The organism is Agrobacterium sp. S7/73 (assembly GCF_019355535.1).
Classification (GTDB): Bacteria; Pseudomonadota; Alphaproteobacteria; order Rhizobiales; family Rhizobiaceae; genus Agrobacterium; species Agrobacterium tumefaciens.
Map to the genome: position 1 here is coordinate 1,726,397 of NZ_CP072137.1, position 57,671 is coordinate 1,784,067.

Sequence of the window (57,671 nt, forward strand, 5' to 3'; positions counted from 1 at the left end):
GGAATTGCCGCGTGCCCAGAAGGCATGCGCAAAATTGTGGCGTCCGATGAAGGTCCAGCCGTGATACCACAGCCCGGTCACGGGGTCTGACAGGTAACGCGCATGGATCATGAACTGGTAGACTGCCTCATCGATCCAGTCCTGACGTTTGCAGACCACACCGGCGCGGGCAAGGAACAGACAAGCCATGAACAGCGTGTCGTCCCAGAGTTCACCCTCGTTAAGCCGCTCCTTGACCACGTGCTGGAAGCCGCCATCTTCGGTTTTCGGCAATTTGTGCACAAGCCAGTCGGCCCAGTCTTCCACCAGCGCCCGGAAATCCGGCCGGTCGACATGTTCGGTGAGGATGACGAGCGGCAGCATTGGCGCGGAACTGTTGATCTGGCGTGGCGGCAGGCCACGATCGATCTGCCAGCCGTACCAGGTCACGAGATCGTCCAGAGCTTTCTGGTCGTTTGCGGCAAGCGCCCGGCGCAGGAAGCCGTAAAGCCCAACGCCCACTTCCCAATCCCATTCATCGAACTGGATCTTGCCGTCGGAACTGCCGCTTGCCAGGCCTTCCTGTATGCCCTTGAGGCGGCTGAAGGCGGCGGCGACGCTGTCGATCGTCGTTCTGAGAGTGTCTTTCTCGATGCTTTGCTGGTTCATCTGGTCATTCCGCTTAGGAGTAAAATGGCTGTGCCACGCCGTTGCCTGCGGCGGTTTTGGCACTGTCGAAGGTGATCTGTGGCTGTGGCTGCTCGTGGTCGAAGGCCATGGCTTGCCCGCCGATGGTGAAGTTGCCCTCCCAGTTGAGGGAGAGTTCGGGGCCACCGGGTGGCGTGACAGACAGCAGGCGCCTGTCGGCGTCGAACATGACCTGCGTGGCGAGAATTCTTTCGCGGAAGTGCGCGAATGCGTTCGTATCTCCGCAGCCGATAATGCCGATCCAGCCAGCGCGGCGGCCAGGTGATCTGATCTCGCGGTCGGCGGTGGCGCCTGCTGTTACAGGTTCAAGCCCATTGGTCGCATAAAGTGCTGCAAAGCCGCGGCCCGCGCGGGTGATGAGCCAGTTACCCTTCGTCTCCACCTCGTCCAGCCCGTCGCGACCGAGATAGGCATGGGTCCAATCATTGCGGTGATCATCCGTATCGAAGATCATCATGGCGATATCCCGGTGCTGCGCCACGCGCGGCAGGATGCCGCTGCCGGCCCAATAAGAGGGGCGCTGTGTGCCCCACGGATCATCTTCGCCGGGATGGTTGACCCACAGCCGCGCCATCGGATGGCCGGCAAGCTTGATGTCCATGACGTGCTGCTGGTGGCCCTTGCGACCTGTCTTGTGGTCCACCACAGTGGAAAGCTGGGCTGCTTCGTTCTTGAAGAGCACGAGTTTGCCCGGCTCCAGTCCCTGCGCATAACGCGCCTCGACCATGCGGCCGCCTGTCAGTTGCGACAGGGCGGCAAGATGCGGTGGCGGCAGGTAATCTCCACAGCAGAACATCGGCAGCGAGGCGACGCCATTGTTGAGCCAGCCCTGACCGAAGGCGACTTGCGCAAAAGGTGCAAGTTCGGTCAGCGGCCCGGCGCGCAGCTCCTTGTCATAGGCTCTGCCCTGGGAACCGGAGGGAACGCCACCAAGCGTGTGCAGAGCGATCATTTCGAAAATGAGATCGAGCTGGTGGCGGGCGCGGGCGGCAAGTTCCGGTTCGGCCCAATGTTCGATGGCGAGAAGGCCGATGAAATCCACCGGGTAATAGGCGGCCGAATTCCATTCGGCGAGACCATGCGCCTCGACGCTGTCGAACCAGCGCTGCAGCCGCTCAGTGGCGAGTGCCGTCTGTTCTCTGCCCGTGCGCCCGGAGGCGCTGAAGATGGCGTCCGGCAGATAGTCTCCCGCGAGCAGCTGGCTGGTATGGAAGCACAGAACGTGGTTTTCGCTCCAGAACCACATGACGTCGTTGCCGGGTTCGTCCACCCAGTAGCGATAGGAGAGAATAGAAGAGTTGATCCGCTCAAGGATCTGAGGGGGAAGCCGGTCACCATAGGCGCGCACCAGCCAGAGAAGCGGCACCAGCACGAAATCTGAACAATCCTCACGCCGGTCGATGGACCGCAGCGTTGCATCGACGATGCCGGAAATCGTCTTCATGTCACCGCTGCCGGTAGCGACCATTGCCAGCGCGCGGCCGATGCGCCATGCACCAAAGCGGGCGCTGAAGGACAATGCCGCTTTCTTTCGCTCGGCAATATCGGTGGCGGCCGGTTGTGGCGCCATATCGCCCATGAAGGCTGCGTCGATGACGCGCGTTACCGTTCCGGCACCTGAACCGATGGTGATCCTGACGCCATGATATCCGTCCGAAATGCCTACCGTCTCGGGGATCGTCAGGGTCGATTGCCCGGCTTTCAGCACGGTATCGACCTCGGCAAGGGCGGCGCGCTCGTGGCCGTGGCTTTTCACCGCGATGTGGACGGGAAGGTCGCTGGCAGGTGCTGCCCCGAAAACCAGCTCGAGGGCCGCGCCGGAAAAAACGTCGCGTGCGGGGCGAACATCGCGCACCAGTGCGGCAAGACGTTTCGTTTCTTCCCGGTCGAGCGGCACCGGCAGCACGACGGTGAGCGGCGTGGCGTCCGTAACCTCAAGCTCGAAGAACCAGATGATGTCACGTTCCGCCAGATCTTCGCAAAGCAGCAGCACTTCGTTATCGCCGGCCGCAAGTTCGAGCGTGATATCGCGGCTGCTTTCGACATTGCGGATAAAGGGCTCAAAGCGGACCTGCTCCACGCCGCCCACCCAGATGCGCACGCCGCCGCAGGTGCGCAGCCGGAAATGCGCCTGTCTTGTGGTGTCGCTGCGGAACGTGCCCTTCAGCCAGCGCTGCACATGGGTCGGAACATGCCAGAAACCGGTGAATTCAACTCGTCGATTGGAACCCGGCAGGTTGAGGTGCGAAACCGTAAAGCTGGAGTCGGGCGCGATGTCGCGGCCGATCATCTTCTGTTGAAAGGCCTTGCGGCAGGGCAGGTCGCCAACATCCACAAAGCCGTTGATGAAGCGATAATCGACCCGGTCTTCCGCCGGTGCCGCAATTCCCGGAAATGAGGTTTCCACCAGATCCGAGACGATCCAGGCGGTAACCGTTTCGCCTGGCGGCACGATATATGTGGGCTGCGACGTGCCCGTCGCCAATGGTCCATCCGTCATAATGGATCGCCTCCCGTCGACCTTTATGAAATTATTTTCACAAATCTATTTTCGCTTTGTTGCGTCGATTTGTGCGATTTAGCCGAAACAAACAGCTTGACGTTTATTCTGTCAAGTCGCAAAACAAGCGAAATCGAATTAAGACGAGGAGCTTCAATTCGATTTGTGAAAAGTTTTTCATTGGGAGGATGAGCATGCTGAAACTGTTTTCGGGCGTTAGCGCCCTCGTATTGGCCTCTATCGCCGGCCTTTCGGTCGCAGAGGCCGAGACAAGAACGATCACGTTCCTTTTTACGGATGACGACCAGGGTTATGTGCAGCGCATGTCTGAACTCAGCAAGGAGTTCGAGGCGGCCAATCCGGGCGTGAAGATCAACTTCGTGTCTTCCGGTTATGATGCCGTTTCCAAGCAGCTGCCGGTACAGCTAGCGGTGGGCGAGGGGCCGGATGTTGCCAAGATCACCGACTGGCAGCTCGCTTCCTACTATCTCGACATGCGCCCCTACATGAAGGATGCGGATGGCTTTGCCAAACTGCACGGTTCGAGCCTTGCCCAGCTTCGTCTGCCTGGTGTCAACGATCCGCAGTCGATCAACGGTTACATGGCCTCGCAGACGCTGAACCTGCCCTTCGTCAACAAGACGCTGTTCGAGCAGGCGGGTGAACCCTTGCCCGGCCCGACCGCGAAATTGAGCGAGATTGTCGAGGCGTCCGCCCGTGTTGCCAAGTCGACCGGCGTGCAGATTCCCTTCACCATGGACCGCTCCGGCCACCGCTTCTCCGGCGGCGCCTTCGCTTATGGTGCGACCTATGTGAAGGACGGCAAGTTCAGCTTCCCCGACGACGCGGCGAAAAAATACATCTCTGACATCTATTCATGGACGCAGAACGGCAGCTTCCCGAAGGAAATGTGGGGTGCTGCGGGTGGCTCGCAATACAAGAACATGGGTGATGAATTCGTCAACGGCAATGTCGTGACCTATCTGGCCGGCAACTGGATGGTCAATCCATTCCAGAACAAGATCGGTGACAGCTTCGAATGGACCGCGATCAACGCCCCCTGCGGCGATGCCGGTTGCTATGCCATGCCCGGCGGCACGGCGATTGTCGGCTTCAAGCGCACCAAATATCCCGAAGATGTCGCCCATTTCGTCGAATTTCTCGGCTCTGAAAAGGTGCAGCGGGAAATCGCCGAAAATTACGTGATCCTGACGGGTGCCGAAATCGTCGATCCGCAATACAAGCTGAAGAGCGAAAACGCCAAGGCGGCGATGAAGGTCTTCCTGGACAACAAGAAGAATGTGCCGCAGGCCGCCCGCGAATTCGAGCATGCCAAGGGTGGCACTGCCATGTATCAGCAGATCGTCCAGCGCATGAGCCAGCTCATCGTTGGCGAACTGACGCTCGACCAGACCTACAAGGTTCTGGAAGACGATGTCGCCAAGATCAATGAGGCCGTTGCGGTCAAGAAATGATGAGCGCCCGTTCTTTCATCACGAAATAACGATGCTCTCGATCTGCCCGGAGTTATGCTCCGGGCATACGTCGCCGCTTGTTCGCCGGCTGTTGTGGCATATGCGATCTGACTTAATCAGCAAGTCGAAAAAAAACTGCAATACGCCCGGCATAAAAGCTGACGGCGAGGCGCGCCGGAAGCTGCGTGCGCGCTTCGTCACGCGTCATCCGCTGAAATCATAGGATTCGTCATGGCTAAACTGAAGATGTCGTCTTTTCCGTTCGTGCGGTCGGCCTTGCTTGCCTCCGTCGCATTGCTGGTTCTTGTCCCGAACGCACAGGCATTCGAGCGCACTCAACCCGCAGGTCAGGGTTATGCCATTACGGTACCCGAACCCGCAGCAAGATATCCGCTGCCGCTTTCCGACACCTATCGCAACCAGACTGGCAAGAATGCCAAGGGCGAAGACGTCCGTGCCTATGACGACCGCGACAATCCCGTCATCGAAATCCTCTCGGGTTTTAATCGCATCTGGACGCTGGGCGATGAAAAATGGGCGGATGGCGGCGCCAATGGCGACGGTCCTGCCGATTTCAGCCATGTGAAGGCCGTCAATCCCGCTGTGTGGCAGGAAAACATGCGTTACGTGCTTTCCGTAACCGGTGAGAACCGCACCCCCGCCGCGGCCTTGAACGCCTATGTGAAAGACCGCCGCTCGCAGGGTTACAGCATGATCGACGGCATGGGGCCGCTTGCTCCGTGGTATCGCGAAGGCGCGGGCGCGACGACGACCATCAACCACACCCTGGCGGATTTCGATCCGAACGAGGTCATCACGCGCAAGGAAGAGGACAAGGGCACCGAGGCTGGAGCGGCCGATTCCGAGCTGAAGGATGTCGTGGCCCTCATGAAGGTAATGCGTGGCCCGGAAGGCACGACGTCGCCAGCGAAATATTTCTATTCCACGCCGCGCCCGTGGCGCATGAACGCCAAGGGCGAGGTGATAGAGACAGGCACCGAGACCATAGGCGACCGCAAGTTTGAAACTTACGAAACCGATCCCGGCGTCATTGTGCCCGCGCTCAAATATGCGCGCGAGAACCGTGGACGCGGCAAGGATGGCGGCTTTCCGAGCGGTCACACCAATGCCGCCTATCTCGCCGCCATCACTTATGCTTACGTTGTGCCGGAGCGGTTTTCCGAATTGCTGACGGCCGCTTCCGAGCTCGGCGAAAGCCGTATCGTTGCGGGGATGCATTCGCCAGTCGACGTGATCGGCGGCCGCATTACGGCCACCGCGATAGCCGCGGCTATTCTGCAGGATCCGAAAAACGCCGATCTCAAGAAGGTCGCGCATGATGAATTGCAGGCCTATTTTGCCAAACGCTTACCAGCGGGACAGTCCCTGATCGACTTTGCCCATAGCGCGAAACCGGATGTAGACCCTTTTGCGGATGCCGCGACCAACGAGGCTGATTATCGCCGGCGTATGACCATGTCCTTCAGCCGCGACAAAACCGTTGGCGATGCGCCCATGGTGGTGCCGAAGGGTGCCGAGGTTCTGCTGGAGACACGCCTGCCTTATCTCGATGCCGCGCAACGCCGCGCCGTCTTGTTCTCCACTGGTATCGAGGCCGGTTATCCGCTGCTTGACGACAGCAATGGCTGGGGCCGGATCAATCTGGTGGCCGCCGCTGCCGGTTATGGTGCCTTTAACGGCGATGTCGACGTGACGATGGATGCTGCAGCCGGCGGGTTCAATGCGGCTGACCGCTGGACGAACGATATTGTCGGGGCAGGGCGTCTCGTCAAATCCGGCAGTGGCGCGCTCACGCTCACCGGCGCCAACAGCTATAGCGGCGGCACCGTCTTGCAGGACGGAACGCTTGTGGCATCCTCCGCCAATGCGCTTGGTACAGGCGGCGTGCTTGTCTCCGGCGGAACGCTTTTGCTGAACGGCGACAGTGACATCGTCATTGGCGGCGATTATGCCCAGACGGGCGGCACGCTGGCGCTTGATCCGCAAAAGGCTCCGCTGCTGGTCAAGGGCAACGCGACGCTTGATGGCGCAACCCTGCGGCTCGCCTTCGATGGCGCCGCACCCGCTGCCGGCACGCGCTTCAACGTCATCGCCGCAGACGGCCTGACTGGCACCTTCGCTGCGATCGACGCGGGCAATGTGAAGGTGCGGCCGGTTTATACCGGCTCGTCGCTGTCCGTGGTGGTCGAATAGGCTGCGAGGCCAAGGTTTCGCGGGCGCGGTCTAATCGCCGCGCCCGGCCGGCCCGGTTACAGGAAATAACGGACCCTGAGCGGCAGCAGGGTGGCGCCGAGTGCCGAGGAATCGCCTTCTGTCTCGCTGAGCACCAGTTTTGCTTCCTGCGGGCCGATGCCGTAACGGTGTTCGCGTTGCGAGGGCATGTGTACACGTTCGATCATCATCCGGCCGAGTGCGCGCGGCAATTGTCCACCAAAGACGATCGCCTGTGGATCGAGAACCGCAATCAGGCTCGCCACCAGCCGGTCCACCTGCGGCATGGTCCGCTCAAGCCATTCCTCGACGCCCGGCCAGGCAGGGTCAAAATGCTGATAGAGCGCTTCGATCGAATCTATCTCGCTCCGGTGTTTCTGCAGCGTCGCGATCAGATATTGCAGCGCCGGCCGCCTGTCGGCTTCATCCGGGTTGAAGATGCCGCTGAATTCACCGGCATTGCCGTGAAAACCGTAGAAAGGCTGACCTCCCAGAATGAGGCCGCCGCCGAAGCCATAGTTGAAGGATAGATAGGCGAAGGTCTGGCACCACAGTCCCACGCCGCGAAGGCTTTCGCCGATCGCGCCGGTGGTTGCGTTGTTTTCCAGCCAGACTGGCAGACGGAATTTCTCTTCAAGGATCGGTTTCAGGTCCATCAGCGACCAGTCGCGCAATGGTTCCGGCGCGTTGAACGCCCGATCTTCCGACACGAAAAATCCCGACATGGAAAAGCCGAGGCCGAGCAGGCGGTCGCGCGGGATGCCGTGGTCCGCCAGCAACCGTTCCAGAGCGCGCGATAATGCGGCAAGCGTCATTTCGCGATCGCTGGGAAGCATCCGCAATTTTTCTTCGACAACCACCATGCAGCGGAAATCGGCAATGCAGATCACCACGGAGTCAGTGTTGATGGAAATTCCGAGCGAATAGGCCGCCTCAGGCACCAGTTCAATGGTCGGGCTCGGCTGGCCACGCGTTCCTTTAAGCGGTGCGCCGGTACGCAAAAGGCCGCGTTCCAGCAGGCCTTCGATCAACCGATGCACGGATTGCTGCGTCAGGTTCGTGTGACCGGTGATTGTTGCACGGGCAATGGGGCCGTGGCGGCGCACTATATCGAGAATGAGGCGCTCATTCTCGCTGGCAAGCGGCTGGCGGTCGAAGGTCTGGCGCGGTGTCTTATCTGTTGTCATGGCCTTGGATAGCGGCTGCACAAGGCCTTCGCAACTCGGGCCGCGCACCGGGGACGGCATTTTTCACTGGACTGTCACAAATAATACACTTAGAGTGTAGTAATAAGAGGCCGGTTAATAACGGATCCCCAGGAGGAACCATTCAATGAGCATGAAATTTATTGCGATCGCCGCGCTTGCGCTGGCGACGACGGTAGCGCCTTGCTTTGCGGCGGACACCAACATGAAGAACCTCGACTTCGATCTGTCGAAGGTCACGCGCGAAAATTTCTATGACATCGTCGTTCCCGCTGCCAAAGCGGAAGGCACGGTGACGATGTACAATTTCGCCGGCAGTTTCGCGGATACGTGGAAAGAACTGATCACCCGGTTCGAGGCCAAATATGGCATCAAGGTTACCTATAGCGACGTGAAGGGTGATCAGGCGAACCAGCAGCTCATCGCCGTGCAGGCGGCTGCGCAAGATTCGCCTGTCGACGCCTATTTCGCTGGCGGCGGCGGCTATCCGCTTTTGTCTTCCAAGGGCGTCGTCGGCAATATTCCGCTGACGAAGATCTTGCCCAACATGGCCAATTACAATCCGGAACTGGCCGAGACCGTTTTCGGCAAAGCGCATGGCGGCAGCTTCCCTCTTGTGCATCTCAACCAGACCGCACTCGGCTACGATTCCGCCTTCGTGAAAGCCGAAGACGTGCCGAAGAGCTTTGACGATCTTCTCGTCTGGGCTGAAAAGAACCCGAAGCGCCTTGGCGTCACCCTGCCAGCCAAGGGCGGCTCCGGCGGCGGCTTCATCTATTCGGTGGCGCTCAATTATCTCACCGGCGACTGCCGCAAGCAGCTTACCGACTATAATCAGACGCTGCAGCAGGCCGAAGACTGGGCAATGACGTCCGAGTGCCTTACGCCGGTCTGGGATTATTACCGCCGTCTTCTTGCCGTGGCTGAACTGACCAACGGCAACGCCGACACGCTCAACCTGATCAACAACCAGCAGCTCTACATGGGCACCGTCTGGGAAGACCAGGTCATGAGCTTCCTCGGGACCAAGCAGTTGCCGGAGAGCTTCCGCGTCACGCTGCTGGAAAAAGGCCAGGTCGGCTCGGGCGATGCCATTTTCGTGCCGGCAAATGCCAAGAACGTCGCGTCCGCCCTGCTTCTGATCGATATGGCGATGAGCAAGGAGTTCCAGCTCTGGAAGCTGGAGAACAAGGCTTCGCGGTCTCCACGGGCGGATGTCACCAACGACCTGATGCCCAAAGCCGTACAGGAGCATGTTCTGCCGCAAAGCGTTTATCCGCGCCTGTCGGTTCCGGCGTTCTGGGACATGTCGACGGCCCTTGCCGAAGCGCTCGATGAAAAAGTGCTCAACCAGTAACACCTGCCCGGATCGACCGGACCGTGGGGCTGGAAACCGCCAAACGGTCCGGGAGCCTTGGTCGAAACCATGAGGGAGCCTCGCCATGAGTGAACTCGAGATCAGCAATATCAGCAAGGATTACGGTTTGAGCCGGGCGCTTCATCCCGTGTCGATCACTGTCGAGCGGGGCGAATTCGTCACCATTCTCGGCCCCTCGGGCTGCGGCAAGTCCACGCTTTTGCGCATCCTCACCGGCATCAGCCAGCCTTCGGGAGGCGAAATCCGGCTGGGCGGCAAGCGTATCGATCAGGCGCCGCCGGAAGCGCGCGACATCGCCTTGGTTTTTCAGTCCTATGCGCTTTTCCCGCATATGTCGGTAGCCAAAAACCTTGGCTTCGGCCTGAAGATGAAGAAGGTCCCGAAGGACGAGCGCGCGCGCCGCATCGCCCATGCGCTTGAAATCTGTAATCTTGCCGGTCTGGTGGATCGCATGCCGCGGCAACTGTCCGGCGGGCAGCAGCAGCGCGTGGCGCTGGCGCGCGCCATTGTCATGCAGCCAAGCCTCTTGCTGTTCGACGAGCCGCTCTCGAACCTCGACGCCAAGCTCCGCGACACGCTGCGCCATGAACTGACTGAACTTCACCGCCGGATCGGCGCGACCAGCCTTTATGTGACGCATGATCAGGCCGAGGCCATGGCGATGTCGGACCGGATCGTGGTGATGAATGCCGGCCGCGTCGTTGAAGTGGGAACACCGCTCGAACTTTACCGTGCGCCCAAACACGCCTTTACCGCCGGTTTTCTGGGGCAGACCAACCTTTTGCCGGTTTTGGCTGAGGGTAGGCAGGCGCAATTGCCCTGGGAGCAGTCCGTAACGCTGGATGCGACTGCTGCCGGCTCCGCACAGATTTCGGTTCGTCCGGAAAACATCCACATCAGCGCCGACGAGGCGGGTGCCGGCACGGTCTCTGCCGTTTCCTTCATGGGCGCCAATGCGCTCTATACGGTCGAAATCGGCGGCCACCAGATCAAGATCAGCCAGTCCGGTGCGGAAAATCTTATCGATGCGGGACGCAGGGTCGCCTTGCGTTTTCCCGGATCGGTGCATTTGCTCGATGACGGGCAGGCAGGGGAGGCGGCGTGATGCGCGGGGTGCTTCGCGACAGGCGCGCCCAGCTGCTGGTCCTGCTTGCGCCGGGAGTGGGGTATTTGCTGATCTTCTTCGGCGGTCCGCTGCTTTCGGCACTGATCGGCAGCTTCAGGCAGGACGATGGCAGCTTCACGCTGATGTTCTACGAGCGGATCTTCACACGTCCGTCGATGATCCGCGGCCTGACGACTTCCATCTATTACGGTGTCATGCCGGTGATGGTGTCGCTTGCGGCTTCGGTGCCGCTGGCGCTTCTGATCCGCAAGAGCTTTCTCGGCCGCAAGCTGTTCAGCGGCCTTTACAAGCTGCCGATGGCGGTGCCCGGCATTATCGTTGGCCTGATGGTGATCGTCGTTTTCGAAAGGGGCGGTTTTCTCGACCGGCTGGTCGCGCCGCTCGGGCTTGAGTTGCCCAAACTCGTGCGTGACGACTGGGGCATTGGCGTCATTCTCGCCAGTGTCTGGAAGCAGATACCCTTCATGACGCTGATCATCACCAGTGCCTTTGCCGCCATTCCGGAGGACATCCGTTACGCGTCGCGCACGCTTGGGGCTTCGCGGCTGAAGACCTTTCTGTTCGTCGAAGTTCCGCTCGCGATGCCAGGCATCACCGCCGCCATCCTTCTTACCTTCATCGGCTCCATGGGTTCCTACGCCATTCCCGATATTGTCGGTCCGCCCACTGCCCGGCCGCTTTCGGTTCTCATGGTCACGGAGTTCAATCAGGGGCGGTTCAATCAGGTCTATGCCATGGGCATGGTGCTGAGCCTCTTCGCGGTCTCCGTCCTGCTTCTGTATTACTCCCTGACATCCCGCATCGGCCCCGGCCAAACCCGAGGAGACGCATAATGAGCGCCATTGCCCTCGAACCTGTCACCATGACCCGCCGCCGCACCTTCACGCCGGACGACCGGATTTTTGTCTCCATCGGGCTCTTTACCGCGCTGGCGCTCGCTATCGCCGTGCCTCTGGTGCTGATGTTCCTGTGGAGCATTGCCGATGGATGGACGCCGCCTCTGGTGGTGCCGAAGGATTACACCACCACGCGCTGGGCGAGCATTCTTGGCGATGCAAGCCTCATCCAGGCCGCCGTCAACAGCATCCTCATCGCCATCGTCGTGACTTTCTCGACGGCCGCGATCGCACTGCCGACCGCGTGGGCCATGGCCCGTTTTCCCTTCCGGCTGAAACGGCTGGTGGAGATCTTCATTCTGGCCCCCATCATCATTCCGGGGCTGGTCGTCGCTGTCGGCATCGGCCAGGTGTTTCTTCTTTTCGGTCTCGCTTATTCGGTGACCGGGGTCATCCTTGTGCAGATCGTCGGCACGCTGCCGCTGATGATACGGCTGATGACGGCGACGCTCGAAACCATTCCCGACGACCTGATCCATGCCGCCCGTTCGCTCGGCGCGGGAACGGTCGGCATCGTCATCCACATCATCCTGCCGCTTGCGGTGCCCGGCCTTCTGGCCGGTGGCCTGATGTCTTTCATCGGCAGCTTCGAGGAATTCGACAAGTCCTTCATCGTCGGTGCGCCTGTCGTGCAGACGCTGCCGATCAAGCTCTACATGTATCTCGACCCCTATTCGATGCAGATCCCGCTCGCCTCCATCGTCTCCTTCATCCTGCTTCTTCCCGCACTCGTCGTTTTCATCATCGCCGGCCGCATTCTGCGTGACGACCTGATGGCGGCGGGCATGGGGAAAATCTGATCCGGGCAACCCAACTCCGGTAAACGCAACATCCGAAAGTGAAAAAGATGCCTCAAGCCCTTGCAGCCCAACGAAAAGTCTCCAATCCGTGCAACGTTCTCGCCCTCTGCTCGCGCGACAATCCCGCGATCCTCACCATCGCCCATCGTGGGTTCTGGACCGCGACCGCTGAAAATTCGCTGGCTTCGGTTCGCGCAGCGGTCGCTGCCGGTGTGGAGATGATCGAGATCGACACGCAGGCGACGGCCGATGGTCGGCTGGTCGTCATTCACGACGAGACGCTCGACCGCACGACGACGGCGCGGGGGACAGTGAGCGAACTGGCCTTTGATGTCGTCCGTTCCGCTCGGCTCAAGGCAGGTGCTGGCGGCGATGCAGCCGATGTGACGGAGGAATGCGTACCGACGCTGGAAGAATTGCTGGAAGAGGCGCGTGGCAAAATCACCGTCAATATCGATACCAAGTTCACCCGTGACCTGCCGCAGGTCATGGAAACCGTACTGCGCCTCGGCGTCGCAGATCAGGTTCTGGTGAAAACCGATATCGATCCTGAAGCCGCGCATTTTGATGTGCTGGATACCGACTGGTTCGGCAAAATCCCGCATATGCCGATGTTTCCGGTGAGAAAGGGCAAGTTTGCCGAGGATCTGCGCCGCATCGAAGCGTTGCGCGCGCCGATGATAGAGGTAAAATTTACCGATATCGCTGATCTGGTCGAAGGCCGCGCCGAAATGGAGCGTCAGAATATCCGCCTCTGGATCAACACGCTCGACGTTTCCCATTGCCTTGATCTCAACGACACGCGCGCACTTTCCGATGCAGAAGGTGTGTGGGGCGCACTGGCGCAGGTCGGCGTCGGTGCAATCCAGACGGATGAAGTCGAGGCCTTCACGGGCTGGCTGAAGGCTGATGCAGGCGAGACGGGCAGGTCATGGACACGATGAACCAGCGCCTCGAGCGTGCAGCCGGCATCATAGAGGAGGCGATGGGTCTTGCCCTTCGCTTTTTCGAAGCGCGCGGCAGCATCGCCACCCGCACCAAGGGTTTTCAGGACTTCGTCTCGGAAGCGGATACCGCGGTTGAAAGGCTGGTGCGCGACCGGCTGGCGGCGGCATTTCCGGGTGAAACCGTTCTCGGCGAGGAGATGGGCGGGATCGCAGATGACGCCTATTGGATCATCGATCCCATCGACGGCACCGCAAACTTCCTGCGCGGCTCACCACTCTGGGGCATCTCGCTGGGCTTCGTGCGCAACGGCGTCCCGGAAATCGGGGTCGTCGCCATGCCAGTCTTCCAGGAGATCTATTCGGCTGCCGAAGGAACAGGGTTGCTGCTGAACGGCAAGCCGCTTGCGCGCGATGTTCCATTTAAGGAAGTGCAGGTGATGTCGCTCGGTGACAGCGCGTCTGCCGATGCCGCGGAGGTGGCGGCGCTCAATGTCGGTTTGAGGCATGCCGGCTGGGTGGTGGAATCCATCCGTGCGACCTCGATTTCACTGGTTTTTGCAGCGCGCGGCATCTTCGATGGCCATCTGCAAAAACTGACGACCATGTGGGACATCGCCGGTGGCGTTGTTCTGGCAAGGGAGGCGGGTCTTGACGTGCGGATTGGAACGCGCGGCGAAACCGGCATTCCCTGGGTTGCCGCCGCAACGCCTGAATTGATGGCCGCGACGGAGACGCTCTGGCCGGAGATCGCGGAATTGGTCCCGGCCGAACTTGCCTGAAATTCCCATAAAAACCGGTGCCGGGTGAGAGATCCAGACACCCGGCGCCTTCCACCGGCACTGGACCGAAAAGCCTCTGATGACTGGTGGTTATGCCCAACCCTTCAGCGCCCGGCCGGAATAATAGCTGGGCGTTGTGGCGCGGTAGATCGGTATGCTGGCGGCACCGAGATGGGGCAGGTCGCTCATCATCGATTTGCGTATTTCAGGCGGCTCGACGAAAAAGTCTTCGCCGAGCATTTCAAGCGAGCCGATGCGCTGGACGATGTGTTCAAGAACCCAGTCGGGTAGCGATCCGCCAAAAATGATGGCACCGGGATCCATCGTCCGGGCAACCGTCAGCGCCAGCAGACGAAGCTGGTCGGTCGCCCTTTCCAGCCAGGCAACCACGGCGGGGTGGTCGCAATAGCTTTCATCAATATCTTTCAAACGCCGGATGCCCACTCCGTGGGCGGCCAGCGTGTCGCAAAGGTCCTGTCCAGAGGGACGTGGATGGGATTTGGGAAACAGGCCGCCAAACTCGCCGGCATTGCCGTTCGTGCCGCGATAGAGATGGCGCTGAACCACAACGGCGCCGCCTATGCCGTATGTCAGCCAGATCATCGCAAAATTGCGGATGCTTCGACCCGCTCCGTAATACAGCTCCGAGAGGATGACGGTATTGCCGTCATTTTCGTGAAAGACCGGGAAATCGAAATAGGGCTGGAAGTCCTTGTCCACGTCGATGTCGCGCCAGCTCTCGAACTGCTTGATGCGAAAGACATGGCCTCGATCACGCTTGAAGTGGCCTGGAAAGCTGATGCCGCAGCCTAGCACATCCTTCTTTTTGATCTTTGCCTTTTCAACCACCTGTCGGGCGGCCGTCTCGGCCATCTCCATGATATGCTCGAAACTGTGCCCCTCAAGCTCGGACCTCATTTCCTGCCTGATCGTGCCGTTGAGATCGGCCAGGCAGACACGCAGATCGTCCGGGTTGAAATAGACCCCGAGCGTGAAAAGTCCGTTCGGATTGATCTCGATGGCAGTGGATGGCTTCCCCCGTTTGCCGTCGCTGCGCGCTTCCTCGGCTTCCAGGATCAGGCCGGATTCCAGAAGATTGGCCGTCAGGCGGGTGAGGGTCGGTGCGGAAACATCCATCTCGCGCGCCAGTTCGATGCGCGACATGCCTCCTTTGCCGCGCAGGATTTCGAGTAGACGCCGTTCATTGTAGCCGAGGTCGATCAACCAGGTCTCCCACGAGAAGTTAAGTCGGATGATTAGCGCAATTTCAGCGGCTGTGCACCTTGTTTTCCGGAACGTCCTGACTTTTCAGGTTCGAAGATTAACCGCGGCTGTCTTCAAATGTTGAGTTTTTTCAGACGGATATTGGATTTTTGTATTCAAGATAAATTGCAGCTTGACTAATTAATTTACGTAAAGAAAATAAATAGCAGACGGCGGGTAGCGACACGCAAAATCAATAAGAAATTATGTCGTACTGCCTTGCCAGTCAGGGAACAAAAAAACGGAGCACCCTTTATGCGTCAATCATGCACTATTTTCGCGCGCCTTGTTGCTGGCGCAACTTTCCTTGCCAGTGCGGCTTTCGCCCATGCCGAAGGTACCGTCGTGGTCTATTCGGCAGCGCCGCAGCAGCTCATGGATGAGTTGCTGCCCATGTTTGAAAAGAAGACCGGCACCAAGGTCGAGCTTGTCAAAGCCGGTTCCGGCGAGCTGATGAACCGCATCAAGGCGGAAAGCGGCAAGGCGGCTGGCGACGTGATCTGGAGTGTTGATGGCACCGTCATCGACTTTTCCGCCGACCTCTTCGAACCTTACAAGCCTGTCGAGGCAGCATCGATCAACCCTGCCTTTTCGCCGAGCACCAACTGGGTTCCTTTTACCGCAGTCGTTACGGCCTTCATCGTCAACAAGGAAGCGCTGAAAGGCGCGCCGGTTCCGACATCCTGGGCCGATCTTGCCAAGCCTGAATATAAGGGTCTGATTTCCTCGGCCCGTGCCGATCAGTCCGGCTCCGCCTATATCCAGATGGCGACGGTTTTGCAGGATTTCGACAGTGAGGAGAAGGGCTGGGAGGTCTATACCGGCATTCTCGGCAACTCCGTTCTTTCCACCTCGTCAGGCGCTGTTCCGCGTTTCGTCAATGATGGCGAGCAGGCGGTTGGTATCACGCTCGAAGACGCCGCCCTGCGCTACAAGCTTGGCAGCGCCCCGGTAGAGATCGTTTATCCGAAAGAAGGCACGGCAATCGCGCCTGACGGCATGGCGCTCGTCAAGGGTGCGCCGAACGCCGAAAACGGCAAGGCCTTCATCGATTTCATCGTCTCCAAGGAAGCGCAGGAAGTCGTGGTGAAAGCCGGTCGTCGCTCGGTCAGAACCGATGTTCCTGCCAATTCGGCGCTCGTTCCGCTGTCCGATGTTCCGGATGCGAAATACGACTTCAAGTGGGCTGCGGACAACCGCTCGCGTCTGATGGAAAAGTGGAACGAGATCTTGCTCGACGTCCAGTAAGAACATTGCCGGGGGCGGCGCGTCAGGCAGCCGTCCCCTGCTTACCTCTTTCACAACAGCATTTTCGTCCGTCCACCGTGGTCGCGTGCCGCGCAGGATATGTCATGGAGCAGCACATGGCCGCCGTAGAAATTACCAGCATCAAGAAAAGTTACCGGGATGTCGTTGCCCTCTCCGACATCAACATCTCCATTCCCTCCGGATCGTTTTTTACGCTTCTTGGACCCAGCGGTTGTGGCAAAACGACCCTTTTGCGCACGATTGCCGGTTTTCACCAGCAGGATAGCGGCAGCATCAGCATCGAAAGACAGGCGATCGAACATGTGCCGGCCCACAAGCGCGATGTCGGCATGGTCTTTCAGGATTATGCGGTGTTTCCGCATATTTCGGTATTTGACAACATTGCCTTCGGTCTGAAACAGCGCAAGGCGTCTTCAGCCGAGATCCGCGAACGGGTCGGCAAGATTCTCGATGTCGTGCAGCTCGCTCCCTATGCCAAGCGTATGCCTCACGAACTCTCCGGCGGCCAGCAGCAGCGTGTGGGTCTTGCGCGCGCACTCGTCATCAACCCGAAAGTGTTGTTGATGGACGAGCCGCTGTCCAACCTCGACGCCAAACTTCGCGTGGACCTGCGCCGGGAACTGCGTGAAATCCAGCAGGCCATGAACATCACCACGGTCTATGTCACGCATGATCAGGAAGAGGCGCTTGCCATGTCCGATCTGGTTTGCGTCATGTATGGCGGCGTCATTCAGCAGGCTGCACCACCCTGGGAAGTCTACAACAATCCCGCCAACCGCTTCGTTGCGTCGTTCGTGGGCGCAAACAACTTCCTGACGCTTGACCGTGCAGGCGGGCAGACATCCATTTCCGGCCACAAGGTCGCATTGCCGCAGGCGGATGCGATTTCCCCGCAGCGGAAGATCGTCGCCGCCATCCGCCCGGAGGCGATTTCTGTCGGTCCTGCCGCGATCGATGGTGACGAGCGCATCGAACTGCCCGTGACCATAAGACTGGTCAGCTTCACGGGGCGTGAGATGAACGTTGCAGCCGTTCTCTCGTCGGGCGAGGAAATCGAGGCGATCACCAAGCCATCGCCTGAGATCATTGCACTGCAGCCCAACCAGAAGACCACTTTCTCCTGGCGCGCGGCCGATGCGAAGCTGTTCGGCGAGGGCGTAACCGGGGAGCGCCTGTCATGACGGATATGACTGCGACTGCAACTCCCGGCGGTTTCCGCCTGCGACTGCCAGGTTTTTGGACAAGCGTGACGGTATTTGCCGTCATCCTGCTGGCGATATTCCTGATCCTGCCAATTTTCAGCGTCTTCTTCATCAGTTTCTTTGATGCCAAAACCGGTGCGTTCGGTCTCAGCAACTATGCGGAAGTGTTCACGCGACGTTTTTACACCGTCGCACTCTGGAATACGCTTCTCATCGGTGTGCTGGGCATGCTGGGCGCCTGCCTTCTCGGTATTCCGCTTGCCTTTTGCACATCCCGTTACCGCATCAAGGGGCGCACTTTTATTGCCACTTTCGCGGTTCTGGTTCTGTGCGCACCGCCGTTCATTGGTGCTTACGCCTGGATTATGCTGTTCGGTGCCAACGGTGCTGTCACCAATCTCTTGTCCTTCGCCGGCATTTCATTGCCGACGATCTACGGAATCCCGGGCATCGTGATGGTCTTCAGCCTGAAGTTCTTTCCCTACATCTTCCTGATGACGGAGAACGCGCTGAACACCATCAACAAGTCCTATGAGGACGCGGCGGAAAATCTCGGCTGCACGGCGTTCGAGCGTTTCCGCAAGATCACCTTGCCGCTGGTCTTTCCTGCAGTCAGCACCGGCGCGATCATCTGCTTCGTGCTGTCCATCGCCGATTTCGGAACGCCGGCAATCCTCGGCAAGGGCATCAGAACGCTTTCGACAATCGCCTATGCGCAATACACCTCCGAAATGGCCGGTACGCCAACCATGGCGGTGACGATTTCCATGGTGATGATTGCAATTTCGATGGCGGCACTTCTGTTGCAGCGGCACATTCTTGCCAAGCGTCGTTACGCCAGTTCACTGACCAACAGGCCGGTAAAGCAGTCCATGCGCCCGTTGAAGTCGTTCATCGTGCACGGCTTCTGCTATCTGGTCGTCTTCATCGCCATGCTGCCGTCGCTCACGGTCATCTACACCTCGTTCCTCGCAACCAGCGGTCCCGTCTTTACCGGCGGCTTCGGGTTGGACAGCTATGCCCGTATTCTTCGTGATTCACCGCAGGCGATTGCCAACAGTTTCACGTTTGCACTGGCTGCCGTGGTACTGATTGCGATCGTTTCCGGCCTGCTGTCCTTCATCGTGGTGCGACGCGACAATGCGGTCTCCGGCTCGCTCGATCTCCTGCTGATGGTGCCTTACCTCATTCCCGGCGTTGTCATGGCGATCGGCTACGTTACGACGTTCCGCTATCCACCCTTTGATATCACTGGGACGGCGCTCATCATCATCGTCCTAGTGTTTATCCGCCGGCTGCCCTACGGCGTCCGCTCCACGACATCGATCCTCAGGCAGATCAAACCGTCCATCGAGGAGGCTGCGGTCAATCTCGGGGCTTCGCCGGCAAAGACCTTCGTGTCGGTGACGGTGCCGCTGATGCTGCCCGGTCTCATCATCGGTTCGCTGATGAGCTTCATAACGGCTATCAACGAGCTGTCCTCGACGCTGATCCTCTACACGGCACGAACGATCACCATGCCGGTTCTCATATATGTTCAGGTGATTGACGGCGAGTTTGGCACGGCTGCGGCGCTTTCAACCGTCCTTCTGGTCAGCACCGGACTTTGCGTCTTCATTGTGTTCCGCCTCTCGGAAGACAAAGAAGCCTCTTTCGTCTGAAACCATACCAGCCCTCACCAAAAGCCCGCAGGAGCGGCGACATACGTGTCGCCGCCAGCCTCCCTCTGCCCAGCCTACCTCTGCAAGGAACACACGACGATGAATATCGCGAGCTTTTCGCAATCGAAATACAAGAACGCCGCAACGCCCGGGGACGATGTGGCGCTGATCATACCGGGACGGGTTCTGGCCGTTTTTGACGGTGCGACCGACCCGACCGGTGCAAGTTACGGCGGCTTGAGCTCGGGCCGTATCGCAGCACTTGCTGCCGCAAATGCCGTGGCGAAAATGGGCCTCGATGGCACACTGGAAACAATTGCCGCGCGGAAGCTCTTTCAGAACATCAGCGATATCTTGAAGCAGGAGGCCGAGCGCATCAATGCCAGCCATCCGCCGTCGACAACCCTGGCAATTGTTGCCGACCTGGGAGACAGTTTCCGCCTGCTTCTGGCTGGCGATTCCGGTGTGCGTATCAACGGCTCCCGGTTGCTGCAGCATGCCAAGCTTATAGACAAGGTAAGTACATCGGCGCGCATCCTTGTCTTCAAACAGCTTTTTGCCGCTTTGAGGGATGGTGATGCAGCTGAGGCACGCACGCGTGCGACCATCTTTTCCGGCCTGCGTTCCGCTGTCGAAAACGGCATCATGACTGCGCAGGAGGCGGAGAATGTTGTCATTGCCGCAGCCCGCATGAGCGGTCTTGAGAGCGATATCGAAGCAGTCGAGGAATTCCTGATGGGAGGAATTCGCGTCCAGCCGCAATTCGCAAACAGGCAGGGACACGTACTGGGATACGCCTCGGTCAATGGCGGAACGGTCATAGAAGAGGGGACGGTCGATCTTAGCATCGCCAAGGACACGCTTGTAAGCCTTGAAATCTTTTCCGACGGTTATCTGTCTCTGCCGGCTGGAACCGATATCGCTGACTGGGAAGCGGAATTTGACCGCGTCGAGGCGGCGGATTTTCACAAACTCGCCGACTATCCTTCGGTAAAAGGCTCAACGACGACCGAATTCAGCGATGACAGGACGGTCGTCTGCCTGAATGGCTGGTAAGGGCAGGGTGCGGCGCCGTCGCCGCGGCACTCTCAAAGTCCGAGGAATTTGAAAGGCTTGCTGTCCTTCAGCCTGTCGTTCGCCATGCCGGAGTAAATGTGGATCTGATTTGGCCCCAGGTCGAGTTTCTTCACGGAGCCTGTTTCTTTCGAGACGTCGAGCTTTGTCATGTCTATCCAGAAGATGTTCGGCGTCAAAGCGGATTCGAAGAAATAGAGCTTTCGCTTGTGGTCGATCACCGTGCGCCAGCGCGTTGAAGAAATGTTCGGCTGGTCGGGGGTGGTTATGCCATAGGGCACCGAGACGTTGCGGATGACGCTGAACACGCTGGCGATTGCCTCGACAGGGTCTTCGCTTTTGGGGATTGCATTGGCGTAAAACGCTGCGCGGGCAAATCGGTCCGATGCCCGGTTCGTGCCGGGAAGCATTACCGTGCCCCCGATCTGCGTCCAGTATTCGTTGAGGGCCAGCTGTTTGTCGAAAGTCGGGGAATTGGTCATCACCTGGTATTTGCGGCTGTGGTGAATGACCTGTTTGCCATCGATATATTCAACGATTGCGCTGTCGCCGCTGGCATCCGACAGCGATAGATGCAGCGTTGCGAGACGTTCTTCCCCCGGCACACTGTCCGTCACCACCGTGAAGGGGTTCTTTTCGAGTGCGTTGACGGCCTCGCCGACCGTGGCGAAATTGTCGAGTACATATTGCGCCCATGCCGCAATGGACAGTCCCGGAGACTTGCCATCATAGGCTGGGTAACTCGACTCGACCAGCCAGAGCACGTTGGCGGCAAGGCCAGCTTCGTTCATGCCATCCGTGGTGGAAATATCGTAGCCCGAGGCAATGACGCTTCCGTATTTCGAGGTCCATTTGACCGAGTTCGGCCCGGCCTCGCCAGATCGCTCCATTCCGCGCGGAAAGACCCAGATGTTCGTGCCAACATCTGTTTTCCAGTCCATGGAGCGGGCAGTCATGACCTGGTCGTTTTCACCCAGATAGACGAACCGTGTGCAGGCTTCGGCCACCGATGTCGCCAGCGTGGCAATGGAAAAAACGGTGGCGGTGCAGGCAGACAAAAAAGGGATGGTCTTCGGTCGCATGGTGCATCCTCCGGTGCTCGCGGCGCGATTGCAGCGTATGATAGAAAATCGGACTTGTTGCCGGATGTCAAATCGGTTTACCTTCGCTGCCGGACGGGGGGTAGGCCTTTGCTAAAATTATCTATTTTTTCGACCGTTATGGTTTTTTCCGCAAGCTTGGCCTTAGGTGCGGATGCGCAGAGTTTCACTCCCGCGGGAGTTGATCAACCCGATTGGGCGCTTCAGGTTACGGGCTATTTGTGGGCAACCGGGTTGAACGGCAACATTTCGCCGTTCCGGCGTGCGCCGACCCTTCACGTCGAGAAATCATTTTCCGACGTCATGGATGATCTCAACTTCGGGGGATTTGTTAATATCTGGGGGCGGTACGACCGCTTCGTTCTGTCCGGAGACTTGATGTATGTCGACACGACCGACAGCAAGGCCACCGGCCCGTTGCCGGCCCTGCAAATTCCCGGCTTGCCGACGCTGCCCCCGGGGGCGGCCATCAACGCTGATGTCGATACCCAGGAATTCATGGCAACGCTGCAGGCCGGGTATCGGATCGTGGATACCGAAGGGTTCACGCTCGATGCGCTGGCGGGTGCACGCTTCTGGCATATTTCCAACGAGGTTGCGGTTACGGCCAGTCACCCATTGATCGGCAGCGTGTCGGCAACCCATAAGGAAAACTTCGGCTGGGTGGATCCAGTCATCGGCGCAAGGGTATTTTTTGGCGTGACGGACCGGCTTTCACTTCAGGGTCAGGTAGACATCGGCGGATTTGGCGCAGGATCGGATCTGACATGGTCGGCCCTGGCGACGGTGAACTACATCTTTACCGATACACTCTCCGTCTCGGCCGGCTACAAGGTGCTTGATGTCGATTATTCGCATGACGGCTACGTCTTCGATTCGCGGCTGAGTGGCCCTGTTGTCGGGCTGACCTACAGGTTTTGACGGTTTACGCCCGACGCACACCCTGTGCGGTCTACCCGCCTGTGGTTGTGAAGATGCACTTCGCCCGCTGCGTCCGCGCTTTGCACTGATGTTTGTTGGGGCTCGTCCTGATCTCATCCGCGCATGGACCACTGACCGTCCCGCGTGACCTTGACACAGCGACCATGCCGACTAGACGGGGTCTCATGTTCATTGTGGGAGTATAGACATGAAATCGCTGGCAGCCGTTTCGGCTTTCGTGGGAAGAACCTTTGCGGTCTGGGTCATCTTGTTTGCCGTGCTCGGCTTTTATTTTCCAGAAACCTTCAAGCAGATTGCGCCGTGGATCGTTACGCTTCTGTCGATCATCATGTTCGGCATGGGGCTCACACTTTCGGTCGACGATTTTCGTGAAGTCGTGAGGCGCCCTGTTGATGTCACCATCGGGGTGCTCGGGCAGTTCCTCATCATGCCGTTACTTGCGGTGCTGCTGACCCTGCTAATCCCGATGCCACCGGAAGTGGCAGCAGGTGTCATCCTGGTTGGCTGCTGCCCGGGCGGCACATCGTCCAATGTCATGACATATCTTTCGAAGGGCGATGTCGCCCTTTCCGTCGCCTGCACGTCAGTGACGACGCTTGCTGCTCCCTTGGTGACGCCATTCCTCGTGTGGTTGTTCGCCAGCCAGTTCCTGCCGGTTGATGGCTGGGCAATGTTCCTGAGCATCGTCAAGGTCGTTCTGGTGCCGCTGGCACTTGGAGCCGCCTTGCAGAAGCTGTTGCCGAACGTCGTCAAAGCGGCTGTGCCTGCGCTGCCGCTTGTCAGCGTGATCGGTATCGTTCTGATTGTTTCGGCGGTTGTCGGCGCATCGAAAGGTGCGATAGCCCAGTCTGGACTGATGATCTTTGCCGTCGTGGTTCTCCATAACGGTCTTGGATATCTGCTTGGCTATTTTGCGGCGAAGGCGACCGGTCTCTCCCTCGCCAAGCGCAAGGCAATCGCCATCGAGGTGGGAATGCAGAACTCCGGTCTCGGTGCCGCTCTCGCGACAGCCTATTTCTCGCCTCTCGCAGCTGTGCCCAGCGCCATCTTCAGCGTCTGGCACAATATCTCCGGCGCGTTGCTGGCCAACTGGTTTTCGGGCCGCGTGGACACGACGGCGACGACGAAAGCCGGATAGGATTGCCGGACGAAGATTGGCCGACGGGATATGAAGCAGCCCGAAAGGCGTTCTTCGAAACATGACGCCTTAGAGCCGTAACGTCTCGACCAAAATCGCCATTGACGCGGAAGCACTATCCGCGTTGATGGCGGCAGGCGACGATCAAGAGCATGAAAGTGTGAAAGCCCCGACCGGTTTCATATCGATATAGGTGTCGGCGGCAAGGTCGCTTGTTATCGCCCCACAAAGGCTGCCGGTGGTGACGATCTGTCCGCGCTTCAGCGTTCCATTCCTATTGAGCTTGGAATTGGCGAAAGCGACGAGCGGGGCGAGTGGATCGGTATTAGGGTGTTTCACCACCGCATCGAAACGGATATCTGTGCCTTCGGTCACCGTCAGATGCGGCAGATCGCCGGTATTGTCGGCAAAGGTATCAACGATTGCCGCGTTGATTTCCGGCCCGAGAACAAATCCGCGATTGGCAAGACGATCCGCCAGAAAAAGCGGGAAGGGAACCTGGTTCTTTTCCACCAGCCGGTAGCCGAGAAGCTCGACGCCGAGGTGAACGGCGTCGATATGCGTCAATATATCGGCCCTGCTTAGCGGGGTTGCGGTTGCCGCGGGTATGTCGGAGGCGAGGGTGAAACAGATTTCCACCTCGATGCCTTCAACGTCTCTTCCAGTAAAAGACGCGACGTTATCCTCATCGACGCCATAACAATCGACCATCGGCGCAGCAACCGCGTTCCCGTCTGGCCGGATCGCCAGCTTCCAGCCTCCCACTTTTTTACCGGAAGCTTCAACGAAAGCGCGCTGAACGGCCATGGCATCTTCAAGGCTGTCTGGAACTAGGCCATCCACCTCGATTGACGCCAGCGGAATTTTGCCGCTGTTCAGGCCTGCTTTCACAAGGTCCTGGGCCAGTTTTTCGATCGCCGTCATTCCCGTCATCATCCTCGCTTCAGTCTATTGGGCGAATGCTGTCACGATTTGGCGCTGCTTGCCAAGGCCATCTATGCCAAGTTCGACGACTCTCCGGCTTTCAGGAAGACCGGCGGCTTACTTCCATGGCCGACGCGTGGCGGCATGCCGGTTGTGACGACGTCACCGGGCATGAGCCGCATCGAGCCAGAGCACTAGGTTTTGTAGATCGTCGATTTGGTCCGGGTTCACAAGCCATGGGGCGAGCGGACTGAAGCTTTGGCCGCCGAGGATGGGGCAATCGTGGTTGCCATCCGTCAGGGGAAGGAAGTCGTCGGCACCATGAGCGTTGCCGCGCCGCTAATAGGGTTGAGCGATGAACGCGTGGTAGATTCTGCCGCTCCTGGTGAGGGCAAGCGAGCGATATGGATATCGCCTTGTAATCGGCATAACCGGCCGAAGGTATCTGACGTAACAGGCAAGCTTAATAAGGATCGGGCGGCAATGCCGCCCGATAATTGTTTGACTTAGGCTACGTCCGCATCGAACTGGATGCTGTGCAAGCGCTTGTAGAGACCATCCGTTGCGAGTAGCTCGCGACGGCTTCCCTGCTCGACAACCTGACCATTATCCATGACGACAATCTTGTCGGCCCGGTTGATCGTGGAGAGCCGGTGGGCGATGACAATCGACGTCTTGTTAAACGTCAACCGCTCAAGCGCGTCCCGAACAAGCGCTTCGGATTCGGAATCGAGCGCGCTCGTTGCTTCGTCGAGGATCAATATGTCCGCATCTCTCAGCATGGCGCGGGCGATGGCAACACGCTGACGCTGGCCACCGGACAGACCGGAACCGTTTTCGCCAAGCTTGCTGTCATAACCATCAGGCATGCTCATGATGAAATCATGTGCGTTGGCCGCTTTGGCCGCAGCGATGATTTCCTCATCGGTAGCGTTGTCACGACCGACAGAAATGTTGTGTTTCACCGTTCCCGAGAAGAGGAAGGTTTCCTGACCCACGTAAGAAACATGCTCGCGCAGGCTTGCGAAGGACACATCGCGCAAATCCATTCCGTTGATCTCGACCGAACCGCTTTGCGGATCATAAAGACGCATCATGAGGTTGATGATCGTCGACTTGCCGCTGCCGGAAGGCCCGACCAGCGCAGTCATCTTGCCACCCTCGAAGAGGACGCTGACGTCCTTCAGAACCGGCTGGTTAGCAACATACTCGAAGCTGACGTTCTTGAGTTCCACATTGCCGCTTGCCTTGGGGAGCGGCTGGGCATCCTTCTTCTCGGCAAGTGTCAACGGCGCGTCCAGAACCTCGAACATCATACGCACGCCGATCATACCGCCCTCGATCTGGACACGCATGCGGGCGAGACGCTTGGCTGGCTCATAGGCGAGAAGCAGGGCAGTAATGAAGGCCATCAGGTCGCCCGGCGAACCACCTTTTTCAAGAACGGTGTAACCGGATACGGCGATGACGACTGCAATGGCGAGACCGGACAGTGTCTCCATGATCGGGCTGGTCGCCGCTTCAAGCTTCGCAATGCCATTGGCGCGTTGCTCGACATCGGATACCGCCTTGTTCATGCGCTGGCGCATCAGCTTTTCAAGCGAAAACGCCTTGATAACGCGAACCCCAATGCTGGTTTCCTGCACGACGTTGACGATCTCGCCGAGCGAAGCAAGTTCCGCTTCCATGATCTTGCGAACACGGCGCAGAACGAGACGAACACTTAAAATTGCCAGTGGGCCGATAATCATGGAGATAGCGCTCAGCAGGAAGTTCTGGGCGAACATGACAATGACTAGGCCGATGAGTGAAAAGAGATCGCGGACAAAAGAGGTAACGATTGTATCGATGACACTTCGTGCGGCCTGAGCATTGTATGTCACGCGGACAAGAAGTTCAGACGAGGGCAGATTCTGAAAAAAAGAGACGCCTTGCTTCAGCAGACGATCATAGATTTTACGCTGTTGCTCGGCAACGATGCTGTTACCTGCCTTGCTGAGATATAGACTTTGAACGAAGGTGGCGAAACCTTTGACGATAAAGATAACAGCTACTGCGAACGCGATCTCAAGAACGACGCTGAAGCCTTGTTTCAAATAAACGCTATTGACAATATCCCGCATAATCCAGGCGCTGAGAGATGTCGTTCCGGCAACAAGCAGCATCGCGACCATTGCCGCAGAATACCAGCCAACGTGCTTTCTGAAGTTCTCTTTGAAAAGCCGTCTTAGAAGTTTTTTGTCGTCCGGCGACAAAAATGATCCGATCACTGTGATATCCTTGCGAATTCATTATAATGTCAAAGGGAGGGTCCACATTGCCGCCACTGTGCTATCGTCAGCCTATAATACACGCTGTTGTCAACTTGGTGGCGGAGTAGGTCGCGTTCGAGGATTCTTTAGTCAGCCGCAGGCTGCGACCTCTAACGTTTTCTCCAGCCTGTCGGCAAATCCTTGTAATCTCTCCCGCAGGGAGTATTTTTCGACGGGCGATTTCTATCAACATCGCCCTCCGCCAAATAATCTCCATCCCTAGCCATGTCAACATATGTAGCGATTTCGTCTTGGCGCTAATAATTTTTTTGCGGAGGATTTAGCTATCAACCTCGCGGCAATGCGATGCGTATCGTGATTTCGCCAAAATTCGCACGAAATTTGCCGTCGTAAACGGATGTCCAATTCAGGGGCCTTTCGGCATACTTAACCCTATCCATTACGTCTCTTGAGGATATTTTCTGGGGAAAATGAGATTTTACGACATAGATTTGTTGGTGAGAGATATTTATACAAGTTTGAAATACTATGCTTTCGGGGCAGAATTGCGTAACGAAGTAATCTAGAGTTTGGGCGGAGCGTATCAAATGCGTGATTGCATTTTAGTAACCGGGGGCGCGGGATTTATCGGGTCCGCCCTCAGTGGTTTGATCTGTTCCGAGAATGTTCCTGTTGTCGCGATTGATAGTATGGTGCAACAGGTTCACCCCACAGGTCAAACATCCGAATTTCTGGACAAGCGTGTAGTTCTTCATAAAAATGATGTCCGCGATAAAGGGGCTTGGGCGGCTCTGCTCGAGGAGTTCTATCCCAAGAAGGTAATTCACCTCGCTGCCGAGACGGGAACGGCACAGTCTCTTACGGAGTCGACACGTCACGCGTCTGTTAACGTCGTGGGCACCACCGCAATGGTGGATGCCTTCGCTTCCAATGGGGTCGTGCCGGATAGAATCATCCTAGCATCTAGCCGAGCTGTCTACGGCGAAGGACTATGGCGAGATTTAATTACGAAAGAGACCTATTATCCCGCGCCTAGATCCAATGCCGTCCTTTCCCGATCTCAGTGGACCCCGCATAGCCCGGCAGGTAATGAATCCGAGGCGTTACCCCACGAGGCTTCGGTAGTATTTCCGAAGCCCACAAGCGTCTACGGCGCGACGAAATTGGCCCAAGAACAAATTTTAAGCGCATGGTGTGGCGCGTTCGGTGTACCGCTTAGTATTTTGCGTCTGCAGAACGTTTATGGAGAAGGGCAGTCTCCTTACAATTCCTATACGGGGATTATTAACGTATTTCACCGAGTGGCTCGGTCAGGAGCGCCAATTCCGGTTTATGAGGACGGTTTGATTGGTCGGGACTTCGTTCACATTCAAGATGTAGCGTGTGCATTTTTGAGCGTTCTTAATGATGACACGGCTGAGAACCATTTGTTTGACGTAGGTACGGGGCGTTTGACGACGATTTTGGAAGCGGCAAATATGATTGCGAATTATCACAATGCTCCCGCGCCGCAAATCTGTGGAAAGTTCAGAGATGGTGATGTTCGCTCTGCGGTTGCAGACACCGATAAACTCCGCTCACTGACAGGATCAGCCCCGCAGGTTTCTTTTGAAGAAGGGATGAAACGGGTTGGAGACTGGTTGATGGCTTCCGGCCATATCTAGTATTGAGGACCGAGTACCGAAAGAAGAAGGTTTTAGTATGACCGGCGCCAACGAAGACGTAAAATCACGACCAAGTATCCAAGTGCAGTCCGTATTGTATAATATGGATCAGTTTTCTATCAGGCGCTCTTTGGAGGCGTTAGCCCGTTCCGTTGACCTTGCCGTTTCCGAGGGCTTATCCTCGAGGGTCAAGGTTGTTTATGGAGACACCTCGTCAAAACGGTGCTTGCAGGACCTTGACCTTCAAAGCCTGAAACAAGAATTTTCCTGGGCATTTGAAATTTCCTATGTATTTTTTGATGAGAACATTGGTTCGGCTAATGGTCATAACCGTTTGGCCACTGGTTGCGATACTGATTACCTGCTAATTCTGAACCCGGATGTAGTGGTTTCTCCGAGATTATTGCATCATATGCTCTCCCCTTTTGCTGACCGTTCAGTTGGCATGGTTGAGGCGAAACAGTTGCCTATAGAGCATCCCAAGACTTACGATCCGTCAACAGGTGTCACGAGTTGGGCCACGACGGCGTGTGCGCTTACCCCAACCACATTGTTTCGTACCCTCGAAGGTTTCGATTCGACGTCGTTTTTTCTGTATTGTGACGATGTCGATTATTCGTGGCGCGTGCGTGAGGCAGGTTACAAAGTAATCTTCACCCCCGCCGCCGTCGTGTTCCACGACAAGCGTATTTCACCCAAGGGTGAGTGGAGACCATCTAGCGCCGAGGTCCGTTATTCTGCGGAAGCCGCTTTAATGATGGCGCACAAGTGGTCACGGCCCGACATAGTCGCCAAGATTGCAAAGATGTATCTTGATGGTAGTGAAGAGCAGGTTTTGGCACTGAAAAAGTTTAGGTCCATGGAGCAACGAGGAGAACTGCCTTCGCCGCGGGATAGCGAGCATAAGGTTGGAGAGTTCGAGGGCTATTTTTATGCGAAACATAGGTATCCGCTCTGATGTTAAATCCTGAAGGTCACTACGATAATCGGTTTGAGTGGGACAACGTCTACGGCCACGCTGTAAAGCTGCTGATACGTAAGCGCGCAGTCGGTCATGGTGCCGAGCAAGATGGTGTGCATCTGGATTTGGGCTGTGGTTATGGTCGGATTGCAGAGCAGGTGATTTCCAACCTGAGGATGGAATACGTCGGGATTGACGGTGCGCCTGAAGGGGTGGCCTCCCTAAAGGGGCGGGGATTTGAAGCGCACGAACTTCTGTTTGAGACATATGAGCAGACGCTTTCTCGGATCGACGAAATTCTTGCAGGACGCAAGATTGCCTCCCTTTCGATGCTCGACACACTGGAGCATCTTACAAACGGGGACCTTGTTCTCCAAATCATAAGGGAACTGATCGGGCGGGATAATGCTCCGGCAGTGCTCAGCGTTCCCAACGTTGCTCATTCGGATATTGGGTTCAAACTTGCGAGCGGTAGCTGGTCCTATACTCGTGAAGGTCTTCTGGATCATACGCATGTGAGGCTATTTAGCGAAGCATCATTGAAAAGGACTTTTGAGGCCGCAGGTTTGCATGTGGTCGATCAATACGATGTCAGGATCGCCAAAAGTGATCAGGATTTTCCACTGACCCATCCTGCCCTCGCCAGCGGGACGACACTCAACGCGTTTCTGACGCATCTGAGGAATGGTGTCGACGATACAGCAAGTATCAACCAGTTCGTTCGGACGGTAGCCGCCGGGCCAAAGGTTCGCGACAGGGCTTATCTGAGTGAAGAAGAAAAAGGTGGTGCTCGCCCGTTCCTGTCAGTTGTCACGCGCACTCAGGGCAAGCGTCTCCATTGCCTCGTGGAGATGCTGACAGCATTATCTGCGCAATCGGACCGTGATTTCGAGGTGGTCGTAATAGGTCACAAGGTGCCGCACGATAGACAGTTAAAAATAGAGCGCGCTCTCGATGACTGTCCTGAATGGTTGCGAAAGAGAATCAGGTTCATCAAGGTCGATGAGGGAAATCGCACTCGTCCCCTAAATATCGGATTTGAAGAAGCCAGAGGAGATTATATTGCGATTCTCGATGATGACGACATTCCAATGGCGCACTGGGTGTCGACATTCCGGGAGTTGTCCGTTAAGAAGCCGGGAGCGCTCTTGAGGACTATTGCAGCGAGACAGGAAATCGAGACTGTCACCGTCAATGGCAGCGATGGTATCCGGGCAACGGGAGCGCTTGTTCCCTACGCGTCGGAGTTCGACCTGATTCAGCATCTGGTCGCCAACCAGACGCCTCCTGTTGCACTCGCATTCCCGCGGGGCGTGTTTCACGACCTTAACATGCGTTTTGATGAGACTTTGACGACGACGGAGGACTGGGATTATCTCCTGAGAACGGCTCTGGTCGTTGGTGTGAGCTGGTGTGATCAGGTTACATCCGTATATCACTGGTGGAAGCTCTCCGAGGAGTCTTCAAGAACGGATCATGATCAAGCAGAGTGGAATGCAAATCACCAGATAATCAATCGCAAGATGGACACGCTGCCTATACTTTTGCCTGCAGGTTCAGCTCGTTACCTTCGGGAATTGCGCGCGCTCGCGAACTCCGGTTGGCACGGGATCAGCGACGTACCCAGCCAAAGCGCGTACAGGGAAGAAGTCCGGAAGATTCTTTCGTCAAAGAGCTGGAAGTGGTCTAAGCCTCTTAGATGGCCCGCAATGGTACGAGGCAGGAAAGATACCAAGATTTCAGATCTGGAAAATATGAGCGAATTGCAGCTCGCAGACCTTCTTCAGCGATTAAAGCGGTCCAGCTCTTTGCGAAAAACGAGATTTTTTCGCCGCGGAAAAAGTAAATGGTGAGTAAGCTTTTGAAAGAACACCGCGCGCCTTCAGATAACTTCGGTGGGCTACGTCTAATCGCGGCCATTTTGGTGATATTTGGCCATTCTTATCCTTTGACTGGCGCCCAAGTCACTGGCTATCTGGGAAATCCAATTTCGACACTTGCAGTTAAGATATTTTTTGTTATTTCGGGCTATTTGATTTCAGAGAGTTGGACTCGAGATCCGGATGTCATCAGGTATTTTTGGCGGCGTGCCTTGCGTATATTTCCGGGGCTCGTCGTTCTTGTGGCGCTCTCCGTTTTTATTGTTGGGCCAGTTTTTTCCAAGTTGAGTCTCGGAGAATATTTCGCCGCGAATGAAACGTGGAGATATTTAGACAATATAGTCTTATTGCCCAATTATTTTTTGCCCGGGTTATTTGGGGGTAATGTTTATCCGAATGCGGTAAATGGATCTCTATGGACGCTGCCAGTCGAGTTCGCGATGTACATCGCGACGCCGCTGGTATTAGTCTTTTTTCGAACTACTTTCTCAATCGGTGCATTCGCGTTTTTTCTATCTTTTGTTGCTGTTTGTTTCACGAGAGTCTGGGTTCCTGCTTCCGTTCCGGTTTTTTGGGGAACCAACCTCATTAACGCGCTCGAGATGGCGCCATATTTCTTCTGGGGGGCGTTTTACAAGAAGTGCGAAAAGAATTATAACTGTTTCAACTTGCAGATATCCCTTGTTGCAATAGTGATATTGCCGTTGCTGGCGATTGATTGGGCAGTATCGGAGATCATCGCTTTAATAGTCGTTCCGTATGTGACTTTGTCATTGGGAAATGCTCAATTACCTAGACTTGGTTTTCTTGATCGTTTTGGGGATCTATCATATGGAACTTATCTCTACGGTTTTCTCGTTCAACAGATAGTCGCTAGCTTGTTCCCACTGTCTAATCACTGGTCAAATTTCTTGATTTCGGTAGTGCCTTCATTGTTTTTGGCAGTCCTGTCTTGGCATTTGGTTGAGAAACGGTTCCTGAAACTGAAGCCATCGTCAATGGAGAGGAGAGAAATGGAAAAAACCGCTCCGGCTTAGCGATAATAATCGTTAAGGTGCGAGTAAATATATTTCCGTGCGATTTTTTTGTTTGTCAGGTATTGGTTTAGCGTTGTCGTTCCACCGACATTTCATCCGGCTACGGTTATTGCTTCCACTTTCTGAAATCCAGCCCGAATTTGGACCGGCGGCGCTGGAATTTTCCGGGGTTTTGCTCTGGGCGCCAATGCTGGACGGCCGGAGGCTAGGTCACATACCCATAAAATAGCTTTTGTTTTGAATGAGTTGTGATGTAATCAGTCCAGTGACCTGAGACCCTGAACTTCCTCTAGAATTTGGTAGACTCCGTTACGATCAGGAGACGGACGAATGAAGCGTTCACGGTTCACAGAGAACAGATCATCGGGATATTGAAGGAGCAGGAGGCGGGAGCGAAGACGGCGGAGGTCTGCCGCAAGCACGGCATCTCGGATGCAACCTTTTACAAATACAAGGCGAGGTATGGCGGCATGGATGTGTCCGACGCTCGCAAGCTGAAGGCATTGGAGGACGAGAACGCCAAGCTGAAGAAGCTCTTGGCCGAGGCCATGCTGGACAATGCGATCCTGAAGGATGTCGCTTCAAAAAAATGGTGACGCCCGATGTGAAGCGGAATGCGGTGCATGTCTGTGCGCAGCACGGGGTGAGCCAGCGTCGGGCGTGCGAGGTTCCGTCGGTGGATCGGTCGAGCATGCGATATAGCAGTGTTCGGCCGGACGATGCGTCCATTCGGGAGGCGATGAAGAAGGTGGCATCCGAACGTCGCCGCTTCGGCTATCGGCGCATCCACGTGATGCTCGACCGGCAGGGGATCGTCATGAACATGAAGGAGCTTCGGCGTCTCTACCGCGAGGAGAAGCTGACGGTGCGCAAGTGTGGCGGCCAAATGCGGGCCTTGGGCACGAGACGTCCTCTGGCTCTGCCGTCGCGTCCGGGCGAGCGCTGGAGCCTGGACTTCGTCAGCGATGCCTTCACCGACGGCCGCCGGTTCCGTATTCTGGCGGTGGTCGACGACTTCACCCGTGAATGCCTGTGCCTGGTCGCAGACACATCCTGTCGGGCGTTCGGCTTGTCCGGGAATTGGACAGCCTCATCGCCAGACGCGGTAAACCGAGGACGATCGTCTCGGACACCGGGACGGAGATGACCAGCATGGCCATCCTCAAATGGTGCCACGAGACCAAGGTCGACTGACATTACATCGCCCCCGGCAAGCCAATGCAAAACGGCTTCGTCGAAAGCTTCAACGGCAGCTTCCGCGACGAGTGCCTCAACGAGACTCTGTTTTCGTTGCTCGCTCAAGCCCGCGCCGCAATCACGGAATGGGAGGAGGATTACAACAAGAACAGGCCTCACTCGTCGCTGGGCAACATCACACCCAGCGAATTCGCAATGAAAATGGCTATGGAAAAATGGGCCACATTGAAAACCCAGGACTCTCCCGAAAGCTGGAGGGAGATTGGGTCTCAGGTCAGCGAGATTAGGGAATATTCGAAGAACTCGAAGGCCGATGAATTTTGGAATTGGTACACGAAGCAGACTTGCGGCGACCAGAAACCCGCTTAAAGCGAAGAACATCGGCAGGAGAACTTGCGCGAGCGCCATAAGTGGCGTCGGTATTGCCCAGCGAGCGGCAATCCAGTGGTTCAATGGCAAGCTATGAACAACTATAACTCCGGCCGCTAATATGGGCCTGACGTAATCTCACCCTGATGAATAGTCTTTGGTGGCGGTCAGGATCTATTGTTTCGTTACGCAAGCATGACACCTGCACCAATTTTCTGATCTTGCCGTGCATTAGTACAGGTCGGAAAGTAACGCAAGACGAGATTATGTCGGTGGCCTACCCTACTCGACCATGCTCTCGGCAAACAGCTGTGGGTGACGATTTGGTTCCTCTTTCCTCAATGACGAAACGTCATAGTCGATGTATTCGAAAGGGCGGGCCATCATAACCGAGACATATAAAGTCATAAATCTGGGTCGTTCAAGTTTTGTGCTCCTCAGTTGGACTTTCGATCAGAGTGAGATATTCTTGAAAGTAATCTGCAGCTAATTTATCTATGTTGAAGGATTTTCCAACAAAGGCAGCGTTATTTCTGAAGCTAAACCGGGTCGCATCATCCAGCATTTGCTCCATAGCAGTAGACAAGGAGTGAATGAAGATTTCATTATCATCAGTAGGATCAAAAATAATGCCCGCTTCTTTGCTTTTGATGGATGACATGCGTTTGATCTCACCGATATCAGTGGCGACGCATGGTGTTCCTACCTGAAATGCTTGGATAAGACTTAGCGGGAAAGATTCTCCAGCGTAGCGGCTTGGAAGCAGCGCGACATCGGCCATTCTGTAAAGTCCGTTCACTTCACTTACAAAGCCAAGGAAATGGATAGTTGAGTCTCCGTCCGCGCAGATTTTTGCGCCTTCGACTGTGGCGCCTTCACCCGCCAGGAGAAGGGCGGTAGGGATCTCTGGTCGCCGATCGCGCATTTTCATATATGCTTTAACCGCTTCTATCCACCCTTTTCCTTCAACCGCCCTGGATGCCAGGCAAAAGACAACAGCGTTAACCGGTATATCAAGATCAGCGCGTGTTTTCGGGAACGCTCTATCGTCAAACGGAATGGCGTTTCGGACCTTTATAAACTTATCTGCTGGAACTTTGAGCCCGTTGAATGGCACAAGATTCCGCTCCGCCAAGTAGGCGAAACGGCCAATCTTTTTACTCCACCGGCTGACCCTATTTTTAGAAATCTTCATCGCTTCGTACGAGCCATGCAAGGTCGACATATACGCGCATGGTAGTGTTCCGCTATCGAGAAAGAGTTTATCGACGTTGGCGACATGAGAGTGGACCAGTGACACGCCGGTGCGCTCAAGAAATTTAACGGCCCCAAGCTCCCTCACATAATTCGCGTCGTAAACCGGGATCCCGGGATCCAGTAACCTCCGAACCTCCGGCTTGTCATCATTGGTGTGCATTTGCACAACTGAGACGATGACCCCCAAACGATGCAACGCGTTCGCTAGGTGCACGGGAAATATCTCTCCGCCTCCAAAAGAGAAGCCCATCAATCCTATTAGAATATGATGTTGGTGACGCTTCGTTGCGCGTAATTCTTTTGCGTCCAAAAGGCTTTCGAATTTTTGCCCGGATATACAATAGCGCTTGAAAATTCTATGGGAAGATGTGACGAAACGATCTAGTGTCTGGTTAGGAATCGGCCACTTCGCTTTCAGCAATTTCATCAGACGAAAATATTCGGCATAATATTCGGGTGTGCTCTGTGCCTTGAGGCCGGAAGTATTATTTGAATGAATGCGAAAATAACTTACCGCGGTCGGCTCGTAAGCAATCTGCCCCGCGCCTGCCACGGCGGAATATAAGAACCAGTCTCCCATGACCTTAAAATTCGACGCCTGATCCCAGACGTCATCGCTGATATGATGCCGGCGCCACAAAGAACCGCCCACGTTGGGTATTAAATTTTTTACGCCGAAGCCTCCGCAGAACCACTCGCATGCAGGTCTAACAGTTGTTTGCCCCCAAATTCCGGGTTCGCTTTCTTCGCGGTAGTTATCCAGACCCTCAACGTACTCGCCATCAGAATTGGCGTATTCTACCCTTCCGAAGGCCAACATGACGCTTGGATCCCTGAACGCTCGAATGGCGCGTTCCACAAATGTGGGTTCGCAGAAGTCATCGCTTTCGCAAATCCATACTATGTCGCCCGTGGCCTCGATGTGACCCTTCCGCCACTGATGAAAAACGTTGCCGGAATTTTCAGTCGAATACAGCGCATGTATTCGCGATGGAAATTTGTTGACGTACGAATCGATGATGGCACGACTATCGTCCGTAGAGCAGTCGTCCAGCACGATGATATCGATCAACGGGTACGATTGATTGAGAATGCTATCAAGACGTTTCGTGAGATATTTGCCGTGATTATAATTCGGTACGATGGCCGAAACGGTCAGGCCGTTTTTACTGCCGTACTCGGAAAAACGTCGTGACAGCAATTGATTGTTGTTGATACGTCGATAATACTTCATGCAAAAGTCATCGACTTTATGCACTAATAGCAGCGGATCTCGTTTTTTCGCAGACTTTAAGAAGCGTTCGCGCCGTCGCTCGCTCAGCCATTGCGTTTCAGAAAGTCGATAGAGCAGCCGTGAATAAATCAGCCTTCTCATCACCCGCATGAGCGAAATGTTGCTGGTCCAATTGCTACGCTGCAGCGAATCAACCTCGCCCGATATCGAGTCTATATCGACGATCAGATTTTCTACCAGTGTTTTCTCGTCGTTGCGGCTCACGACCAAATCAAAATCCTAATTAAACGGGGTCACACATTTTGGGACCGCGATAGCCTATTATTCTCCTCTAGTCGAGCGGGAGGATTCCCGATTCTTCGGTGTGCGCGTAATTCTTCCAGCGGTATCTCAGACTTTCCACATGCTGAAGCGTAGCTCTAAACGTCAGCAACCAACACGGACGGGTCACAAGAAAATTTTATCGAGCGTACCCTGAAGAAACCCTATCGCCTTTGCCCTGCGACGTTTGGAGAACAGAACTTGAGGAGAAAGTAGCAATAATCCGGCGTGCAGCAAAGTTGAGGTATGCACAAATGGTCGGTGATGCTTTTTACCGGCATAAATTCTCGAACGCGCCATATGAAACGCTTTCAGCCGAGTAATTTCCGGTGAGCGGCCAGAAGAATATCCAGATGCATGTACAACTTCTGATTTCCGTACAAACATAAGTTCTCCCAGTTCTGCGAGCCGCAAAGATAGGTCATCATCCTCATGATACATAAAGATATTTTCGTCGAAACCACCGACGTCGTTGAAATGGCTCCTTGACACGAAGAAAGCCGCGCCGGTCAGTATCGGTACGGCAATGTCGTCATCAGGCCAACCGTTCCTCAGATAACGATTCCTAGGCAACAGCCACGAGCGCCTCTTAAAATATTGAGTTCCGTCGGAGTTGCAGATTCGAGGATTGAACGCCACAGCGGAAGGATAGCGATCGGCAGCTTCGAGAAGCGCTTCAAGCGCGCCGGGATTTAACCTCGCGTCTGGGTTCAGAAAGAGGATCCAAGGAGTTTGGGCAAGTTCGGCGCCCGCATTGCAACCACGTCCGAAACCGACGTTCTCATTTAGCGTCAAAACGCTAATATTCCTGGACATCGGGAAATTTTTGAAACTGTTGGACTTTCCATTGTCCACCAAAACGATCGGAGTTTCACCAGGTATCGACAGCACCATTTCGCGGATTACGGCGTCGCTTTTGTAGCAAACCGACACCACTGTGACAGAAGAAAGCGGCAACGATGTCATTGAAAACTCCGATGATGTCCGACTATCGTCCCCGGTTCGACATGGAAGTCGGTTGTGCGCTGACATCACGGGGGATTTCCAGAATATCTTTTGGCCAGTCGCAGGCGAACTGGGTCGAAAAGAAGATCAAATAGTTATAAGCCTCTTCAAATAGAGAGCATAGTCGCTCTTCCCAGCATTTTCAGCAATATGGCGGAACTCATTCACTGTAATAAATCCCTTGCTAAGAGCAATCTCCTCAGGGCACGCGATTTTAAACCCCTGCCGCTTTTCCAGGGTGCGCACAAATTCCCCGGCTTCGAGCAGGCTATCCGGCGTTCCGGTATCAAGCCAGGCGTAACCGCGACCCATGATGGATACCTTCAGCTTTCCGCGTTCCAGATAGACGCGGTTCACGTCCGTTATCTCATACTCGCCGCGCGCGGAAGGCTTGAGATTGGCGGCGATGTCCACGACATCGGCGTCATAAAAATACAGACCGGTAACGGCCCAGTTGGATTTGGGCTTTAACGGTTTTTCTTCAATGGACAGCGCGCGCATCTCGCTATCGAATTCAACGACGCCATAACGTTCAGGATCGTTGACGTGGTAGGCGAAAACGGTGGCTCCGTCATTGACGTCGGTACCGCTTTGCAAGAGCTCCGGCAGTCCGTGCCCGTAATAGATATTGTCGCCGAGGATCAGGCAGGACGGGGAGCCACCAATGAAGTCGGCACCGATCATGTAGGCTTGGGCAAGCCCGTCAGGGCTTGGCTGAACGGCGTATTCGATCGAGAGACCCCATTGGGAACCGTCTTTCAGAAGGTTCTGGAAAAGCGGCATGTCATGTGGTGTCGAGATGATGAGGATCTCGCGAATGCCGGCCAGCATCAACGTCGTCAGCGGATAATAGATCATCGGCTTGTCGTAGACGGGCAGGATCTGCTTTGACACCGCCAATGTCATAGGATGCAGACGGGTTCCGCTGCCTCCGGCAAGAATGATGCCCTTCATGGCATTTCCTTTTTGTTCTGCGCTAGGGCGGCCATGACCGCGCGCGTTGATGTCTGCCATTCCGGCAATCTTATTCCATAAACTTCCTCCAGCTTGCTGCAATCAAGCCGGGAGTTTGCCGGGCGTCGGGCCGGGGTAGGGTATTGTGCGGTCGTGATGTCAATGACAATCATCGACTTTCCGCCGTTTTCCGTGGAAAATTCGAATATCTGTTTGGCAAAACCCGACCAGTTCGTTTCACCTGTTCCGGACATGTGAAAAACGCCGCGAAGATGTGGGCATGGATCCGTCGCGAGTTTTCTCGCGATAGACACAATTGCGACGGCGATGTCACTTGCCGAGGTGGGGCACCCAAACTGGTCCGCAACCACATTGATCGAGTCTCGGCTTTCGCTTAGCCGGAGCATGGTTTTTACGAAGTTACTGCCATATTCCGAATAGACCCGTGCGGTTCGCAAAATAGCGTATTTGTCGGTGCTTTCAGAGACAGCCTGTTCGCCTTCGAGCTTTGAGCGGCCGTAAACGGAGGCCGGTCCAGTGGGATCATTCTCGACGTAAGCAGTGGTCTTGGTGCCGTCGAACACGTAATCCGTGGAAATATGAATGACGGGAACACCGATGTCATTTGCGGCTCGCGCGACGGCTTTTGCTCCGTCCCGATTGACGGCAAAAGCGATGTCTGGTTCGCTTTCCGCTTTATCCACGGCGGTGTAGGCAGCGGCCGATACCACGACCTCGGGTTTCGCGTCCCGCAGCGCTTTGAAAACAGTGTCAGGTCGCGCAAGGTCAAGCTCCGGCCGGCCGAGAGCAACAATCTCCAGACCAGGTCCGGCCTGTGCCTGAAGCGCACTAACGACCTGTCCATTTTTCCCGGTGACTGCCAGCCGCATCCGGTTCAGTCCTTCGTCAGAACGCCGAGGCGCTCACCTGAGTAGACGCCTTGACGCAGCGGCTCCCACCACCATTCATTGTCGAGGTACCATTCAACGGTCTTGCGAATTCCAGTCGCAAAATTTTCCTGTGCTTTCCAACCCAGTTCCGTTTCGAGCTTTGTTGCGTCGATAGCGTAGCGGGCATCGTGACCAGGGCGATCCGTGACGTATTTGATAAGCTCGGCATGAGGCTTTGACTGCGGGCGCAGTTCGTCCAGGATGGAGCAGATGCAATTTACCACATCGATGTTCTTCTGCTCGTTTCTGCCGCCGACATTGTACTTTTCGCCGGCGAGCCCCGTCTGGACAATGAGCCACAGAGCGCGGGCGTGGTCTTCCACATAAAGCCAGTCGCGGATGTTGGCGCCGTTGCCATAGACCGGAAGCGGCTTGCCTTCCAAGGCGTTTAGGATGATCAGCGGAATGAGTTTTTCCGGGAAGTGGAATGGCCCGTAATTGTTGGAGCAGTTGGAAATCACGACCGGAAGGCCATAGGTCCGCTGCCAAGCCGTGGCGAGATGGTCGCTTGCGGCTTTCGAAGCGGAATAGGGCGACGAAGGATCGTAGGGCGTTGTTTCTTCGAAGAGGCCATGCTCTCCGAGCGAGCCGTAGACCTCGTCGGTAGAGACGTGAAGCATGCGGAAGGCCGATTTTGCATCTTCAGCGAGACCGTTCCAATATTGCCGCGCTGCTTCCAGCATCGTGAAAGTGCCATTGATATTGGTCTGAATAAAATCAGCCGCGCCCGTGATAGAGCGATCGACATGGCTTTCGGCCGCCAGATGCATCACATAGTCCGGCTGAAATGACGCGAAAGCGTCTTTCATTGCGGCCCGGTCACATATATCAGCCTGAAGAAAGCGGTGGTTTGGCGCGTTTTCGATAGGCTTCAGTGAAGCCAGATTTCCCGCGTAGGTCAGCTTGTCGACGGTAAGAACATCCGCACCCACTTCGCTTACGAGATAGCGCACAAGGGCCGACCCGATAAATCCGGCGCCGCCGGTGACTAGAACGCGCATCATCAGTTTCCAGTTTTTTGGTAGGTGAAATATTCAGGCAATTCCGACAGAGACGGCTGTTTGGCGTCCTTGTCGGAAAGCACGCAACTCTCCATCTTTGGCCAGTCGATGCTGATGGCCGGATCATCCCATTTCACACCGCGATCATGGGCGGCGCTATACGGAGCTGTCACCTTGTAGGAGATAACGGTGTCGTCAACCAGCGTCATGAAGCCGTGAGCAAAGCCGGCCGGAATCCACAGCTGCTCGCCGTTTTCCGGTGAAAGCTCAACGGCTGCCCATTGTCCAAAAGTGGGTGATCCGGTTCTGATATCGACCGCAACATCCAATAGTCGTCCACGAATGCAGCGGACGAGTTTGCCCTGTGCAAAAGGTGGCGTCTGGAAGTGAAGGCCACGAACAGTTCCGGCCTGTGCGGATAGAGATTCATTGTCCTGCACGAATTCGACATCCGAGACATTCTCGCGAAACCATTCCCGTTTGAAAACTTCGCTGAAGTAACCCCTGCTGTCTCCAAACCGAGCCGGAATTATCTTTTTTACGTCTGAAATCGAGAATGCTTCTACCTGCACTTCGTGGATCCTGTCTGGTCTACCTGCGTAGGGTGATATGACTTCATCGCTACGGACAGTCAATAACGCTTTATCGGTCCCCCACACAAGAGTATCTTGCTCTGCAACAGAGAGTATAGCGGATAACGTGCCGGCTCTGTATCTCGCCCAAGACTATGTCCGTTTATGCGGCCTGATCGATGTCCTCAGTTCCACCAGCCTTTCCAGTGTCTCAAGGCTTCGATCGGGGCGGGCAGCGGAGAGGGAGAGTGCCATGGTTTCCATGGCGATGAAGGATGGGGCGTGTAGTGCTACCCCTTCGTTCTTTGCGCGGGGCAGCAGGAGATAAGCGTTGGCGTGTTTTTTGAGCACGCTGTCTTCCTGGCCGAGCAGCATGATAATCGGGATGTCGAGGCGACCAGCCTCAGCGATTGCGGTTTGGGCTTCGCGGTGGGCTCGGCCGTGCAGGAGCATGATGAGGACGTGGCCGTTTTCAAGGTCGAGCAATTGTTCGGCAAGCGTAATGCCGGTGGCGTTCAGCGCATAGGAGCGAACGCCTGAGCGCTGGAACAGCCGGGCGGCATAGGTGGCGATGATGCCGGAGGCTCCGATGCCGAGGACGCCGATGCCGCGTGCTTCCGCCAGAAGACGCACGGCGGCGGCCATGGCGTCGCGGTTTTCCACAGTGGCCAGCATTTCCAGCGCGTTTTTCTGGTTCTCGAGAACGAAGTCGATTGCCGCGTCGCAGTTGCCCGAAATGGATTTCGTGGTAGCGGCCAATTTTTCAACCGGCGAATCCGTCACGCCGAGATAGGCCTCCAGAGTTTCCTTGAGGTCGACCAGCCCCTGAAACCCAAGTGCCTGAATGGCGCGAATGACCGTCGCATCGGAGGTATTGGTCTCAAAGCCGATCTCCAGCGCCGATTTACCGAGAACGGCATGGCGGTGGCCGTCAATATATTCGGCAACGGCAAGCAGCCCTGGCGAAAGACGGTCGCGGCGCTTGCGCAGTTGCTCACCGAAGCGGTCTGTATGTCTAGGCCTTGATGTACGGGTTTCGCCAGTCGTCATGGGACTTTCCGTGAAGGTGAGTTTCTTACTCTTCTTCACGGATTAGCAGTGCGCCAAGCTCGCAGGCAAGCGCTTTTGTCGCGGCAATCGTTCCCCCTACTCTTCAGCCGTGGGCCTTACCGTGAGATGCGACTGGATGGCGGAGACCATGAGGCTGAGAGCGGCGTAGGAGTTGGAGATTGCCTCTTCCCGCGGCAGAAGGATGTAGCGACCGTTGCGGCAGGCCTGCAGAAAATTGCAGAAACCCGGCATTACAGCTTCCATCATGTCGATTTCGGCCTGCGGAGAAGCGCCGGTATCGGAACGATACGGATCGAAAATGAAGTCGGCGTCGAGTTCCGGCAAGCGCTCGGCGCTGATCTCGATGCGCTCGCCGTCTGGAATATCGTCGATGATGGCTGGGAAACGAAAACCGGCATCTCGCAGCACCCGGCCGAGCGCACGATAAGTATGGTAGACGCTGATCTTGCCATTTAGTGGCTGGAACACCGAGACAGTGCTCGCGCCGGTATCGACCGAGGCCTTCAGCGCTTCGATCTGCGCCCGGTAGCGTCGGTCCAGAACGGCAAGTCGCGCCTGCGTGCCGGTCAGTTCAGCCAGCACCCTGTAGATATGCGGCGCGCCGTCCTTCGTATTGTCGATGGCGACGGTCGGGGCAATCTGTTCCAGTTTTTCGATAGGGGTGGGGCGGTCCGGTTCGGTCAGGATGAGATCGGGCTTGAGGGCGACTATCGCTTCCAGATCGGCGTTGATGGAGCCGATATAGGCAATGTCGCTATTGTCGAAATCGATACCGGTCAGAATGGCGCTGGAGCGGAGGTAGGGTTTGCCGTCTCCACCCATGCGGCCATGGCTACCCACCGGCATCACACCCAATTCTATCAGCGGGATGGTGAGATCGATGTCGTGCAGGGCGACGATACGTTTCGGCTGTAAGGGGACGGACACGGTGCGGCCGAGGTCGTCGGTGAAGGTACGGCTGTCCTCCGCGTGAGCAACGCATACCCCCAGAAGAAGTCCGGCGGTTGAAACGAAAGCGAGAATGGTTTTGCGCATGAAAGACCTATAGTCGGTGCCTGTGAAACCAAAGAAGGGTAAGAAGCGTGGGGGCGCCCACGGCCGAAAGAACGAGCCCGGTCGGCAATTCCAGCGGTGAAAAAGCGGTTCGGGCAATCGTATCGGCAATTGCAACCAGCGTCGCTCCTGCCAGACCCGCGCCCATAGCAAGCCCGGCATGGGAGCTGCCCGGCAGCAAAAGTCGGGCGATATGCGGGCCGGTCAGGCCGACAAAACCGATGCTGCCGATAAAGGAGATACAGGACGCGGTGAGAACGACCGCAAGGATGACATGCAGCGCTGATAGCCAGCGGGTGTGAACGCCGAGTGCCGCTGCATTATTGTCGCCGAGCGCCTGAACATCGGCGGCACGGGCGGTGAGGAGAACAAGACAAAGGGTGATGGCCAGGATGGCTGAAAGGATGGAGACGGCGCTCCAGGACGCGCCTTGCAGGTTTCCTACCATCCAGATCATCGCCGTCTGCAAATTGCGGATATCAAGCGATGCCATAAGGATAAGCAGCAAAGCTGATAAAAACCATGAGAAGCCGATGCCCGTCAGAACGAAGCGCAGCCGTGAGGTGACACCGGAAAGCGAAAAGACGATTGCAGCACTCGCCATCCCACCGGAGATACCGGCCAGGGGGCGGAATATCGCCGGCAGGGATGGCACCAAAAACAGGCAGCCCAGCACCGCGAGCAACGCGCCTTCGCGCACGCCGAGCAGGCCCGGGTCGGCAAGGCTGTTGCGGGTAGTCGCTTGCATGATGGCTCCGGCAACGCCCAGCATGGCGCCGGAGACCATGGCAAGCGCCATGCGCGAAAAGCGAAAGTCGAGAACCATCACGGCGTCATTCGAGGCGGGATCATTATTTCCAGCGGTCAATAACGACCACAAGGAGGAGGCCGCAATATATTGGCTGCCGGCGGTGAGCGACCATACGGCGACAAGCGTAAGGCAAAGGGTAAGCGTCACCATAATAGCCAGCCGCTGCGGCAAGAGGCGAATTGAAAAATGCGCCAGTCTGATGACCCTGTAACGGTTCATTTAAGCACCCTGCGCACCAACCAGAGAAAGACCGGCGCCCCGACAAGGCCGGTCATTGCCCCAGTCGGCAGTTCCTTTGGCGCAAGGATCAGGCGGGCGGCGAGATCGGCGGCGATCAGTAAAACCGCGCCGCCGAGCGCGGCTATGGGAATGGCAAGCAGAAGCCGCCCCGTTCTTAGCCGCGACACGAGTGGTGGCACCACCAGACCGACGAAACCGATAGGCCCGGTGACGGCTATGGCCGCGCCACAGAACAGCGATATTGCGGCAAGCGCCAAGATTCGGGTCGAGCGGACAGGTACGCCAAGCGTTGTGGCGGTGGTCTCACCCAAAGCGAGCAGATCGAGCCGCGGCGCGACGGCCAATGCAAGGAGAAGTGCGATAATGGCGGCAGGCAGGGCGGCGGCGACGGCTGCCATCGAAATGCCTGCCGTATCGCCAACCAACCAGAAGCGCATCTGCTGCAATGTTTCCTCGTTGAGAATGAGGATGGCGGAGGTAAGGGTTCCGGCAAGCGTCGACAGCGCGATGCCGCAAAAGACGAGTTTTGCTGGCGTCAGACCCTGCCGTCCGGCGGACGCGAGCAGAAGGACGAGCGAGAAGCTGATGCCTGCGCCCGTGGCCGCCAGCACAGGGCGCAAGGCCGGCGTTGCGATTAACCCCAGCGGCGTCACGGTCGCCGCGACGACGGCTAGGCTCGCACCCGCATTTAATCCCAGAATATGCGGCTCGCCCAGCGGGTTTCGAAGCAGGGTCTGCAACAGAAGCCCTGCCACTCCAAGGCAGGCGCCGGCTTGCAGCGCCGCAAGCAGACGCGGAAGCCGCAGACGCAGCAAAACCTGCTGGTCAAAATTGCGGGCGTCGTAGGAAAATATCAGGTCGTTCAGAACATGTGGGGCAACGGCGCGCGGGCCAGAGCCAATATGTGCCAGAATCAGAAGCAGCATGGCCAGAAGCATAAGCAGTGTTGCCGCAAGCGCGCGGCAATAGGCCTTTTCCTGCATGGCGGGCTTGCTGTAGCTCATCCTGGCGAACATCATGCCGCGCCAGTCCGTCCGGGCAGGGGAAGAAATACCGGCCTCGCCGTTACCGGATGCGTGAGCTGGGCGACAGGCATGTCGAAAACGTCCGAGATGATTTGGGCATCGCACAGCGTCGCTGTTTCGAGCCGGTGCCGCAACCGTCCATCCTTTAGAAAAATCAGGTGATCGGCATATTGCAGGGCGAGGTTGATATCATGCAACACGGCAACGATCGTGCGGTTGTGGTGGGTGACGAGGCCAGCCAGCATATCCAGCACCTCTATCTGGTGATGCAGATCCAGAAATGTCGTCGGTTCGTCCAGCAGGATGATATCTGTCTGCTGCGCGAGCGCCATGGCGATCCACGCGCGCTGGAGCTGGCCGCCGGAGAGGCTGTCGATTGCTCTTTCAGCAAGGCCTGACATTCCGGTCACGGAAAGTGCCTCGTCCACTGCGTCCGCGTCTTCCTCGCTCCACTGCTTCAAAAATCCCTGATGCGGGTAGCGGCCACGGGAGACGAGATCGAAGACCGAAAGCCCTTCCGGCGTGTGGTTCTGCTGTGCCAGCATGCCCAGCCGCTTTGCCACTTCCCGTGTGGGATGATGAAATATGTCGCGGCCGTCGAGAAGGATATGGCCGCCTGCCGGGCGGTGCAGGCGGGCAAGTGCGGAGAGAAGCGTCGATTTTCCCGACCCGTTCGGACCGAGCAGAACGGTGAATCGGTTCGGGGCAACGTCTATGGACACGTCGGCAAGCACGGGCGTGTCGCCATAGGCAAACTCAATTGCCTTGGCCGCAAGACGTATGTCCGCGCGTCTATTGTTGCCACCGTCGTCCAAGATCTTCCCCGTTTGAATGAGCCGCCACCAGAATTATTGATGACTGTAGTAGTCAAGTATACAGCTTTCGAAAAGCCGGTTTTTACGCGGTGATTTGCACAAAAAGCGACGATCTTGGCCTCGAATCAGAACTGTGGAGGCATGAGGGAGCGCGCATTCGCCAGATGTTTCGCCGGTGACAAGCCGAATTAAAGTTGACTACTACATTCATCAATTGAAAGAGCGGTGCATCATCGTCGCGATGACGTAAGGGGCAGCCGGGGACAAGACAGATGCATGACGGTTCGATGATCATTCAGGTAGGCTCCCGAGCGCTGGTGGCGTTGCTTCTGGCCGGAGTTGCCCTGCCTGCTTTTGCGCAGGAGAACACGGCACCGAAGAAAAATGCCGACGGGACGACCGTGCTTGAGACGATAACCGTCAATGCCGACGTCAAAAAAGGCGCACGCGGCTATCAGCCGATAACCACGGGCACTGCGACGCGCACCGAGACGCCGATCCTCGATATTCCGCAATCGGTCAACGCCGTGACAAACAAAGTGCTGCGTGACCAGCAGGCGCGCTCGCTTGATGATGCGCTCGCCAATGTCAGCGGCGTTACCCAGTCAAACACGCTGGGCGGCACGCAGGATGCCGTTATCCGCCGTGGTTTTGGTGACAATCGCGACGGCTCGATCCTCATCAACGGGCTGAAGACCGCATTGCCGCATTCCTTCAACGATATGGCGGAGCGAGTGGAAGTGCTGAAAGGGCGAGCCTCCACGCTCTACGGCATTCTCGATCCCGGCGGCATGGTGAATGTCGTGACGAAGAAGCCGGAGGATACTTTCTCTGCCGAAGCCTATTCGCGCTTCTCAGCCTTTGGGGCGGGCAAGTATGGTACATCCGGCGGTTTCGATGTGACCGGACCTATTGCGGGAACGGATTTTTCCTATCGCCTGATCGGTCAGGGGGAGAACAGCGACTACTGGCGCAATTTTGGTGAGAAAAAGGACTGGCTGATCGCACCCTCGCTAAAATGGAGCGGCGAGGATACCGACATTACGGTTTCCTATATGCATGAGGATTACAGCTTGCCCTTCGATCGCGGCACGATCTTCGATCCGGCGACAGGAAAGGCAATCAATGTCAGCCGACGTCTCAGGCTGGACGAGGCCTATAACATCACCGATGGCAAATCCGATCTGGCGAGTATCTCGATAGACCGCCAATTGTCCGAAGACTGGAAACTGTCGCTGAACTACGCCTATAGCCAAAACGAATATTCCGACAACCAGGCCCGCGTGATGGGTTACAATTCCCGCACGGGGCAGGTGACGCGGCGCGCTGACGCCACGCAATATTCCACCATCTACAACCACGCGGCCCGCGCTGACCTGACCGGTGAGGCTGATATTGGTGGCCTGCGCAACGATCTGCTGTTCGGCATGTCCTACGATTACAGCGACACGCTGCGCACCAACATGTTGCGATGCGCAAATTTCTCGAATTTCAACATTAACAATCCCGTTTACGGCAGGTTGCCGGCGTGCACGACGGTCAGGGCCGTCGACAGCGACCAGACGGAGGAGCTTTCCACTGCTTCGATCTATATGCAGGATGCCGTGCATCTGGGCGATCAATGGATCGCTGTCGGCGGTTTGCGCTACCAGTATTACGACATCTATGCCGGCAAAGGCCGCCCCTTCGTCGTCAACACCCAGAACAATGGTGGCGAACTCATCCCCAATGCCGGTCTCGTCTACAAGATCACGCCGGATGCATCCCTTTATGCCAACGTGGCGAAAACCTTCCGCCCGCAATCCTCGATCGGAGCCTATTATGGCGGGCTGGATCCGGAGGAGGGCATTTCCTATGAGGTGGGCGCCAAGTTCGACCTGTTCACCGGTTTGAATGCCAATATTGCCTTGTTTAATGCCCGCAAGCGCAATGTCGCCTATTCGGAGGATGTAGGCGGTGTGTCGACGGTGAAGGCCGCCGGTCTCGTTCGCTCGCGCGGGGTGGAGGTGGATATTGCCGGCAACCTTACCGATAGTCTCGATCTAATCGCAAGTTATGCCTATACGGACGCTCTCGTTCTCGAAGATTCCACCTATGCCGGCAAGCGCTTGCCGAATGTCGCGCGTCACACCGGCTCGCTGTTTCTTGCCTATGATGTCGGTGAGGTCGGGCCGAACGGCAACACGCTGCGGATCGGCGGAGGAGTGCGGGCCGTCGGCCAGCGTGCCGGCATCAACGACAATTCCTATGACCTGCCGGGTTATGCCGTCTTCGACGCCTTTGCGACCTATACGCTTCAGCTGGAGAAACCGGTGACCCTACAGCTCAATCTGAAGAACATCTTCGACAAAAGCTATTATACCTCATCCATTGGCTCCACCAGCTACGCCAATGCTGTCGGCGAGCCCTTCAACGTCAGCCTCACGGCCAGCGTGAAATTCTAGGGTACAGGCGGCGCAATCCATCTGGGTCTTGCCGCTGCTGATGAAAGCAGACTCGTGCGTTTCTTGCATGGCTGCACTGCATTAAAGCCTATTTAATATGCGGCAAAACCGGGTATCTTGTTTTCATCGAAGCGATGCACCTCCTCCCGCAAAGCTTCGGATTGAGATGACCCTATCCTCCTCCCAAGGGTTGTCTTGTGAACAATGGCACTCCTCCTCCCAGCCGTTGTTCGAAATTTCGGAAAGCCTGCCGCACCTCCTCCCGCGGCGGGCTTTTTCGTTTTCGGGACAGGGGCATCACAGGCCAAGCGCGAGCTGCGCTTCCTCTTCACTCTCTTCGGTGCTCAGCGAGGAAAGAGTAATCCCCAACAGCCTTACCGGACGTTTGAATGGAAAGACGGAGGCAAGCAGGCTCTCTGACATCTCCTGGATCGTTGCGAGGTCAGACACGGCTCCCGACACTGTTTTGCTGCGTGTCGCCTGGCTGAAATCCGAATATTTGATTTTCACGGTCACCGTCTTTCCCGTGATGTCGTGGGCCTCGCAATAACGCCAGACTTTCTGAGCCAGAGGGCCAAGCTCCGCCTTCGCCAAGTCGAGATCGTCGATATCCTCGACGAATGTGTCTTCTGCGCCGACAGATTTGCGGATGCGATCGGGCTTGACCTGCCGTTCATCGATGCCGCGGGCGATGTTGTAGAAATAAGGGCCGGACTTCCCGAAATGCTGTTGCAAAAAACCGAGTGATTTTGATTTGAGATCGAGCCCTGTTTCGATGCCGTGCCGTTTCATCCGCTCGGCCGTGGCGGGTCCTACGCCATGGAATTTCTTGACGGCCAAGGCTTCAACAAAGCCAGGCCCGTTCTTCGGCGTAATGACCGCCTGGCCATTCGGTTTGTTCAGGTCGCTTGCCATCTTGGCCAGAAACTTGTTGTAGGAGATGCCGGCAGATGCATTGAGGCTGGTGACAGCCTTGATCTTTGCGCGGATCTCCAGCGCAATTTCGGTGGCGATCTCCATGCCTTTCAGGTTTTCGGTGACATCGAGATAGGCTTCGTCGAGCGATAGCGGCTCGATCAGAGGGGTATATTCGGCAAATATCTCCCGTATCTGTTGCGACACCTGCCGGTATACCTCGAAGCGTGGCGGTACGAAGATCAGATCCGGGCATTTCCGTTTGGCAGTGACGGACGGCATGGCTGAATGGACGCCGAAGGTTCTCGCCTCGTAACTTGCCGCAGCCACCACGCCTCGTGCGGCCGATCCGCCGACGGCGACCGGCAGGCCGCGAAGTGCGGGGTTGTCGCGTTGCTCCACCGATGCATAAAAGGCATCCATGTCGATATGGATGATCTTTCGAACAGCCGTGTTATCCATCGTTCCAGCCTGTACGATCTTCCCTATTTCCACATCGCCCGCATCCGCGCGCCTACATCGATGCGGATCTGCTGCGCGCTGCGCTCGGAGGCTGCGGCCGAAACCAGGGGCCAGGTGGCGGTTTCAAAGAACTGCAGCAAAGTTGCCGGTATGAAGCGGGTTCTAGCGGCATAGACATGCCGGTCGCCCTGCGCGTTCTGGCCATGGGTGAAGAACCGTTGCGGGGTTATCAGTGACAGACTGTCCTTGGCGCGCGTCATGGCGACATAGAGCAGCCGGCGTTCCTCCTCTACTTCATGGGTGGAGCCGACGCCCAGATCGGAGGGTATGCAGCCATCGACCACGTTCAGGATAAAGACGGAACGCCATTCCTGGCCTTTTGCCGAATGAATGGTTGAAAGCGTCAGATAATCCTCATCGAGCAGCGGCACGCCTGCCTGATCGCTGGTTGCGTCCGGCGGATCGAGCGTCAGTTCGGTGAGGAAGCGTTCGCGGGAAGGATAGCCGCCGGCAATCTGCTCGAGTTGCAGCAAATCGGCCTTCCGCGTCTCGGCATCCTCATGGATGCGTTCGAGGTGGGGCTCGTACCAGAGCCGCGCCTGCTCGATATCTGATGGCCAGCCGCCGTGCAATTTTCGCATGTTCGCCAGCAACTGCACGAAGGATACCCAGTCATCACCGGTTTTGGGTGGCGGCGGAATTTCGGCAAGGGCGAGCAGAGGTTCAGGATCTGCCGCAATCGTATCGAGAATATTGCCGGCTTTCTTCGGCCCGATACCCGGCAGCATCTGAAGTAGCCTGAAACCTGCGACGCGGTCGCGCGGGTTTTGCGCGAAACGCAATACCGCCAGCATGTCCTTTACATGGGCACTGTCGAGAAACTTCAGGCCGCCAAATTTGACGAAGGGAATATTGCGGCGTGTAAGTTCAACTTCAAGCGGCCCGCTATGACTGGAGGTGCGAAACAGCACGGCCTGTTGCTTCAGCGTCATGCCGGTCTCACGATTGGCCAGCACCTGGTCGATAATGAAGTTCGCCTGCTCGGTTTCGCTTTTTACTGTCACGAGCTTCGGCCGCTCGAGTGACTGTCGTTCGGTCCAGAGGTTTTTGGTGAATCGCTCACGGGCAAGGTCGATGACACCATTGGCGGCAGCCAGTATCGGCTGTGTCGAGCGATAGTTGCGATCAAGGGTGATAATATCGGCAGCCGGGCTGAAAGATGCCGGAAAATCAAGGATATTGCGCACCGTTGCTGCCCGGAACGAATAGATCGACTGGGCATCGTCACCCACCACGGTCAACCCGCGACCGCCCGGCTTCAGTGCCATCAGCACCGCGGCCTGCAGCCGGTTGGTATCCTGATATTCGTCGACCATCACGTGGTCGAAACGATTGCCGATATCGCCTGCAAGGTCGGGATCGCTGACCATCTGGGCCCAGTAGAGCAGAAGATCGTCGTAATCGAGAACGTTCTGGGCCTGCTTGGCCTCCACATAGGCGGCGAATAATTGCTTGAGTTCTTCTTCCCAGCTGGACACCCATGGATAGTGCTGGCGCAGGATTTCTTTCAGCGGCGTTTGTGAATTGACGGCGCGCGAATAGATCGCAAGGCAGGTGCCCTTTGTCGGAAAACGGCTCTCGGTCTTGGAGAAACCCAGTTCGTGTCGGGCAAGGTTCATCAGATCAGCGCTGTCTTCGCGGTCGTGGATCGTGAAATCCACGTCCAGTCCAATCTGTTCCGCATAGATTCGCAAGAGGCGCGCGCCGATCCCGTGAAACGTGCCGGACCAGGCCATCGCATCGGTGAGGGCTCCGGCGTTAGCGCCGATGACCTGCTTGCAGATACGCTCGACACGACGCGACATTTCGGAAGCGGCACGCCGTGAAAACGTCATCAGCAGGATGCGGCGAGGATCGGCGCCATTGACGATCAGATGCGCCACCCGGTGCGCCAGCGTATTGGTCTTGCCGGAACCGGCACCGGCGATAATCAGCAACGGTCCAGCCGTGTGTCCGCCTGAAGGCCCAACGCCATGTTCCACGGCCTTGCGTTGCTGCTCGTTCAGTTTGTCCAGATAGGCAACCGCCATGCCTGCATCCTTGATATTTGCCTATCCGCACGACGACGGCATTTTTCAAAAGCACTCTTGTTGCAATGATTAGCAAAAACTCAAACAGCAGGCCAGAACAAATAATGAACGCATGTCTCTGTCCTCCACACTGCGGTGGACAAACCTGGTTGATCGATATTCGCAGCCTCAATCGGGTTCCGCATGGCGTGTCGACCGGCATGCTTTTCAAACCACTGAACCAACCCGGCGGCTGATGAGTTCACCAGTCGCGTCTTGGAAGACGTGTTTGTTGGGAGGACAAAAGCATGAAGCATCTGAAACTATGCCTGATCGCTGTTGCAGCACTGGCCACATCGACATTTGCCTTTGCCGAGCAAAAGGCCATGAGGTCTGACGCAACGATCGCGTCGGATATCAATTATCTGCTTTATACGCCCAAAGACTATGCCGGTTCGGACAAAACCTATCCTCTCGTGGTCTGGCTGCATGGCGGCGATCAGGGCGGGAGCGACGTCGAAAAGCTGCGCCGCAGCGGTCTGCCAAAATTGATCGAAGGGGGCCGTGATTTTCCTTTCATGGTGTTTTCGCCACAAAATCCGAGTGAGGAACTGCTTTATCCGATCGAACGTGTCGCAAGCGTCCTGGCTTCCGTTGTGGCGGATCATCGGGTGGACCGCAGCCGTATCTATCTGATTGGATATAGCCGGGGAGGGTTCGGCGCCTGGTCAATGGCCGAACAGTTTCCGCAAACTTTTGCTGCGGTCGTCCCAATTGCCGGTGGCGGCATCCGCCATTACCTCAACCGCACCAATGAAAAGACAGCCTTCTGGGCCTTTCACGGCTCACGGGACGAAGTGATTCCTTTGTCCGACACTGTTGTCCTCGTTCAGCGTCTCCAGGAATTGAAACGCAATGTGCGGCTGACGGTGTTTGAAGATACGAACCATGAAGAGGTGGAGGCAAAAGTGCTCGGCGATGAGGCGATGTGGACCTGGCTTCTCCAGCAAAAGCTTGCAGACGCAAAGACGCCTTCGGTACCCTGAACCGGCAGCGGGCACCGTTTTACCGCTGGTATGAAAGCCCATAACCCAGCGCGGCCGTCATAAGGCCGGGCTGGCCGCATCATAAGCCTTCGTCAAAACATCTCTCCGCAAGCGTGTCTTTCCCCTATTGACACGGAGTAGGGAGGTCATGCTAATACGCATTAACAGCTAATACGTATTAGCAGTCAACGAATGTCGGGGAGGGCATTGCGTGAGCAGCCATAAACGCCTTACTCAGAACGATATTGCGAAGCTTGCCGGCGTCAGTCAGGCAACGGTATCGCTTGTTCTGAACGGCGCGCCGACCGCGATTGCGCGTATCCCGGCTGAAACACGCGAACGCGTACAGGCGGTCATTCGCAAGACGGGTTATGTCGCGGACCCGATCGCGCGCCGCATGGCCAAGGGGCTTAATCGCATCCTCGGCGTCTTCACCTACGAGCCTGCTTTTCCAAGCGCACAGGCGGACTTCTTCACGCCGTTCCTGTTGGGCATCGAGGAAGAGGCGCAACAGCAGGCGTACGATCTTCTGCTGCTGACCAGTGCCGGCGTCGGCAACAACCGCAAGATTTTTTCTGAGGGCAACAGGCTCCGGATCGCCGATGGCTGCCTGGTCCTGGGCCGTGAATTCGACCGCAAGGAGCTTACCCGGCTGGTCTCGGAAGATTATCCATTCGTGGCGATCGGCCGACGCGACGATGCTGGCGGGCCCGTGCCCTATGTTGGCGGCGACTATGGCGCGGGCACACGGCAGCTTGTTGAGGATGCCATGATGCTCGGGCATTCCAAACTCGCCTATATCGGCCCTGCGGGTTCGGCGGAATCGATTGCCGACCGCTGGCGAGGTTTCAGTGATGCGCTCGGCACGGCGGCGACGCTTGCATTGCACATAAAGGCGGTAAACCGGCCTGCCGAAAAGATCCTCGACGCGATCATCGAAAGCGGCGCGACGGTGGCATTTTTCATAGAACTGGCGGATGCGGTGCGCGTCGAGACTTTGGCACGGGAGCGCGGAATTGGGGTACCTGACGTGTTTTCGATGGTCGTGCTTGGCAGCCATATTCGTGCCGGCCGCAGCCCGGTGCGTTTCACATCCTATGAAATTCCCCGTGAAGAGATGGGCCGGCAGGCGACTGCAATGCTGGTGAACCGCATCGAGACCGGCAGCCCGGGAAGTCAAATTCTACTCAAGTGCCAACCCGTCAAGGGTGAAACATTGGGGCCGGCTCCAGTGGCCTCCCCAGATAAGTCCCCAGTCAACAAAACGGATGAGACGACGTGAAAGAGATGCAAGCAGACATTCTTGTGGTCGGTGGTGGCCTTGGCGGCGTGGCGGCGGCGCTCGGTGCCGCACGCGCCGGAAAGCGCGTGATCATGACCGAGGAATATGACTGGATCGGCGGTCAGTTGACTAGCCAGGCCGTGCCATCGGACGAACATAGCTGGGTCGAGCAGTTCGGTATCACCCGCTCTTATCGCGCGCTACGCAACGGCGTGCGCCAATATTACCGCGACCATTATCCTTTGACGGAAGGCGCCCGCTCCTGGAGTGACCTCAATCCGGGTGGCGGCTGGGTCAGCCGCATCTGCGCCGAGCCGCGCGTCAGCCTTGCGGTGATGGAAAGCATGCTTATGCCCTATATCGGCGCCGACCGGCTGACGGTGCTCAAGCCCTATCGGCCGGTTGCTGCCGATGTGGATGGCGACCGGGTCCGCGCGATCACCTTGCGCCATCGCGACAGCGGAGCTGAGATTGTCATTTCCGCCGACTACATTCTTGATGCCACCGAGCTTGGCGATCTGTTGCCGATGACGGGCACGGAATATGCCAAGGGGTTCGAGGCGCAATCGGACACGGGTGAGCCCAGTGCGCCGGCCAGCGCCCAGCCTGATAATGTGCAGGCCGTGTCGATCTGCTTTGCAATCGATCATGTCGACGGCGATCAGACGATCGACAAGCCTGATAATTACGACTACTGGCGCAAGTACCAGCCGCATTTCTGGGGTGGGCCGATGCTCGGTTTCACCGCGCCGCATCCGCGCACGCTGGAACACACGACCCGCTCCTTCACGCCCAATCCGGACGACGATCCGCTGCTGGTTGATGCCGACCAGCGCAAGGGCGGTGGCGATGAAAACCTCTGGATTTTCCGTCGCATCGCGGCACGCAAGAACTTTGCGCCAGGTTTTTATAAATCCGACATCTGCCTCGTGAACTGGCCGATGATCGACTACATGGACGGCACCATCATCGATGTGTCGGAAGAAGAAAAGGCGCGGCATCTGAAGGCGGCGGCCGAACTTTCCTATTCGGTGTTTTACTGGTTGCAGACCGAAGCGCCGCGCCTTGATGGCGGACAGGGCTTTCGCGGCCTGCGTCTCAGAGGCGATATTACCGGCACCGAACACGGCCTTGCCATGGCGCCCTATATCCGGGAAAGCCGCCGCATCAAGCCGGTCACGCGCATCGTCGAACAGGATCTTTCCTACACGGTTCGCGGGGACAGGGGGGCTGTCCGCTATCGCGACAGCATCGGCATCGGCATGTACCGCATCGATCTGCACCCATCGACCGGTGGCGACAACTATATCGATGTGCCTTCCTGCCCGTTCGAGATTCCGCTTGGCGCACTCATACCCGAGCGCGTGAAGAACCTTATTCCGGCGGGCAAGAACATCGGCACGACGCATATCACCAATGGCTGCTACCGCCTGCATCCAGTCGAATGGAATATCGGCGAAGTGGCTGGAATGCTGGCGGCCTATTGCCTGGAAAAAGGTCTCACACCGCATCAGGTGCAGGAAGACGATGACCATCTTCATGCCTTCCAGACGGCGCTAACCCGCGAAGGCATTGAAATACGCTGGCCGGATATCGCGGCCTATTAGGACGGCGGACTGTCGTTCGATCGAACCCATCTTTGGAGGAGGACTGGGAATGAATAGTCATTGGAAAATGCAAACCACGGCCTGCGCGCTGGCCCTTATCGGCTCGTTTGCGCTGGCAGGGGCAGCGGCGGCACAGGATGCGGTCAAGCTGCGCATGACGATCTGGAGTGCCAACGAGGCGCATCTAAAGCTGTTCAACGACATCGCAGCCGGCTTCAAAAAGGACCATCCGAATGTCAGCGTGACCTATGAGTCCCTGCCTTTCGACACCTACACCACTGCGCTCACGACCCAGATTGCGGGCGGCAATGCGCCTGACATGGCCTGGATTTTTGAGACCTCGGCCTATGATTTCGTCAAATCAGGCGCGCTCTATCCGCTTACCGACACGCTGAAGGCCGCTCAGGGTTACAATCTCGACGAAGTCAGCGCCGGGGCCACGGAACGCTGGTCGCAGGACGGAAAGCTCTTCGCCTATCCGTTCTCGACCTCGCCCTTTGCGGTCTTCGTCAACAATGATCTCATCAAGGCCGCAGGTGCAAAGACGCCGGCGGAGATGATCGCTGCCGGCGAATGGACCTGGGAAAACGCCATCGCGACCGCCTCGGCGGTCGCAAAATCCGGCAAGGGCGGGCTTGTCGTCCGCGACTTCAATTACCAGAGCTGGCAATATCTGACCTCCGTGTGGAACGGCTGGGGCGCATCGCCCTGGAGCGCGGATGGCGCAACCTGCACCATGGCGGAAAAGCCGATGGCGGATGCTGTATCGTTCATCCATGATGCCGTCTTCAGCAAGAAGGCCATGCCCGGCCCCGGCGAGACGGTCGATTTCTTTGCCGGTAATGCCGCGATGACCATTACCCAGATCAGCCGGGCCTCGCTTTTGCCGAAGGACAAGCCTTTCGGCTGGGACCTCGTGCCGCTGCCGAAAGGACCTGCCGGTGAATACGCGCTGATCGGGCAGGCCGGCATCGGCGTCATGCAGTCTGGCAAGAATGCGCAGACGGCGGCCGAATTCGTTGCTTACATGACCAATCCGGAAAATTCGGCAAAGCTCAGCCAGTTCTTCCCCTCGGCACGCAAGTCGCTGTTGAATGCGGAGGTGTTGAAAAAAACAAATCCGCTGCTCAGCCAGGAACAGATCGAAAAGGTCGTCATATCAGGCATCGCCACGGGCAAGGTCATGCCCGGCCACACCGGCTTTGCCCAGATCCAGCAGATCGTGCGCTCAAACCTCGATGCGGTCTGGCGGCCGGAGGCCGATGTCGCGGGAGCGCTTCAAAAAATCTGCGGCCAGATCGCGCCGCTCCTGAAGCGCTGAGGAGAAAGCCATGGCTGTCGCGCAGGAGATTACCCGTACCCGGCATCGCCCTGCATCGGCGTTCTGGACCATCGCGCGGCGCGACAGTCTCGCTGGCTTTCTGTTCATCGCCCCGCAGCTGATCGGGATCATCATCTTCGTGCTGATCCCGCTCGGGCTGGTGTTCTGGTATTCGCTGCATGAGTGGAACGTGCTCGCCAATACCTTTACCTATACCGGTGCGCAAAACTACCGGAT

General features: G+C 56.8%; 44 protein-coding genes and 3 pseudogenes (2 of these 47 running past the window's edge). 25 read left to right on the top strand and 22 right to left on the bottom strand.

What is annotated here, in order from left to right:
- A protein-coding gene (locus J5276_RS22865) for a glycoside hydrolase family 88 protein (protein ID WP_013762386.1) crosses the window boundary here: on the bottom strand, nucleotides 1–648 show its 5' portion. It extends 447 nt beyond the left edge of the window; only the first 648 of its 1,095 coding nucleotides appear in the window; its start codon is at nucleotides 646–648; its stop codon lies off the left edge, out of view.
- Between the two features lie 13 nt (nucleotides 649–661).
- Entirely contained in the window at nucleotides 662–3,187 is a 2,526-nt protein-coding gene (locus J5276_RS22870; RefSeq protein WP_111795308.1) for a hypothetical protein, read from the bottom strand.
- Between the two features lie 194 nt (nucleotides 3,188–3,381).
- Between J5276_RS22870 and J5276_RS22875 the strand changes: the two genes are divergently transcribed.
- Together J5276_RS22875 and J5276_RS22880 are read left to right on the top strand one after the other, a co-directional pair.
- Nucleotides 3,382–4,662 (top strand): ABC transporter substrate-binding protein, encoded by a 1,281-nt coding sequence (locus tag J5276_RS22875; RefSeq protein ID WP_004431072.1) that lies wholly within the window; start codon nucleotides 3,382–3,384, stop codon nucleotides 4,660–4,662.
- 231 nt (nucleotides 4,663–4,893) lie between these two features.
- Nucleotides 4,894–6,876 (top strand): phosphatase PAP2 family protein, encoded by a 1,983-nt coding sequence (locus J5276_RS22880; protein ID WP_111795309.1) that lies wholly within the window; start codon nucleotides 4,894–4,896, stop codon nucleotides 6,874–6,876.
- 56 nt (nucleotides 6,877–6,932) lie between these two features.
- On the opposite strand, the gene J5276_RS22885 is transcribed toward J5276_RS22880, so the two are convergent.
- A complete protein-coding gene (locus tag J5276_RS22885) occupies nucleotides 6,933–8,081 on the bottom strand; it encodes an ROK family transcriptional regulator (protein WP_174012364.1) in 1,149 nt (382 codons plus the stop codon).
- A gap of 145 nt (nucleotides 8,082–8,226) precedes the next feature.
- Here J5276_RS22885 and J5276_RS22890 point away from each other — a divergent pair, with 145 nt between their 5' ends.
- From J5276_RS22890 to J5276_RS22915, 6 genes are all read left to right on the top strand, one after another.
- Nucleotides 8,227–9,456 carry an extracellular solute-binding protein gene (locus J5276_RS22890; protein ID WP_111795310.1) on the top strand — a complete coding sequence of 410 codons (1,230 nt, stop codon included), beginning with the start codon at nucleotides 8,227–8,229 and terminating at the stop codon, nucleotides 9,454–9,456.
- Between the two features lie 85 nt (nucleotides 9,457–9,541).
- A complete protein-coding gene (locus J5276_RS22895) occupies nucleotides 9,542–10,582 on the top strand; it encodes an ABC transporter ATP-binding protein (protein ID WP_111795311.1) in 1,041 nt (346 codons plus the stop codon).
- Nucleotides 10,582–11,436 carry an ABC transporter permease gene (locus tag J5276_RS22900; RefSeq protein WP_060642645.1) on the top strand — a complete coding sequence of 285 codons (855 nt, stop codon included), beginning with the start codon at nucleotides 10,582–10,584 and terminating at the stop codon, nucleotides 11,434–11,436. The genes J5276_RS22895 and J5276_RS22900 overlap by 1 nt, the downstream gene beginning before the upstream one ends.
- Nucleotides 11,436–12,299 carry an ABC transporter permease gene (locus J5276_RS22905; RefSeq protein ID WP_013762394.1) on the top strand — a complete coding sequence of 288 codons (864 nt, stop codon included), beginning with the start codon at nucleotides 11,436–11,438 and terminating at the stop codon, nucleotides 12,297–12,299. Before J5276_RS22900 ends, J5276_RS22905 begins: the two co-directional genes overlap by 1 nt.
- Nucleotides 12,300–12,346: 47 nt before the next feature.
- Nucleotides 12,347–13,243 (top strand): glycerophosphodiester phosphodiesterase family protein, encoded by an 897-nt coding sequence (locus J5276_RS22910; RefSeq protein ID WP_111795312.1) that lies wholly within the window; start codon nucleotides 12,347–12,349, stop codon nucleotides 13,241–13,243.
- Nucleotides 13,231–14,025 carry an inositol monophosphatase family protein gene (locus tag J5276_RS22915; RefSeq protein ID WP_162694884.1) on the top strand — a complete coding sequence of 265 codons (795 nt, stop codon included), beginning with the start codon at nucleotides 13,231–13,233 and terminating at the stop codon, nucleotides 14,023–14,025. The genes J5276_RS22910 and J5276_RS22915 overlap by 13 nt, the downstream gene beginning before the upstream one ends.
- Nucleotides 14,026–14,115: 90 nt before the next feature.
- Here J5276_RS22915 and J5276_RS22920 read toward each other — a convergent pair whose 3' ends face one another.
- Nucleotides 14,116–15,249 (bottom strand): ROK family transcriptional regulator, encoded by a 1,134-nt coding sequence (locus J5276_RS22920; protein WP_174012366.1) that lies wholly within the window; start codon nucleotides 15,247–15,249, stop codon nucleotides 14,116–14,118.
- Between the two features lie 294 nt (nucleotides 15,250–15,543).
- Between J5276_RS22920 and J5276_RS22925 the strand changes: the two genes are divergently transcribed.
- From J5276_RS22925 to J5276_RS22940, 4 genes are all read left to right on the top strand, one after another.
- Complete coding sequence (locus tag J5276_RS22925) at nucleotides 15,544–16,536, top strand: ABC transporter substrate-binding protein (RefSeq protein WP_013762397.1); 993 nt, start codon at nucleotides 15,544–15,546, stop codon at nucleotides 16,534–16,536.
- A gap of 116 nt (nucleotides 16,537–16,652) precedes the next feature.
- On the top strand, nucleotides 16,653–17,738 hold the full coding sequence (locus tag J5276_RS22930) for an ABC transporter ATP-binding protein (RefSeq protein WP_004431090.1): 1,086 nt from the start codon (nucleotides 16,653–16,655) through the stop codon (nucleotides 17,736–17,738).
- A complete protein-coding gene (locus J5276_RS22935; protein ID WP_035200257.1) occupies nucleotides 17,735–19,420 on the top strand; it encodes an iron ABC transporter permease in 1,686 nt (561 codons plus the stop codon). The genes J5276_RS22930 and J5276_RS22935 overlap by 4 nt, the downstream gene beginning before the upstream one ends.
- Before the next feature lie 99 nt (nucleotides 19,421–19,519).
- On the top strand, nucleotides 19,520–20,476 hold the full coding sequence (locus J5276_RS22940; protein ID WP_111795314.1) for a hypothetical protein: 957 nt from the start codon (nucleotides 19,520–19,522) through the stop codon (nucleotides 20,474–20,476).
- Nucleotides 20,477–20,508: 32 nt separating this feature from the next.
- Here J5276_RS22940 and J5276_RS22945 read toward each other — a convergent pair whose 3' ends face one another.
- On the bottom strand, nucleotides 20,509–21,576 hold the full coding sequence (locus J5276_RS22945; protein ID WP_025594990.1) for a linear amide C-N hydrolase: 1,068 nt from the start codon (nucleotides 21,574–21,576) through the stop codon (nucleotides 20,509–20,511).
- A gap of 138 nt (nucleotides 21,577–21,714) precedes the next feature.
- On the opposite strand from J5276_RS22945, the gene J5276_RS22950 reads away from it, so the two are divergent.
- Both J5276_RS22950 and J5276_RS22955 read left to right on the top strand, forming a co-directional pair.
- Entirely contained in the window at nucleotides 21,715–22,515 is an 801-nt protein-coding gene (locus J5276_RS22950; protein ID WP_065663327.1) for a hypothetical protein, read from the top strand.
- Between the two features lie 208 nt (nucleotides 22,516–22,723).
- The gene (locus J5276_RS22955; RefSeq protein WP_004431095.1) at nucleotides 22,724–23,674 is read left to right on the top strand and encodes a bile acid:sodium symporter family protein; all 951 of its coding nucleotides are present in this window, start codon (nucleotides 22,724–22,726) and stop codon (nucleotides 23,672–23,674) included.
- Nucleotides 23,675–23,818: 144 nt separating this feature from the next.
- Here J5276_RS22955 and J5276_RS22960 read toward each other — a convergent pair whose 3' ends face one another.
- From J5276_RS22960 to J5276_RS22965, 3 genes and pseudogenes are all read right to left on the bottom strand, one after another.
- A complete protein-coding gene (locus J5276_RS22960) occupies nucleotides 23,819–24,598 on the bottom strand; it encodes a 2-keto-4-pentenoate hydratase (RefSeq protein ID WP_111795329.1) in 780 nt (259 codons plus the stop codon).
- 24 nt (nucleotides 24,599–24,622) lie between these two features.
- A pseudogene (locus J5276_RS30440) lies at nucleotides 24,623–24,862 on the bottom strand (fumarylacetoacetate hydrolase family protein); the annotation flags it as partial.
- Between the two features lie 242 nt (nucleotides 24,863–25,104).
- Nucleotides 25,105–26,868, bottom strand: coding sequence for an ABC transporter ATP-binding protein (locus J5276_RS22965; RefSeq protein ID WP_111795315.1), 1,764 nt, complete (start codon nucleotides 26,866–26,868; stop codon nucleotides 25,105–25,107).
- Nucleotides 26,869–27,458: 590 nt separating this feature from the next.
- Here J5276_RS22965 and J5276_RS22970 point away from each other — a divergent pair.
- The 5 genes and pseudogenes from J5276_RS22970 to J5276_RS22990 all read left to right on the top strand — a co-directional run bounded on the left by J5276_RS22970 (nucleotide 27,459) and on the right by J5276_RS22990 (nucleotide 33,979).
- On the top strand, nucleotides 27,459–28,535 hold the full coding sequence (locus J5276_RS22970) for an NAD(P)-dependent oxidoreductase (protein WP_111795316.1): 1,077 nt from the start codon (nucleotides 27,459–27,461) through the stop codon (nucleotides 28,533–28,535).
- 37 nt (nucleotides 28,536–28,572) lie between these two features.
- Nucleotides 28,573–29,493 (top strand): glycosyltransferase family 2 protein, encoded by a 921-nt coding sequence (locus tag J5276_RS22975; RefSeq protein ID WP_111795317.1) that lies wholly within the window; start codon nucleotides 28,573–28,575, stop codon nucleotides 29,491–29,493.
- The gene (locus tag J5276_RS22980; protein WP_111795318.1) at nucleotides 29,493–31,349 is read left to right on the top strand and encodes a methyltransferase domain-containing protein; all 1,857 of its coding nucleotides are present in this window, start codon (nucleotides 29,493–29,495) and stop codon (nucleotides 31,347–31,349) included. The genes J5276_RS22975 and J5276_RS22980 overlap by 1 nt, the downstream gene beginning before the upstream one ends.
- On the top strand, nucleotides 31,343–32,413 hold the full coding sequence (locus tag J5276_RS22985; RefSeq protein WP_111795319.1) for an acyltransferase: 1,071 nt from the start codon (nucleotides 31,343–31,345) through the stop codon (nucleotides 32,411–32,413). The genes J5276_RS22980 and J5276_RS22985 overlap by 7 nt, the downstream gene beginning before the upstream one ends.
- Nucleotides 32,414–32,743: 330 nt before the next feature.
- Nucleotides 32,744–33,979, top strand: a pseudogene (locus J5276_RS22990) (IS3 family transposase).
- Here the strand turns inward: J5276_RS22990 and J5276_RS30805 are convergent.
- The 12 genes and pseudogenes from J5276_RS30805 to J5276_RS23045 all read right to left on the bottom strand — a co-directional run.
- Nucleotides 33,926–34,069: pseudogene (locus J5276_RS30805) on the bottom strand (hypothetical protein); the annotation flags it as partial. The pseudogenes J5276_RS22990 and J5276_RS30805 overlap by 54 nt on opposite strands.
- 331 nt (nucleotides 34,070–34,400) lie before the next feature.
- Complete coding sequence (locus J5276_RS22995; protein ID WP_255610308.1) at nucleotides 34,401–36,734, bottom strand: glycosyltransferase; 2,334 nt, start codon at nucleotides 36,732–36,734, stop codon at nucleotides 34,401–34,403.
- A 183-nt stretch (nucleotides 36,735–36,917) separates the two neighbouring features.
- Nucleotides 36,918–37,757, bottom strand: a complete 840-nt coding sequence (locus J5276_RS23000; protein ID WP_111796691.1) for a glycosyltransferase family 2 protein — start codon at nucleotides 37,755–37,757, stop codon at nucleotides 36,918–36,920.
- Nucleotides 37,758–37,883: 126 nt separating this feature from the next.
- A complete protein-coding gene (gene rfbA / locus J5276_RS23005) occupies nucleotides 37,884–38,750 on the bottom strand; it encodes a glucose-1-phosphate thymidylyltransferase RfbA (RefSeq protein ID WP_111796690.1) in 867 nt (288 codons plus the stop codon).
- Entirely contained in the window at nucleotides 38,747–39,640 is an 894-nt protein-coding gene (rfbD, locus tag J5276_RS23010; RefSeq protein ID WP_174012368.1) for a dTDP-4-dehydrorhamnose reductase, read from the bottom strand. The genes rfbA and rfbD overlap by 4 nt, the downstream gene beginning before the upstream one ends.
- 5 nt (nucleotides 39,641–39,645) lie before the next feature.
- Nucleotides 39,646–40,701: a dTDP-glucose 4,6-dehydratase gene (rfbB, locus tag J5276_RS23015; protein WP_111796688.1), complete on the bottom strand. Its 1,056-nt coding sequence runs from the start codon at nucleotides 40,699–40,701 to the stop codon at nucleotides 39,646–39,648.
- 2 nt (nucleotides 40,702–40,703) lie between these two features.
- Entirely contained in the window at nucleotides 40,704–41,273 is a 570-nt protein-coding gene (gene rfbC, locus J5276_RS23020; protein ID WP_111796687.1) for a dTDP-4-dehydrorhamnose 3,5-epimerase, read from the bottom strand.
- A 153-nt stretch (nucleotides 41,274–41,426) separates the two neighbouring features.
- Nucleotides 41,427–42,323, bottom strand: a complete 897-nt coding sequence (locus J5276_RS23025; protein WP_111796686.1) for a MurR/RpiR family transcriptional regulator — start codon at nucleotides 42,321–42,323, stop codon at nucleotides 41,427–41,429.
- 96 nt (nucleotides 42,324–42,419) lie between these two features.
- The gene (locus tag J5276_RS23030; RefSeq protein WP_004431130.1) at nucleotides 42,420–43,379 is read right to left on the bottom strand and encodes an ABC transporter substrate-binding protein; all 960 of its coding nucleotides are present in this window, start codon (nucleotides 43,377–43,379) and stop codon (nucleotides 42,420–42,422) included.
- Nucleotides 43,380–43,386: 7 nt separating this feature from the next.
- Nucleotides 43,387–44,427 carry an iron ABC transporter permease gene (locus J5276_RS23035; protein WP_111796685.1) on the bottom strand — a complete coding sequence of 347 codons (1,041 nt, stop codon included), beginning with the start codon at nucleotides 44,425–44,427 and terminating at the stop codon, nucleotides 43,387–43,389.
- Nucleotides 44,424–45,467 (bottom strand): iron ABC transporter permease, encoded by a 1,044-nt coding sequence (locus J5276_RS23040; RefSeq protein WP_111796684.1) that lies wholly within the window; start codon nucleotides 45,465–45,467, stop codon nucleotides 44,424–44,426. The genes J5276_RS23035 and J5276_RS23040 overlap by 4 nt, the downstream gene beginning before the upstream one ends.
- Nucleotides 45,464–46,288: an ABC transporter ATP-binding protein gene (locus tag J5276_RS23045; protein WP_111796683.1), complete on the bottom strand. Its 825-nt coding sequence runs from the start codon at nucleotides 46,286–46,288 to the stop codon at nucleotides 45,464–45,466. Before J5276_RS23045 ends, J5276_RS23040 begins: the two co-directional genes overlap by 4 nt.
- Nucleotides 46,289–46,560: 272 nt before the next feature.
- Here J5276_RS23045 and J5276_RS23050 point away from each other — a divergent pair, with 272 nt between their 5' ends.
- Nucleotides 46,561–48,732, top strand: a complete 2,172-nt coding sequence (locus J5276_RS23050) for a TonB-dependent siderophore receptor (RefSeq protein WP_174012370.1) — start codon at nucleotides 46,561–46,563, stop codon at nucleotides 48,730–48,732.
- Nucleotides 48,733–49,029: 297 nt separating this feature from the next.
- On the opposite strand, the gene dinB is transcribed toward J5276_RS23050, so the two are convergent.
- Both dinB and J5276_RS23060 read right to left on the bottom strand, forming a co-directional pair.
- Nucleotides 49,030–50,109 (bottom strand): DNA polymerase IV, encoded by a 1,080-nt coding sequence (gene dinB, locus J5276_RS23055; protein WP_004431141.1) that lies wholly within the window; start codon nucleotides 50,107–50,109, stop codon nucleotides 49,030–49,032.
- A gap of 23 nt (nucleotides 50,110–50,132) precedes the next feature.
- Nucleotides 50,133–52,199: an ATP-dependent helicase gene (locus J5276_RS23060; RefSeq protein WP_111796681.1), complete on the bottom strand. Its 2,067-nt coding sequence runs from the start codon at nucleotides 52,197–52,199 to the stop codon at nucleotides 50,133–50,135.
- A gap of 287 nt (nucleotides 52,200–52,486) precedes the next feature.
- Here J5276_RS23060 and J5276_RS23065 point away from each other — a divergent pair, with 287 nt between their 5' ends.
- From J5276_RS23065 to J5276_RS23085, 5 genes are all read left to right on the top strand, one after another.
- Nucleotides 52,487–53,224, top strand: a complete 738-nt coding sequence (locus tag J5276_RS23065; RefSeq protein ID WP_025594974.1) for a prolyl oligopeptidase family serine peptidase — start codon at nucleotides 52,487–52,489, stop codon at nucleotides 53,222–53,224.
- Nucleotides 53,225–53,435: 211 nt separating this feature from the next.
- Nucleotides 53,436–54,506, top strand: coding sequence for a LacI family DNA-binding transcriptional regulator (locus tag J5276_RS23070; protein ID WP_174012371.1), 1,071 nt, complete (start codon nucleotides 53,436–53,438; stop codon nucleotides 54,504–54,506).
- 5 nt (nucleotides 54,507–54,511) lie between these two features.
- Nucleotides 54,512–56,113, top strand: a complete 1,602-nt coding sequence (locus tag J5276_RS23075; protein WP_111796679.1) for an FAD-dependent oxidoreductase — start codon at nucleotides 54,512–54,514, stop codon at nucleotides 56,111–56,113.
- Nucleotides 56,114–56,162: 49 nt separating this feature from the next.
- Complete coding sequence (locus J5276_RS23080; protein WP_111796678.1) at nucleotides 56,163–57,434, top strand: sugar ABC transporter substrate-binding protein; 1,272 nt, start codon at nucleotides 56,163–56,165, stop codon at nucleotides 57,432–57,434.
- A gap of 10 nt (nucleotides 57,435–57,444) precedes the next feature.
- A protein-coding gene (locus J5276_RS23085) for a carbohydrate ABC transporter permease (protein WP_111796677.1) crosses the window boundary here: on the top strand, nucleotides 57,445–57,671 show its start. It continues 706 nt past the right edge of the window; only the first 227 of its 933 coding nucleotides appear in the window; its start codon is at nucleotides 57,445–57,447; its stop codon lies beyond the right edge, outside the window.

Excerpts from the sequence above, each read along its gene's own strand:
- J5276_RS23030 (WP_004431130.1), bottom strand. The coding sequence starts at position 43,379 with ATGCGCAAAACCATTCTCGCTTTCGTTTCAACCGCCGGACTTCTTCTG.
- J5276_RS23025 (WP_111796686.1), bottom strand. The coding sequence starts at position 42,323 with ATGACGACTGGCGAAACCCGTACATCAAGGCCTAGACATACAGACCGC.
- J5276_RS22905 (WP_013762394.1), top strand. The coding sequence starts at position 11,436 with ATGAGCGCCATTGCCCTCGAACCTGTCACCATGACCCGCCGCCGCACC.
- J5276_RS22880 (WP_111795309.1), top strand. The coding sequence starts at position 4,894 with ATGGCTAAACTGAAGATGTCGTCTTTTCCGTTCGTGCGGTCGGCCTTG.
- J5276_RS22955 (WP_004431095.1), top strand. The coding sequence starts at position 22,724 with ATGAAATCGCTGGCAGCCGTTTCGGCTTTCGTGGGAAGAACCTTTGCG.
- J5276_RS22930 (WP_004431090.1), top strand. The coding sequence starts at position 16,653 with ATGGCCGCCGTAGAAATTACCAGCATCAAGAAAAGTTACCGGGATGTC.
- J5276_RS23080 (WP_111796678.1), top strand. The coding sequence starts at position 56,163 with ATGAATAGTCATTGGAAAATGCAAACCACGGCCTGCGCGCTGGCCCTT.
- rfbD (WP_174012368.1), bottom strand. The coding sequence starts at position 39,640 with ATGCGGCTGGCAGTCACCGGGAAAAATGGACAGGTCGTTAGTGCGCTT.
- rfbA (WP_111796690.1), bottom strand. The coding sequence starts at position 38,750 with ATGAAGGGCATCATTCTTGCCGGAGGCAGCGGAACCCGTCTGCATCCT.
- J5276_RS22915 (WP_162694884.1), top strand. The coding sequence starts at position 13,231 with ATGGACACGATGAACCAGCGCCTCGAGCGTGCAGCCGGCATCATAGAG.
- J5276_RS22885 (WP_174012364.1), bottom strand. The coding sequence starts at position 8,081 with ATGACAACAGATAAGACACCGCGCCAGACCTTCGACCGCCAGCCGCTT.
- J5276_RS23050 (WP_174012370.1), top strand. The coding sequence starts at position 46,561 with ATGCATGACGGTTCGATGATCATTCAGGTAGGCTCCCGAGCGCTGGTG.
- J5276_RS22975 (WP_111795317.1), top strand. The coding sequence starts at position 28,573 with ATGACCGGCGCCAACGAAGACGTAAAATCACGACCAAGTATCCAAGTG.
- J5276_RS22935 (WP_035200257.1), top strand. The coding sequence starts at position 17,735 with ATGACGGATATGACTGCGACTGCAACTCCCGGCGGTTTCCGCCTGCGA.
- J5276_RS22960 (WP_111795329.1), bottom strand. The coding sequence starts at position 24,598 with ATGACGGCGATCGAAAAACTGGCCCAGGACCTTGTGAAAGCAGGCCTG.
- J5276_RS22970 (WP_111795316.1), top strand. The coding sequence starts at position 27,459 with ATGCGTGATTGCATTTTAGTAACCGGGGGCGCGGGATTTATCGGGTCC.
- J5276_RS23060 (WP_111796681.1), bottom strand. The coding sequence starts at position 52,199 with ATGGCGGTTGCCTATCTGGACAAACTGAACGAGCAGCAACGCAAGGCC.
- J5276_RS22900 (WP_060642645.1), top strand. The coding sequence starts at position 10,582 with ATGCGCGGGGTGCTTCGCGACAGGCGCGCCCAGCTGCTGGTCCTGCTT.
- J5276_RS22985 (WP_111795319.1), top strand. The coding sequence starts at position 31,343 with ATGGTGAGTAAGCTTTTGAAAGAACACCGCGCGCCTTCAGATAACTTC.
- J5276_RS22895 (WP_111795311.1), top strand. The coding sequence starts at position 9,542 with ATGAGTGAACTCGAGATCAGCAATATCAGCAAGGATTACGGTTTGAGC.
- J5276_RS22910 (WP_111795312.1), top strand. The coding sequence starts at position 12,347 with ATGCCTCAAGCCCTTGCAGCCCAACGAAAAGTCTCCAATCCGTGCAAC.
- J5276_RS22925 (WP_013762397.1), top strand. The coding sequence starts at position 15,544 with ATGCGTCAATCATGCACTATTTTCGCGCGCCTTGTTGCTGGCGCAACT.
- J5276_RS22945 (WP_025594990.1), bottom strand. The coding sequence starts at position 21,576 with ATGCGACCGAAGACCATCCCTTTTTTGTCTGCCTGCACCGCCACCGTT.
- J5276_RS22940 (WP_111795314.1), top strand. The coding sequence starts at position 19,520 with ATGAATATCGCGAGCTTTTCGCAATCGAAATACAAGAACGCCGCAACG.
- J5276_RS22875 (WP_004431072.1), top strand. The coding sequence starts at position 3,382 with ATGCTGAAACTGTTTTCGGGCGTTAGCGCCCTCGTATTGGCCTCTATC.
- J5276_RS22980 (WP_111795318.1), top strand. The coding sequence starts at position 29,493 with ATGTTAAATCCTGAAGGTCACTACGATAATCGGTTTGAGTGGGACAAC.
- J5276_RS23075 (WP_111796679.1), top strand. The coding sequence starts at position 54,512 with ATGCAAGCAGACATTCTTGTGGTCGGTGGTGGCCTTGGCGGCGTGGCG.
- J5276_RS23065 (WP_025594974.1), top strand. The coding sequence starts at position 52,487 with ATGAAGCATCTGAAACTATGCCTGATCGCTGTTGCAGCACTGGCCACA.
- J5276_RS23035 (WP_111796685.1), bottom strand. The coding sequence starts at position 44,427 with ATGAACCGTTACAGGGTCATCAGACTGGCGCATTTTTCAATTCGCCTC.
- J5276_RS22890 (WP_111795310.1), top strand. The coding sequence starts at position 8,227 with ATGAGCATGAAATTTATTGCGATCGCCGCGCTTGCGCTGGCGACGACG.
- J5276_RS22950 (WP_065663327.1), top strand. The coding sequence starts at position 21,715 with ATGGTTTTTTCCGCAAGCTTGGCCTTAGGTGCGGATGCGCAGAGTTTC.
- J5276_RS23040 (WP_111796684.1), bottom strand. The coding sequence starts at position 45,467 with ATGATGTTCGCCAGGATGAGCTACAGCAAGCCCGCCATGCAGGAAAAG.
- J5276_RS22870 (WP_111795308.1), bottom strand. The coding sequence starts at position 3,187 with ATGACGGATGGACCATTGGCGACGGGCACGTCGCAGCCCACATATATC.
- J5276_RS23000 (WP_111796691.1), bottom strand. The coding sequence starts at position 37,757 with ATGACATCGTTGCCGCTTTCTTCTGTCACAGTGGTGTCGGTTTGCTAC.
- dinB (WP_004431141.1), bottom strand. The coding sequence starts at position 50,109 with ATGGATAACACGGCTGTTCGAAAGATCATCCATATCGACATGGATGCC.
- rfbB (WP_111796688.1), bottom strand. The coding sequence starts at position 40,701 with ATGCGCGTTCTAGTCACCGGCGGCGCCGGATTTATCGGGTCGGCCCTT.